Origin of the sequence: Pseudomonas sp. PDM27 (genome assembly GCF_019219205.1) — a bacterium.
Lineage (GTDB): Bacteria > Pseudomonadota > Gammaproteobacteria > Pseudomonadales > Pseudomonadaceae > Aquipseudomonas > Aquipseudomonas laurylsulfatiphila.
The window spans coordinates 229,218-284,437 of sequence record NZ_JAHUWF010000001.1 but is presented as its reverse complement, the minus strand read 5'-3'; the positions used below and the strand labels follow the sequence as shown (position 1 = coordinate 284,437).

Here is a 55,220-nt window from a genome sequence, read left to right as displayed (position 1 = left end):
TCGGCGTGGCGGAATTGCTGCTCAGTACCCAGCAGATCATCGCCCGGACCTTCATGACCCTGGAGTTTTACCTGTTCGCCGGTTTCCTGTTCTTCGTCATCAACTACGGCATCGAGTTACTCGGCCGGCACATTGAAAAGCGGGTGGCTTTGCCATGACTCAGACTCAAACACATGCACAAAATCATGCACAAAACGGCCAACCCCTGCTGGACATTCGCGGCCTGCACAAGCGTTACGACCAGCTCGAAGTGCTCAAGGGCGTCGACCTGAGCATGCAGCGCGGCAACGTGGTGACCTTGATCGGTTCCAGCGGTTCGGGCAAGACCACATTGCTGCGCTGCGTGAACATGCTCGAAGAATTCCAGGGCGGGCAGATCCTGCTCGATGGCGAGTCCATCGGCTATGACGACATTAACGGCAAGCGTGTGCGGCACCCGGAAAAAGTCATCGCCCGGCATCGCGCCATGACCGGCATGGCGTTTCAGCAGTTCAACCTGTTCCCGCACCTGACCGCGTTGCAGAACGTCACCCTGGGCCTGCTCAAGGTGAAGAAACTGCACAAGGACGAGGCCGTGGCCCTGGCCGAGAAATGGCTGGAGCGTGTCGGCCTGCTGGAACGGCGCGACCACTTTCCCGGTCAGTTGTCCGGCGGCCAGCAGCAGCGCGTGGCGATTGCCCGGGCGATTGCGATGAACCCGAGCCTGATGCTGTTCGACGAAGTGACCTCGGCGCTGGACCCGGAACTGGTCGGCGAAGTGCTGAGCGTGATCAAGGGCCTGGCCGAAGACGGCATGACCATGTTGTTGGTGACCCACGAAATGCGCTTTGCCTTCGAGGTCTCGGACAAGATCGTCTTCATGAATCAGGGACGTATCGAAGAGCAAGGGCCGCCCAAGGACCTGTTCGAGCGCCCGCAATCGCCGCGACTGGCGGAATTTCTCAAAAGCACCCGTTTTTGATCCTTCAATTTTCAATCAGGAGAAACACTCATGAGCATTACTCGTTACGGCACCGGCAGCGCCGCTGCAGGCGGCACGCCTCGTCCTTTCGCCCGCGCCGTTGAAGCCGATGGCTGGCTGCACGTATCCGGGCAGGTGCCGGCGGTGGACGGCGAGATCATTACTGGCGGGATTGTCGAACAGACCCACCAGACCATGAAGAACCTGATCGCGATTCTCCAGGAGGCCGGTTATGGCCTGGAAGATGTGGTGCGTGCTGGCGTGTGGCTGGAGGATCCGCGGGATTTCACCAGTTTCAACAAGGTCTTCGCCGAGTACTTCAAACCCGAGCACGCCCCGGCACGGGCCTGTGTGCAGGCGAACATGATGGTCGACTGCAAGGTCGAGATCGACTGCATCGCGTACAAGAAAAAGGCCTGATTCTCGCCGGCTCTTGTAGGAGCTGCCGAAGGCTGCGATCTTTTGCCGTTTTTTGCACGGGCCCAAAGGCAAGATCAAAAGATCGCAGCCTGCGGCAGCTCCTACAGGGCATCAATGAGTGAGCATACTGAAATGACCGAAGACACCATCAAGCGCCGGGCACGCGGTCTGGACCGGGCGTTCGATATCCTCGATTTTCTCAAGGAGATCGGCCAGCCCCTGCGCCCGAACGATATTGCCAACGGCATCGGCAGCCCCAAATCCACGGTCTACGAACTGGTGGCCTCGCTGCTGGAACGGCGGATCCTGGAGCCGGTGGGCAAGGACGGTCATGTCTACCTCGGTCGTCAGCTGTACTTTCTCGGGCAAGCACACCTGCGCCATTTCGACCTGACCCGCGAGGCCGATCACGCCTTGCAGGACATCGTCAGCCAGACCCATGAAACCGCGCAGATGTGCCTGCTCAACGGGCGCAAATACACCGTGGCACTGATGAAGGAAGGCGAGCGGCATTTCCGCATTTCTTCGGATATCGGCGAAAACGCACCCATCCCCTGGACCGCTTCCGGACGCCTGTTGCTGGCGCACCTGAGCGACCAGGAGATCGTCGACCTGATCGACCACGACGACTTCATCCTGCCCGATGGCGAACGCTTGGAGCTTGCGCAGTTCCTCAAGGAAATCCGTCAGGCCGGTATCGATGGGTTCTTTTCCTTCGATAGCGTCGCCGACACCTTTACCCATTGCTTCGCCGCGCCGGTCAAAAACCCCGACGGCGTGGCCATCGCGACCCTGTGCATCGTCGCCCCACGGGCCGATGCGAAGAAAAACTACAACGACTACCGCCGGGTGCTGATTGCAAGCGCCAATAGCCTGGCCCGTCGCATCAACGAATAACAGCGGCTGCCTGCAGCCGCGTGAACGAGGAGTTCGACCATGTCTTCTGCCCCCCATACTGCCAACGTGGATAAAGGCGCGGCGCCCATCGGTGCCAGCCTGGTGCGTGATGTCAGCCTGCCTGCGCTGGTACTGCACCGCGAGGCGCTGGAACACAACATCCGCTGGATGCAGGCGTTCGTCAGCGACAGCGGAGCGGAACTGGCGCCCCATGGCAAGACCAGCATGACCCCGGCGTTGTTCCGTCGCCAACTGGACGCCGGTGCCTGGGGCATCACCCTGGCCAGCGCCACGCAAACCCGCGCCGCCTACGCCCATGGCGTGCGCCGTGTCCTGATGGCCAACCAGTTGGTCGGCACGCCGAACATGGCATTGATCGCCGACCTGCTGGCCGACCCGACGTTCGACTTCTATTGCATGGTCGATCACCCGGACAACGTCGCCGACCTCGGCGCCTACTTCGCCTCCCGTGGCGTGCGCCTGAACGTGATGATCGAATACGGCGTGGTCGGCGGGCGTTGCGGTTGCCGCAGCGAACAGGAAGTGCTCGACCTCGCCAAGGCCATCGCTGCGCAACCGGCCCTGGCCCTGACCGGGATCGAAGGCTACGAAGGGGTGATCCATGGCGATCACGCCGTGACCGGTATCCGCGATTTCGCCGCGTCGCTGGTGCGCCTGGCGGTGCAGTTGCAGGACAGCGGCGCCTTTGCCATTGCCAAGCCGATCATCACCGCCTCGGGTTCGGCCTGGTATGACCTGATTGCCGAGTCCTTCGAGGCACAGAACGCCGCTGGACGCTTCCTCAGCGTGCTGCGTCCCGGCAGTTACGTGGCGCACGACCATGGCATCTACAAGGAAGCGCAGTGCTGCGTGCTCGACCGTCGCAGTGACCTGCACGAAGGCCTGCGTCCGGCGCTGGAAGTGTGGGCGCACGTGCAGTCGTTGCCGGAGCCGGGGTTTGCGGTGATTGCCCTGGGCAAGCGCGACGTCGCCTACGACGCCGGTTTGCCGGTGCCGTTGCGACGCTACAAGGCGGGCGTGGTGCCGGCCAGCGGCGATGACGTGAGTGCCTGCAAAGTCACCGCGGTCATGGACCAGCATGCGTTCATGACCGTGGCGCCGGGGGTTGATCTGCGGGTGGGCGACATCATTTCGTTCGGTACTTCGCACCCGTGCCTGACGTTCGACAAGTGGCGTGTCGGCTGTCTGGTCGATGAACAACTGAATGTCATCGAGACCATGGAAACCTGTTTCTAAGGTTCAGGACCGAGGTGCTGCCATCGCGAGCAAGCTCGCTCCCACACTGGATCTTTGGCATTCACAAAATCCCTGTGGGAGCGAGCTTGCTCGCGATGAGGCCCTGCCAGACAACACCGAAACATCTGAGATCCCACAACATGAACACCATCAACACCCTCGGCCCCAACACCCCGCGCATCGCCCTGATCGGCGAATGCATGATCGAGTTGCAGCATCGCGCCGACGGCAGCCTGCAACAAAGCTTCGGCGGCGACACCTTGAACACGGCGGTGTACCTGTCCCGGGAACTGGGAGAGGACGGCTCTGTGGACTACGTCACCGCCCTGGGCGATGACAGTTTCAGCGACGCGATGTGCCAGAGCTGGGCGGCGGAAAACATCGGCCTTGAGATGGTCCAGCGCCTGCCCGGACGCCTGCCGGGTTTGTATTGCATCCAGACTGACGCCGCCGGTGAGCGACGCTTTCTGTACTGGCGCAATGAAGCAGCGGTACGTGACTGCTTCACCACCCCGGCCGCCGCACCGATCCTCGCGGCGCTGCCGGATTACGATGTGCTGTATTTCAGCGGCATCACCCTGGCGGTACTCGGCGTGCAAGGTCGGGAAAAACTCCTGGAAACCCTGATCGAGGCCCGCCAGCGCGATGCGCGGATCGTGTTCGACAACAACTACCGGCCACGGCTCTGGGCATCGGTCGAGGACGCCCGGGCGGCGTATCGCAGCGTGCTGCCGCAAGTCGACCTGGCGTTGCTGACGGTGGATGACGAACAGGCGCTGTTTGGTTATGCCGATGATGACGCGGTGTTTGCCGCATATGAGCAGATGGGTACGCCGGAAGTGGTGCTCAAGCGCGGCGCGCAAGCGTGCCTGATTCGTTGTGATGGCGAGTCATTCGAGGTGCCGGCACAGAAGGTCGAGCGGGTGGTGGACACCACGGCGGCGGGGGATTCGTTCAGTGCGGCGTATCTGGCCAGTCGGCTCAAGGGCGGCAGCCCGGTCGAAGCGGCGCAAGCGGGGCACCGGTTGGCGAGCCAGGTGATTCAGGTGCCCGGTGCACTGATCCCCCGCACCTGAACAATCCCCTGTAGGAGCTGCCGCAGGCTGCGATCTTTTGATCTTGTTTTTTTTAAGATCAAAAGATCGCAGCCTGCGGCAGCTCCTACAGGTCATCAGTTGGCAATGAGCCGGTGATCAATCCCGGTAAAACACCTGCACCAGGTGATAGCCGAACTTGCTCTTGATCGGGCCATGCACCACCCGCAGCGGTTTCTTGAAGATCACCGCATCGATCACGCCGACCATCTGCCCCGGCCGCACTTCACCGAGGTCGCCGCCGCGCTTGCCCGACGGGCAGGTCGAATACTTCTTGGCCAGCACATCGAACGCTTCACCCTTGGCGATGCGTTGTTTGAGCTGTTCGGCTTCTTCCGAGGTTTTCACCAGGATATGGCGGGCTTGAGCTTTCATGGGGCGGTTACCTTGCAACGATACGGGCTATGTGGGTGGCAGCGGGGGCGCGCGATTATGCCTCAACTCAGTCCGGTTGACCGATCATCGTGCGAATCTTGTTGGCCAACAGGTCGATGGAGAACGGCTTGGTCACCATGTCCATGCCTTCTTCAAGGAAACCCTGGCGCTCGGCCGCGATCTCCGCGTAACCGGTCATGAACAACACTTTCAGTCCGGGACGATGCTGGCGGGCGATTTCTGCCAGTTGTCGGCCGTTCATGCCCGGCAACCCCACATCGGTCACCAGCAGGTCCACCCGCAGGTCCGACTCCAGCACCGGCAGCGCGTCCTTGGCATCTTCGGCTTCATGGGCGCGGTAACCGAGTTCCTTGAGCAGGTCCAGTACCAGCATGCGCACCGCCGCATCGTCCTCGACCAGCATCACCGTTTCACCGGCAATCGCCGCCGGCGCCTCGCCGACCAGGGGTGACAGGACTTTTTCCGGCTCGGTCGAATGCAGGCGCGGCAGGTACAACCGCACGCTGGTGCCCCGTCCGGGCAGGCTGAACAGGCTGACGTGGCCCCCCGACTGCTGGGCAAAACCGTAGATCATCGACAGGCCCAGGCCGGTGCCCTGGCCGATGGGCTTGGTGGTGAAGAAGGGGTCGAAGGCCTTGGCCAGCACCGAGGGCGTCATGCCGGTGCCGTTGTCGCTGACGGCAATCATCACGTAGTCGCCGGCCTTGACCGGTTCCAGGGTCGTGATGTCGCTGCCGTCGAGGTATACGTTGCCCGTTTCGATCTGCAACTCGCCGCCCCCGGGCATGGCGTCCCGGGCGTTGATCACCAGGTTGAGCAGGGCGTTTTCCAGCTGGCTGACATCGGTGTTGACCCGCCAGATGTTCTCCGCCAGTTGCAGTTTGAGTTCGATGTGGTCGCCCTTGGTACGACTCAACAGGTCTTCGAGCGAGCGAATCAGGTCGTTGGGGTTCAGCGGCTTGCGATTGAGCGACTGACGCCGGGAGAACGCCAGCAGGCGATGGGTGAGGGCGGCGGCACGGTTGGCCGAGGACACTGCCGCTTCGGTGAACCGGCCGATCTCGCTGGCGCGGCCTTCGGCGATGTAGCGCTGCATCAGGTCGAGGCTGCCAATGATGCCGGTGAGCATGTTGTTGAAGTCATGGGCAATGCCGCCGGTAAGCTGGCCGACGGCTTCCATTTTCTGGGCATGGCGCAAGGCGTCTTCGGCACGTTCACGCTCGAACATCTCGTTTTGCAGGCGCTCGTTGGCCTCGGCCAGTTGTCGGGTGCGGGCGGCCACCCGTTCCTCAAGGGTTTCGTTCAGGTTGCGCAGGGCTTCTTCGGTGTTTTTGCGTTCGGTTTCGTCGATCACGAAGATGTAGAAACCGTTGACCGCGCCGTCTGCACCGTGGCGTGGCAGGTAATTCATCAAGGCCTGGCGCAGGCTGCCGTCGCGGTGCGGCGTGCTGATGCTGAAACAGCAGGGCCGGCCGGACAGCGCCTCGGTGATGTACGGGGCGCGTAGCGCGTAGGCTTCTTCGCCGAGCACTTCAAGAATGGTTCGCCCGTAAAGCTCTTGCGGTGTCAGCCCGTACCAGTCGAGGTACGCCGCGTTGTTGAGGCGAAAGCGTTCTTCGCGGTCGACGTAGCTGATCAGGATCGGCATGGCGTTGATGATCAGTTGCAGCTCGGTCTGGCTCTGGCGCAGGGCCTGTTCGGTGTGTTTGCGCTCGGTCAGGTCCAGGGCGGCGCCGAGGAACCGGATCGGCCGGCCGTGATGGTCCTTGTAGCAGCGACCGCGGGCAAACACCCAGCGCATCTGGCCGTCGGTTTGCAACAGGCGATATTCCTCGGCGTACTCGGTGCCGTGGGTGATGCAGTGCTTGATGCTGCGGGCGATCAGGGCGCGGTCTTGCGGGTGTACGCCGTGCAGGTATTCGCTGATCGGCAATTGGTTGGCCATGGCCGGATCGACGCCGTGGAGCTGGGCAAAATGCGCATCGGCGATGAAACGGTCCTCGCTGATGTCCCAGTCCCAGGTGCCGACCGCATCGGTGGCGGCGAGGGCCAGTTGCAGGCGCTCCTCGGTTTCACGCTGGGCCTTGAGGCTGGCCGCCGAGCGTTGTTCGAGTTCGAGGGCGATGCGCCGGCGCTCGTTGGTTTCGATGGCGGTGACCAGGATCCCGGCCACCTCGGCACCTTCATCGCGGATCGGGCTGTAGGTCAGGTCGAGCCAGAAGTCGGACTCCCGGCCCTCTCGTTGCAGGGTAAAGCGCTGCTCGCTGTAGGTTCGTACCTGACCTTGCAGGACGGCGCTGTAGATCGGGTCGGTAAAGTCTTTCAACTCTGGCCAGATCAGGTGTGTCGGTTGCCCGAAAGCCTGCGGATGCTTGCTTCCGGCGAGCAGGGCGAAGCCGTCGTTGTAGATCTGTGTCAGTTGCGGACCCCATAGCAGCAGCATCGGCATCGGTGAGTGAATGACAATGTCCACGGCGGTTCGCAGGCTCTGTGGCCAGGTGCTGGCAGCGCCCAGCGGGCTGCTTGCCCAGTCGATCCGGGCGATCAGGGCCTGGGCATCGCTGGCGGTGGGTATTGCGTTCATCCGGGAGTCCTGCGCCTGAGTCGCTTTAGCTGGCGTCTATTCTTGCACAGGTGGCAGGTGCAGGTTGATTCAGGAGCTTGAGCGGTTAAGCGACGCAGGACCTGTGGGAGCGAGCTTGCTCGCGATGGCGTCGGGTCAATGTGCATTGATGTCAACTGACACTCCGCTATCGCGAGCAAGCTCGCTCCCACAGGTTCTTGTGGCGCTTCAAGACTGGAGCTCGGGCCTGTTGCGGTACTGCTCCAGCGCTTCGGGGTTGGCCAGGGCATCGGTGTTTTTCACTTTCTGCCCATGCACCACGTTGCGCACCGCCAGCTCAACCACCTTGCCGCTGATGGTCCGCGGAATGTCGGTGACCGCGACAATCTTCGCCGGCACATGGCGCGGCGTGGTGTTGGCGCGAATCGTCTGGCGGATCTGCTGCTGTAGCACCTCGTCCAGCTCCAGCCCGTCGCGCAAGCGTACGAACAGCACCACCCGCACGTCATCCTGCCATTGCTGGCCTATAGCCACGCTGTCGAGCACTTGCGGAATCTTTTCCACCTGACGGTAGATCTCCGCCGTGCCGATGCGCACGCCGCCGGGGTTGAGCACGGCATCGGAGCGGCCGTGGATCATCATCCCGCCATGGGGCAATTGTTCGGCGTAGTCGCCCTGGGCCCAGACGCCGGGGAACAGGCTGAAATAGGACTGGCGCAGCTTTTCGCCATCGGCATCGTTCCAGAGGCCAACGGGCATCGCCGGGAAGTGCCGGGTGCAGACCAACTCACCTTTTTCGCCGATCACCGGCTGGCCGGCGTCGTTCCATACCTCGACGGCCATGCCCAGGCTCTTGCCCATGATTTCGCCGCGCCGCACCGGCGACACAGGGTTGCCGTTGACGAAGCACGAGACGATGTCGGTGCCGCCGGACATCGAGGCCAGGCACAGGTCAGCCTTGAAGTCGCTATAGACGAAGTCGTAACTCTGCGGCGACAGCGCCGAGCCGGTGCACAGCAACGTCTTCAGGCTGCCCAGGTCATGACTGTCACGGGGCTTGATGCCGCTGCTTTCCAGGGTGGCGAGGTATTTCGGGCTGGTGCCGAAGACACTGATGCCCTCGTCGTCGATCAGGTCGACCAAGCGTTGCGGGTCGGGGTGGAACGGCGAGCCGTCGTACAGCACCACCGCGCTGCCTACTGCGAGGGCCGAGACCAGCCAGTTCCACATCATCCAGCCGCAAGTGGTGTAGTAGAACAGGCGCTCGCCGGGGCCGAGATCGCAGTGCAGGCCGTGTTCCTTGACGTGTTGCAGGAGTACGCCGCCGGTGCTGTGGATGATGCATTTGGGCACGCCGGTGGTGCCGCTGGAGTAAAGGATGTACAGCGGATGGGCGAAGGGCACCGGGACGAAATCCGGTTCGCCGCCGGGAGCGTAGAAATCGTCCCACAGCGTCACGTTGGCCGGGGTGCGGAAGTGTTCGATGTGCGCCTGTGGCCGTGCGTAAGGCACGACGATCAGCTGTTGCAGCGAAGGCAGGCGCTGGAGGATCTCGTTGATCTTGGCGGTCTGGTCGATCTCTTTGCCGGCATAGCGGTAGCCGGCGCAGGTCACCAGCACTTTCGGTTCGATCTGGCCGAAACGGTCAACCACCCCTTGGGTGCCGAAGTCCGGTGAAGAGCAGGACCAGACAGCGCCAAGGCTGGTGGTGGCGAGCATGGCCACCAGGGTTTGCCAGGTGTTGGGCATGCACGCGGCGACCCGGTCACCCACACCGACGCCGGCGGCGATCAAGCCGTTTTGAAAGCCGGCAACATGCTCTGCCAACTCGGCCCAGGTCAAATGTTCACGCTGACCGTTTTCGCCAACGGCGACCACGGCGATCGCATCATCGCGGCGCTGCAGCAGGTGTTCGGCAAAATTCAGCGTGGCGCCCGGGAACCACTGGGCGCTGGGCATCTGCGGGCCTTCGAGCAGCACGGCGTCGGGTTGTTCGTGGAAGCGGATGTCGAAGAAATCGACGATGGCCTGCCAGAAATCCGGGCGTTGCTCGATGGACCATTGGTGCAGGGCCGGGTAGTCGTCAATCTTGAGGTGGTGCCGCTGATTGATGAAGCGCCGGAAGGCCTCCATGCGGGTCTTGCCGATGCGTTTGACGTCGGGTTGCCAGAGGATGTCGGACATGGTTTGCCTCTTCTTATGTCTTGAGATCCATTCGCGAGCAGGCTCGCTCCCACAGGGGATCACATTTCCATGTGGGAGCGAGCCTGCTCGCGATGAACGATAACGCGGTCTAGCAGATGATCACTGCGCCAACCACCCACCATCCACATTCCACGCCGCGCCACGCACCTGGCTGCCGGCGTCGCTGCACAAGAACAGCACCAGTTCACCTAGTTGCGGCGGTGTCACGAACTCCAGCGATGGCTGCTTTTCAGCGAGCAGATCATGCTGCGCCTGCTGTGGATCAACGCCGCTGGCGGCGCGATCGTCGATCTGTTTCTGTACCAGCGGTGTCAGTACCCAGCCTGGGCAGATCGCATTGCAGGTGACCTGGGTGGTCGCGGTTTCCAGCGCGACGACTTTGGTCAAGCCGATCACCCCGTGCTTGGCGGCGACATAGGCTGACTTGCCCACCGAACCGACCAGGCCATGCACCGAGGCAATGTTGATCACCCGGCCCCAGCCCTTGGCGCGCATGCCCGGCAGGCTCAAGCGGGTGCTGTGGAACACCGACGACAGGTTGATCGCGATGATCGAATCCCAGCGTTCCACCGGAAACTCATCCACCGCTGCCACGTGTTGAATGCCGGCATTGTTGACCAGGATGTCGACGCCGCCGAATTCGCGCTCTGCGTAGGCGATCATGTCGGCAATCTGTGCCGGATCGCTGACATCGGCCGGGTGATGGCCGACCTTGCCGCCAAACTGTTCCACCTCGGCAATAACCTTGGACGCATCGCCAAAACCGTTGAGGATCAGGTTGGCCCCGGCCTTGGCCAGGCTGAGGGCGATCCCCAGGCCGATGCCGCTGGTGGAGCCGGTGACCAGTGCGGTCTTGCCCGAAAGAGTCGTCATGAATACCTCACACAATGCCAGTGGCGTAGAAAGTGCCGATCACCACGAAAACCGCCAGGGTCTTGATCAGCGTAATACAGAAAATGTCTTTGTAAGCCTCGCGGTGGGTCAGCCCGGTGACCGCCAGCAGAGTAATTACTGCGCCGTTATGCGGCAGGGTGTCCATGCCGCCGCTGGCCATCGCGGCGACCCGGTGCAGCACTTCCAGCGGAATGTTCGCCGCATGGGCGGCGCTGATGAACTGCTCGGACATGGCTGCCAGGGCAATGCTCATGCCACCCGAGGCGGATCCGGTGATGCCGGCCAGCAGGGTCACGGTAATCGCTTCGTTGACCAGTGGATTGGGAATGCTCTTGAGCCAGTCGGCCAACACCAGAAAGCCTGGCAGGGAGGCGATCACCGCGCCGAAACCGTATTCCGATGCGGTATTCATCGCCGCCAGCAGCGCCCCGCTGACCGCGCTTTTGCTGCCTTCGGCGAGTTTGCGGCTGATCGCCTTGTAGCCAAACACCAGCACCATGAGGATGCCGACCAGCAAGGCGGCCTGTACCGCCCAGATCGCCGTGAGCTTGGCGATTTCCGTGGTCACCGGCGCGGCCATGCCTGGCAGCGCGAGGCTGTGGGTCTTGCCATACACCTGCGGAATCCAATGGGTGAACAGCAGGTTCATGATGCCTACCGCCAACAGTGGCGACAGCGCGAGCCACGGGTTGGGCAGCTTGAGGTCGGCGGCGGTTTCCGGTTCGTTGCGCAGGTCGGAGCCGTAACCTTCACCGGCGCGCTGTGCCTTGTTGCGCTGGCGCTGGAGGAACAGCATGCCGGCACAGAACACGAAGATCGTGCCGATCACGCCCAGCCACGGCGCCGCCCAGGCAGTGGTGTTGAAGAAGGTACTGGGGATGATGTTCTGGATTTGTGGCGTGCCGGGCAGGGCGTCCATGGTGAACGAGAACGCGCCCAGGGCAATGGTCGCCGGGATCAGGCGCTTGGGGATATTGCTCTGGCGGAACATTTCAGCGGCAAACGGGTAGACCGCGAACACCACCACGAACAGCGACACGCCGCCATAGGTGAGCAGGGCGCAGACCAGCACGATCACCAGCATCGCCTGGCGGGTGCCGAGCAAGCGAATCGCCGCGGCGACGATGGAGCGCGAGAAGCCGGACAGTTCGATCAGCTTGCCGAACACCGCGCCGAGCAGGAACACCGGGAAATACAGCTTGATGAAACCGACCATTTTTTCCATGAACACCCCGGTGAAAGCGGGGGCGACGGCAGAGGGGTCGGTGAGCAGGACGGCGCCGAGGGCGGCAATCGGGGCAAAAAGGATAACGCTGTAGCCACGGTAGGCAGCCAGCATCAGCAGCGCGAGGGCTGCCAAGGCAATGATCACACTCATGGTGTGTCTCCTGGGTTGTTATTTTTGTAGGGTGGAACTGGGTAGGGAGGCGTATAGCGAGTTTTGTGCCAGATCATTAACTCGTTGAAATATAAGGATATATTCATGTCTTTATTGAAGCGTCAGATGTTTTTGTCTCTATTGTGAGACTCGCGTTGATGATGCTGGCCTCATCGCGAGCAAGCTCGCTCCCACATTTGTTATGTGAACGCATTCCAGTGTGGGAGCGAGCTTGCTCGCGATGGTCTGTCTAACAAAGGAGATGTATGTCTCTTTATTGAGACTCTACAATCCCCAACGCCACCATCTTCTTGTACAACGTCGACCGCCCCAGCCCCAATCGCGCCGCTGCCTCAATGACCTTGCCCCCGCATTGCGCAAGGGTCGTTTCGATCAGTTGCCGGTCAAATCGCTCCCGCGCCGCACTGAAGGTTTCATGGGCAAAGGGCTCCTGGGCCAAGGGCGTCACGCGCTCAACCCGGGTGAACGTACCAATCGCCGCGCGGATGTCCGCCGCTGTCAGGCGCAAGTCATCGCTGAGCAGCGCCGCCCGCTCCAGCACATTGCGCAATTCGCGGATGTTCCCCGGCCAGGCGTGTTGCCCCAGCAATTCCAGGGCTTCGTGGTGCAGTTCATGCTGGCTGCGCAGTTCCTCGAGAATCGCTTCACTGAGCGCCGGCACGTCATCGAGGCGGTCGCGCAGGGGCGGAACCTGGATCGGCAGCACGTTGAGGCGGTAGTACAGGTCGGCGCGGAACTCGCCGCGTTTGATCGCCGCTTCCAGGTCGGTCGAGGTCGCGGCGATCACCCGCACATCGCTCTGGATCACTTCATTGGACCCTACCGGTTCGAATTCCTTTTCCTGCAACACCCGCAGCAGTTTGCTTTGCAGGGGCAGCGGCATGTCGCCGATTTCGTCGAGGAACAAGGTGCCGCCCTGGGCGATCTGCAATTTGCCGGCACGCCCCTTGCGGTCGGCACCAGTGAACGCGCCGGGGGCGGTGCCGAAGAATTCGGCCTCCAGCAGTGATTCGGGAATCGCCGCACTGTTGATGCTGACAAACGCCTTGTGCGCGCGGGGCGAGGCATTGTGGATGGCCTGGGCCAACAACTCCTTGCCGGTGCCGGTTTCGCCGAGCAGCAGTACCGGCGATTCGGTACTCGCACTGCGCCGGGCACGGCGTTTGACTTCCAGGCTGGCGGCGCTGGTGCCGATGAAATGGGCGAAGTTGTATTTGGTCTGCCGCGCGCGCAGCAGCGAGCGGGTGGAGGCCAGTTCTTCCTGCATGCTCATGTAGCGCTTGAGCATCGGCGACAGGCTGCGCAGTTCGTCGAACAGGGCGAAACCGATGGCGCCGATGACCACGCCGGCGTCATCGTGAATCGGCAGGCGCATGACCACCAGCGGCTCTTTTGGGGTGTCTTGCATATCCAGCAGAATCGGCCGGCCGGTGCGCACCACTTCACGCAACAGGCTGCCGGGGATCACGCTTTCGCAGGGCTTGCCGATCGCCACTTGCGCCGATTGCAGGCCGAAGCGCCGGGCATAGCGCTCATTCATCCAGACGATGTTGGCATCGCGGTCGACAATCACCGTGCCCTCGCTCGATTGCTCGATGATTTCGAACAATGAACGGATCGCCAGCAGGCGAACGCGCTGGTAGTCCTTGAGGCTTTCGGTGGTGTTCATGGGGGCTGATCCTGATTATGTTTTGCCTGTGCCGGCCTCTTCGCGAGCAAGCCCGCTCCCACAGTTGATCTGTGTCGTTCACAAATCCCATGTGGGAGCGGGCTTGCTCGCGAAGGCCGCGCCTCGGTCCAACTTCATGCAACGGATTATGCCTGCCCCAACAATGCCGCCGCCAACAGCTCCTTGGTGTACGGATGCTGCGGTGAGTCAAACACCTCATGGCTGGCGCCGCGTTCCACCACCTTGCCGTCCTTGATCACGATCATGTCGTGGGCCAGGGCGCGCACCACCGCCAGGTCGTGGCTGATGAACAGGTAGGTCAGACCGTGCTTTTCCTGGAGCTGGCGGAGCAGGGCGACCACCTGTTTCTGCACCGTGCGGTCCAGCGCCGAGGTCGGTTCGTCAAGCAGGATCAGCGCAGGCTTGAGCACCAGCGCCCGGGCGATGGCGATGCGCTGGCGCTGGCCACCGGAGAATTCGTGGGGATAGCGATGGCGGCTTTGCGGGTCGAGGCCGACTTCGCTCAGTGCGCGGATCACTTCGGCGTTGCACTCTTCGGTGCTCAACTGGCTGTGTACTTCCAGGCCTTCGCTGATGATCTGCGCCACGGACATTCGCGGGCTGAGGCTGCCAAAGGGGTCCTGGAACACCACCTGCATTTTCTTGCGCCACGGCCTCAGCTGTTTTTGCGTCAGGCCATCCAGCGCCTGGCCCTGAAAGCGGATACTGCCTTCGGAATCGAGCAAGCGCAGGATCGCCTGGCCAAGTGTGGACTTGCCGGAACCGGATTCACCGACAATGCCCAGGGTCTTGCCGCGCTGAATGCTCAGGCTGATGCCATCGACGGCACGCAGCCAGGTCTTGCGCTGGAACAGGCCGCCACTGACGGGAAACCGTACCTGCAGATCGTTCACCTCCAGTACGTTTTCGCGCTCGTCCCGGGGCAAGGCTTCACCCTCGGGTTCGGCGTGCAGCAATACACAGCTGTAAGGGTGCTTCGGTTCAGTGAACAGGGTTTCGCACGGCGCTTGCTCGACGATTTCCCCGGCCTTCATCACGCACACGCGCTGGGCGATGCTGCGCACCAGGTTCAGGTCGTGGCTGATCAGCAGCAGTGACATGCCCAGCCGCTGTTGCAGGGACTTGAGCAGCAGCAGGATCTTGCGCTGCACCGTCACATCCAGCGCGGTGGTCGGTTCGTCGGCAATCAGCAGTTCCGGCTCGCACGCCAGGGCCATGGCAATCATCACTCGCTGGCGCTGGCCACCGGACAATTGATGGGGATAGGCCTTGAGGCGTTCCTCGGGTTTCTGGATGCCCACCAGGTGCAGCAGTTCAAGGATCCGCGCCTGCGCCGCTTTGCCCGCCAGGCCTTTGTGCACCAGCAAGGTTTCGCCGATCTGTTTTTCGATGCTGTGCAGCGGGTTCAGGGACGTCATCGGCTCCTGGAAGATCATCGCAATGCGATTGCCGCGCAGTTGTCGCAACTTGCCGGCATCGGCCCCCACCAGTTCCTGGCCGCGATAGCGGATGCTGCCCGTTGTCCGGGTATCGGTTTGCGGCAGCAGTTGCAGGATCGAGTGGGCCGTCACCGACTTGCCCGATCCCGATTCGCCCACCAGCGCCAGGCATTCGCCGGGGCGGATGTCCAGGCACAGGTTGCGCACCACGGTCTGGCCACTGAAGGCCACGCTGAGGTCACGAATTTCGATCAGGTTGGTCATTGCCGCCGTCCGCTCAAGATCTCGGATCGAAGGCGTCTCGCAACGCCTCGCCGATAAACACCAGTAAAGAAAGAATCAGCGCCAGGGTGAAGAACGCCGTCAGGCCCAGCCACGGCGCTTGCAGGTTCTGCTTGCCCTGGCCGATCAGTTCACCCAGGGAAGCACTGCCCGCCGGCATGCCGAAGCCGAGGAAGTCCAGTGCCGTCAGGGTGGAAATCGCCCCGGTAAGAATAAATGGCAGGTAGCTCAAGGTCGCGTTCATGGCGTTGGGCAGAATGTGCCGGACGATGACTTTGCGGTCGGTCAGGCCCAGCGCGCGCGCGGCCTTGACGTATTCCAGGTTGCGTCCGCGCAGGAACTCGGCGCGCACCACGTCCACCAGGGCCAGCCATGAAAACAGTGCCATGATTCCCAGCAGCCACCAGAAATTCGGTTCGACGAAACCCGACAGGATGATCAGCAGGTACAGCACCGGCAACCCGGACCACACCTCCAGCAGGCGCTGGCCGAGCAAATCCACCCAGCCGCCGTAATAGCCTTGCAGGGCCCCGGCCGCGATGCCGATCAGCGCGCTGACAAACGTCAACATCAAGGCAAACAGGATCGACACCCGGGCGCCGAAGATCACCCGGGCCAGAACGTCCCGTGCCTGGTCGTCGGTGCCTAGCCAGTTGACGCTGGTGGGCGGGCTGGGGGCGGGTTTGTTCAGTTCATAGTTGGGCGTGTCGTCACTGAACGGAATCGGTGGAAACAGCAACCAGCCGCCATCCTTCTTGATCAGTTGCTGTACGTAGTCGCTGCGGTAGTCGGCCTGGAACGGCAGTTGCCCGCCGAACTCCTGTTCGGTGTGGCGCTTGAACACCGGGAAGTACCACTGGCCTTGATAGCTGACCATCAGCGGTTTGTCGTTGGCGATCAGTTCGCCGCCCAGGGTCATCAGGAACAGGCCGACAAACAGCCAGAGCGACCACCAGCCCCGACGGTTTTTCTTGAAACGCTCGAAGCGCCGACGCGCCAGCGGTGAAAGCTTGAGCATCAGGCGTTCCTCGCGGCGAAGTCGATACGCGGGTCGACCAGGGTGTAGCAGAGGTCGCCGACCAGTTTTATCAAAAGACCGAACAGGGTGAAGATGAACAACGAGCCGAACACCACCGGATAGTCCCGGGATACCGCTGCTTCGTAACTCATGCGGCCCAGGCCGTCGAGGGAGAAGATCACTTCGATCAGCAGGGAGCCGGCAAAAAACACACTGATGAACGCCTGGGGAATGCCCGACACCACCAGCAGCATGGCGTTGCGGAACACGTGTCCATAGAGCACCCGTCGTTCACTCAAACCCTTGGCCCGGGCAGTGACCACGTACTGGCGGGTGATTTCATTGAGGAACGAGTTCTTGGTCAGGATGGTCAGCGTGGCGAAACCGCCAATCACCAGTGCGGTGACCGGCAACACCAGATGCCAGAAGTAATCGGCCACTTTGCCAATGGTCGACAGCGATTCGAAGTTGTCCGAGACCAGTCCGCGAACGGGGAACCAGTTCAGCGAAGTGCCGCCGGCAAACACCACGATCAGGAACATCGCAAACAGGAACGCCGGCATGGCATAGCCGATGATGATCGCGGTACTGCTCCAGATGTCGAAGTGGCTGCCATGGTGCACGGCCTTGCGGATGCCCAGGGGAATGGACACCAGGTAAGTGATCAGCGTCGCCCAGAGTCCGAGGGAAATGGTCACGGGCATTTTCTCGAGGATCAGGTCGGTGACGGTGGCACCGCGGAAGAAACTCTTGCCGAAGTCCAGGCGCGCGTAGCTGGTGAGCATCAGCCAGAGGCGTTCGTGTGCCGGTTTATCGAAGCCGTACTGTTTTTCAATGTCCTTGATCAGCTGCGGATCGAGCCCGCGACTGGCCCGGGACTTGCCGCTCATGGACTCGCCGGAACCGCCGCCAACCGCGGCACCACCAATGCCTTGCAGGTGTGCGATGGCCTGTTCGACCGGCCCGCCCGGCGCGGCCTGGACGATGACAAAGTTGACCAGAAGAATGATCACCAGCGTCGGAATGATCAGCAGCAGGCGCCGCAGTATGTAAGCCCACATCAGTGCGGCCCTCCGGGTTTGCCACGGCTGATACGCTCGGCCGTCATCTGTTGGTTGGTCAATGGCGTGGTGCTCATCTCCCACCAGCTCTCGATGGCTTCGTCATTGCTCGCTTGCACATTCGGGATGCCGAAGCGGTTCCACCACACCGTCGAGGTGCCCGGCGGGTAATAGTTGGGAATCCAGTAGTAATTCCATTGCAGCACCCGGTCCAGGGCATGGGCGTAATGCAGCATGTCGGCCTGGGTATTGGCCTTGATCAGCCCGGTGATCAGGGTGTCCACGGCCGAGTTCTTCAACACCATGTAGTTGTTGGAACCCGGGTCGGTGGCCGCCTCGGAACCGAAGTAATTGAGCAGTTCGCCTCCCGGAGAGGTGGTGACGGGGTAGCCGGTGACGATCATGTCGTAGTCGCGGCTCATCAGGCGGTTGACGTACTGGGACGAGTCGATGCGGCGGATATTGAGGTCGATGCCGATCTGTTTCAGCGTGCGTTTATAGGGCAGCAGCAGACGGTCCATGCCGTTCTGGCTGACCAGGAAGGTGAAGCTCAACGGCTCGCCTTCGGCATTGACCAGTTGGTCGCCATCGGGTTTCCAGCCGGCCTGTTCGAGCAAGTCCAGGGCCTGTAGCTGCTTGTCGCGAATCACGCCGCTGCCATCGGTCTTCGGCGCCTCGAACACCTGGGTGAAGACTTCGTCGGGAATCTGCCCGCGCAGCGGTTCGAGAATCGCCAGCTCCCCGGCATCCGGCAGTTGCCGGGCGGCGAGATCGGTATTGGAGAAAAAGCTCTGCTGGCGGATGTACATGTCGCGCATCATCTGCCGATTGCTCCACTCGAAGTCCCACAGCATCACCAGCGCCTGGCGCACGCGACGGTCCTGGAACATGGGCTTTTGCAGATTGAACACAAAACCCTGGGCCGACTGCGGCGCCTCAGTGGCGAGGTGGGCCTTTTGCAGGCGACCGTCGCTCAGGGCCGGGCTGTCATAGCCGATGGAATAGCCGGTGGCGGAAAATTCCCGGTTGTAGTCATAGGCGCCACCGCGCAGGACCTGGCGCGCCACGTCGGTATCGCCGAAGTACTCGATGCTGAAATGATCGAAGTTGTACAGGCCACGGCTGACCGGCAGGTCCTTGCCCCACCAGTCGGGGTTGCGCTCGAAGGTGATGCTGCGCCCGGAATCGATCTTGCCCACTTTATAGGGGCCGCTGCCCAACGGCGCTTCATAGCCACCGCCACCGGCGAAATCGCGAGTCTTCCACCAGTGTTCGGGAAACACCGGCAGGGTCGCGATATCCAGCGGCAGGGTGCGATTTTCGTTGTTCTTGAAATCAAAGCGAATAGTCAGCGGCGATTCCACTTCGACGCCTTTGACATCGGCGAACTGGGTGCGGTAACGCAGGCTGCCCTGGGTCATCAGCAGGTCGAAGGTATAGCGCACGTCTTCGGCGGTAATGGCTTTGCCATCGGCAAAACGCGCCTTGGGGTTGAGGTAAAAACGCAGTGACAGGCCGTCCTCGGAACGCTCCATCTTCTCTGCCACCAGGCCGTACACGGTGTATGGCTCGTCCAGGGAGCGCTGGGCCAGCGGCGAATAGAGCAAACCGTCGATCTGGGTGACGCCGATGCCTTTGTCGATGTAAGGCAAAACGTGGTCGAACTGCCCGATTTCGATCGCCGATCGGCGCATCGTGCCGCCTTTGGGGGCCAGCGGATTGGTGTAGGCGAAATGACTGAAGCCGGCAGGGTATTTTGCCGGTTCGCCGTACACGGTCATTGCCGGTTGCGGTGCCGCATTCACGCCCGCGGCACCCGACAGCAGGGCCACGGCCGTGAACAACAAGGTAGGGAAAGCCAGTCGCATTGTCAGCCTTAGAGCCGGGTGGTCGTTAACGACAATTTGTACGCTAGCGGCGCGTCCCTCGCCAGCCGAATTACGCGTGGGAAACACAACGGCCCACCAAAAGGCGGGCCGTTGTGTGAGTAGCTCAAGTGTCGATCAGTCCTGACGGCTGGTCACTTCCAGCAGGTGGTAACCGAACTGGGTCTTGACCGGGCCCTGGACCACGTTGAGCGGTGCGCTGAAGACCACGGTGTCGAATTCCTTGACCATCTGGCCTGGACCGAACGAACCCAGATCACCGCCCTGGCGGCTGGAAGGGCAGGTGGAGTTTGCCTTGGCAACGTCGGCGAAATCGGCGCCAGCCTCGATTTGGGCCTTGAGTTCGTTGCACTTGGCTTCCGAGGCAACAAGGATGTGACGGGCAGTGGCTTTGGCCATGGGAAAATACTCCTTTCAATATTCGGTAAAATGCGGAGCCTACCGGATTCAGTGATCTATTTCTCCTCAAAGTTCCGTTCCATTCGCGATCCACGGCAGGTAGCCGCTCAAAGGCCGGCGGCGCTCAAGCGCTCGGCATGCTGGACATACAGTTCAATCGGGTCGACACCTGTGCGCAACTGGCCGGTCGGTTGGCCAAGGGTGTCCAGATGAGCCAGCGCATAGTCGGAACGGATAACCGTACCCAGATGAGAACTGAAGCGACCGACCAGGCCGTCGTTCTGCCCGGCTTCCGTGACGAAATAGCCGGAAAGGGCGCGACAGAAAGCGTTGAGCGGATCGAGCGCATTGAGCCCTTCCTTGAGCACATTCGACTGCAGCACGCCGCTCCACGAGTAGTAACGAACACCGTTGACCCGTTCGCGCCCCTCGCCACCCCAGGTGGCGGGCAGCCCTTGCGGGTATTTGTCGTTGAATGCGCCTACGCCCTCGGTGGTCAATGCATTGAGGGCGGCAATGGCGTTCTGCGGCTGGTACTGGTTGTCGCTCAAGGTTGCGAGGAAGTCGGCGAAGAGGGTCACCACCGCCTCGGCCACATGTTCCGGCAGACGGCCCGGTGTCAATGCCTTGCGCAGGAAGTCGGCGAGCTCCGAGCCATGGTTCGGCCCGCTGACGGACGTCACCGATGCCACACTGTGTGGCGCAACTGCTGCGGCATAACGTGCGGCCAGTGCACCCTGGCTATGGCCGATGAGGTTGACTTTGGGTGTACCGGTTCCTTCCAGTACCCGCTCGATCTGCATGAGCAATTGGTTACCGCGTACTTCGTTGTCGTGGATGGCCGACAAGTGGGGAACGAACACCCTTGCTCCGGCGTTCCTCAGCGCCTGCCTGATGTCGTGAAACAGCTCGAACTTGCCGATTCTTTCGAAGCCGAAAAGGCCGTGGATCAGCAGTATTGGATAACGAGTGCTTGCATTCCTTTGCATATTCACACCTTTGCACAGAAGTTCGTCGGGACTGCATGGCGCTTCACTCTAAAACACTCGAGGTTGGCGCGATGTATGAAAAGTCCGTCGGAACCTCCGGAAAGCGGAATAGAGCAAGTGCGAATGCTCAAGATTTTCTGAGGCTTTGTCGGAATCGTTTGACGATTTTTCACGGCAATCAGCTGGCTCTTGATCAAAGACCTACTTCACATGTATCGACTTTCCGAGCGAGGCTGAGTGAGAGGCCGACATCACGGCGAATAGTCGTGAGGTTAAATAGGCGTCATCCACAGCCGGCCACCCGTTCGGTGTTTATTCCAGGGAATGGAGCGAATGAATGACTGTTTATGAACCCGACACCTTGAATCTCGTACTGCAACCCTTGCCACCGCCCGTACTGGAGCAGGCGGAAAACGGCGTTCTGAACCCCTCTGACCGAAAAGCCGTGATCAGGGTCCGCCCTTACCCAGGCATGACCTGCGGGGACAAATTGCTATTGAATTGGGCGGGGCTGGATGCCGATGGCCTCGCCTGCAATCATCAGGTGACGCGTTTTGTCAGTGACGAGCGGGTCGGCGAGGACATGATCTTTGCCGTGGGTAGCGCTTATATCGAGGCGCTCGACGGTGGTTCACTCGAAATCAGCTACTCGCTCCTGAGCGGTCGTTTTACCGGGCTCGTGCATTCCGATCGTTTACAGCTATGTGTGGGTGATGTGCAGTCAGACCTGTTACCCGCGACGGTGAACGACGCGGTGGGTAGAACGCTTGATCCGGATCGGGTCAAGGAAGGGGCGATCGTTACAATCAAACCCTATGCGCGCATGACGGCGGGCGACTGGGTGTTGCTGACCTGGGCTGGCGTTTCGGTCGAAGCAAGTTTCAGTGATGCACTCAAGGTCGAGTCCTTTGCGGTGGGGAGCGAACTGTCGTTTTGGGTCAGTCCGGAGTGCGTTGCGCTCAATCTGGGTTCGACGGTTTCCGTCGATTATTGCGTCAAGCAAGCAGGGCATGGTCCTCGTTACTCTGAAGTAACGGCACTGATGATTGGCAAGATGGAGCGGGGGCCACTGCCAGCACCCATGGTGCTGGAAGCCGACGAAGGTTGGGTGGATCTGCTTGATGCGCAGGATGGCGTGACCGTCGTCATCGAAAACCCCAAGGCTGAAAAAGGGGAGCTGGTTTGCCTGAGATGCGACGGGGAGAAATTCAATCACTGTGACGAGCGCGAAATCACCAGAGACACCGCGGGTGAGCCGTTGATATTCATCGTTCCCTACCGGTTCTGGAGGGAGCATCGGGATTCTGCGATCCGTGTTTCCTGTTCGGTCGAACGTCTTGATGACACCTCTCAGCAATCCGGGGTGACGCGGGTTCAGGTGCAATCCCTGATGGGGCATTGATCGCCATTTGCCCTCCAGTCTTCGCATGAAGGCCGGAGGGCGGACAGGTGATGCCGGTTATTGGGCGTTGTCTTGCGCTCGCAGCCGACCTGCCGCTTCAAGCAACAGCTGTTCTGTCCCGGCCCAACCAAGGCAGCCATCGGTCACTGACACACCGTATTGCATTGACGAACTCAACGGCTGACAGCCCTCGAACAAATGGCTCTCGATCATCATGCCGATCAGCGAACGATCACCTTGCAGACGCTGTTCAAGCACATCGTTGAACACGGCCGGCTGGCGCAACGGGTCTTTGCCGCTGTTGGCGTGACTGCAATCGACCATGATCCGGGCCGGAATCCTGAGTCGGGCCAAGTCACTGTTCACCCGGGCGATACTGGCGCTGTCGTAGTTCGGCCCGCGATGGCCGCCGCGCAATACCAGGTGAGTGTCCGCATTGCCCGGGGTTTGAATGATCGCCGGATGTCCCTGGCTGTCGACACCGAAATGGCGATGGGGATGGGCGGCGGAACGCATGGCATCGCTGGCGACAGCGACACCGCCGTCAGTCCCGTTCTTGAACCCGACAGGCATGCCCAGGCCGCTGGCCATTTCCCGATGGATCTGCGATTCCGTGGTCCGGGCGCCGATCGCCACCCAGCTCAACAGGTCATCGAAGTAGCCGGCGGCCATCGGTTGCAGCAGTTCAGTGGCGACGGGCAAACCCAGGCGGAGCATTTCACGCATCAGCTCGCGGGACAGCGTCAGGCCGGCGGCCATGTCATCGCTGCCATCCAGGTGCGGGTCGTAGGCCAGGCCTTTCCATCCAACTGTGGTACGGGGTTTTTCGACGTAGGCGCGCATCACCAGGAGCATTTCGTCGCTGACTTCGGTGGCGAGGCGGGCAAGGTTGCCGGCGTATTCGAGGGCTGATTCCGGATCGTGGATCGAGCATGGGCCTACGATGACCAGCAGACGGGAGTCTTCACCGTTGAGGATCGCGCGAACCGCCTGGCGGTGGGTGGCGACTTGCTGGGTCAGGAGGTTGCCGAGGGGCAATTGCTGTTTGAGTTGCAATGAGCTGGGCAGACGCAGGGTCAGCGCTTCATTGGCAGGGCTCAAGGTGGACAGCGGCAGTGCGGAGACGGACGAGTTCATATTCAAGGCTTCCTGGGCTGGTGGCGGGTTCGTGCCCGCTCGCTCGGCCCTACTGGGGTGTTCGACAATTGGCCAGACTGGCTGTGTGTGTGTGCTTGCCACCTGTGGGTGACCGATCGGAGGCGGCAGGCTGTCCCGAGCGGAGGGTGGTAAATCGCCAGGCGGTAAAACTGTCGTAACGGTAATAAGTGGCGTAGTTCATGTTGTGAATCCTCTAAATGTCTGGTGTGTCGCTAAAAGTGTTGGGGCTGAAAAAACAAAACCCCCGGTCGGGAGGCCGACCGGGGGTTGAGAATTCTCTGGTGGCGACCCGTTTAAAATGGGCGCCGTGTGGGTATCAGGCGCGCCAGTGGCTAAACCAATACCCAAAATAAAAGCTGGCCGGAGCACAACCGTCGTTCACCCGGGCAGCCGCAACCGAGCGCAGGGCGCTGGCGGTACGAAGCTGTGAGAGGGTGTTGAACATGGTCTGTCTCCGATGGATGGACCGAGCTTACTAGAGGCCGGTGCGCAGATTCAATCAGAAAATGCTATTGGCCGGCGACAGGGTTTTCTATCGCTTGAGTGGCCTGAGGGTTGTGACAAACTCTGCGTCTGTTCAAGAACACATCGACACAAGGACGCTTCATGTTACCGCTGACCATCGCCGCAGCCCAATCGATCTCCATTGCCGGAGACCTTGCCGGCAATATCGCCAGGCACCAACGCTTCATCGCGGCAGCCGCGGAGCAGGGCGTGCAGTTGCTGGTGTTCCCAGAACTGTCGCTGACCGGTTACGAACGCGGGCTCGCGGCCGAGCTGGCGATTGTGCCGGATGCCGCCATCCTGCAACCGCTGCGGGACGTCGCCCGGGCAGTTGGTGTGACGGCGGTTGTCGGTATGCCGATTCGATTGCCGGATAACCCGTCGGTCCTGATCGGTGCACTGGTGCTGGGGGCCGGTGGTTCGCTTGGGGTCTACAGCAAGCAGCATCTGCATCCTGGGGAAGAAGTGGCGTTTGCACCGGGCGCCGGGGGCGAGCCCCTGACCATCGGGACAGACACTATTGCACTGGCGGTCTGCGCCGACTTTTCCCACGCCAGCCATGCCGCTGCTGCGGCGTGCCAGGGTGCAGGTGTCTACGCCGCAGGCGTGCTGATCACGGAAAACGGCTACGTCGCCGATACCGCGTTGCTGCAAGGCTATGCCGCGGAGCACTCCATGGTGGTGTTGATGGCCAATCATGGTGGCGCGACAGGTGGCTGGGCGTCGGCAGGACGCAGCGCGATCTGGGCCTCGGACGGTTTGTTGATTGCGGCCGCCAGCGGTACCGGCAGCCAGATGGTTGTGGCCCGGCGCAACAGCGAGGGCTGGAGCGGGGAAGTCGTCACCGTGGAGCCGGCATGATGGACTGCGCATGGCGTCCGGCCGCGCCAGAGGACCTGGCCCTCGCCCGCCATCTGACCTGTCAAAACATGCTGCGCTACTACATTCGGCACGAGCTGATGTGGCAGGACGAAGCTTTTGACGTGGCCTGGGCAGGGCGGGACAATCGCTTGCTGACAGCCGGCGATCAGTGGCTGGGTTATGTGAGCTTGAGCCGTGATGCCAGAGCGTTGTACATCCGCGAACTGCAGGTCGTCGAAGCGTTTCGCGGGCAGGGCATTGGTTCCTGGGCAATCGATCAGGTACTGTCGGTCGCGCGCCAGGAGCGGCGACCGGCGTTACGCTTGACGGTTTTTGAAGATAACCCGGCGCGGGCGTTGTACGAGCGCAAAGGATTCACGGTGGTGGGTACGGATGAATGTTTCCTGAGAATGCAGCTTGATATCAGTCCATGACATTGCCGCAACGCGCTTGCGACTGGCCTTTCAAGATGAATTGAAACTTTTAATCTGATGCTTTCCGCTAGGTCTGCCAGATGCTTTTTGCTAAGGTGTCTGGCAACCCAATAAGACCATATCGCGAGGTGTCTGCTTGATTAGGGTGCTAGTAGTCGATGACCATGATCTCGTTCGTACAGGCATTACACGAATGCTGGCTGACATCGATGGCCTGCAAGTAGTCGGCCAGGCCGAGTCGGGTGAAGAATCCCTGCTCAAGGCGCGTGAGCTGAAACCCGATGTGGTGTTGATGGACGTCAAGATGCCGGGTATCGGCGGTCTTGAGGCCACTCGCAAATTATTGCGCAGTCATCCGGATATCAAGGTCGTCGCGGTGACCGTGTGTGAAGAGGACCCGTTTCCTACGCGGCTGTTGCAAGCCGGTGCGGCAGGATACCTGACCAAGGGGGCAGGTTTGCCGGAAATGGTCCAGGCCATTCGCCTGGTGTTCGCCGGGCAACGCTACATCAGCCCGCAAATTGCCCAGCAACTGGCGATCAAGTCCTTCCAGCCCACCAACGACTCGCCTTTCGATGCCCTGTCCGAGCGGGAAATCCAGATCGCGCTGATGATCGTCGGCTGCCAGAAAGTACAGATCATTTCCGACAAATTGTGCCTGTCCCCGAAAACCGTGAACACCTACCGTTACCGCATCTTCGAAAAGCTTTCGATCAGCAGTGATGTCGAGTTGACGCTGTTGGCGGTGCGTCATGGCATGGTCGACGCCAGCCTCTGAAAATGACCGAAACCTTTGATCCGAGCGCCTTTCTGTCGACCGTCAGCGGCCGCCCAGGCGTGTACCGCATGTTCGACAGCGAAGCGCGGTTGCTTTACGTCGGCAAGGCGAAAAACCTCAAGAATCGCCTGTCGAGTTATTTTCGCAAGACCGGTCTTGCCCCCAAGACCGCCGCACTGGTCGCGCGTATCGCCCAGGTTGAAACGACGATCACCGCCAACGAAACCGAAGCCTTGCTGCTCGAGCAGACGCTGATCAAGGAATGGCGCCCGCCCTATAACATCCTGCTGCGCGACGACAAATCCTACCCCTATGTCTATCTCTCTGACGGAGAGTTTCCGCGCCTGAGCATTCATCGCGGTGCGAAAAAGGCCAAGGGCAAGTATTTCGGTCCTTACCCCAGCGCCGGCGCGATCCGCGAAAGCCTGAGCCTGCTGCAAAAGACGTTTTTCGTTCGGCAATGTGAAGACAGCTATTACAAGAACCGCACCCGTCCTTGCCTGCAATACCAGATCAAACGCTGCAAGGCGCCCTGCGTCGGGCTGGTGGAACCCCAGGTGTACGCCGAAGATGTGCGCCACTCGGTGATGTTTCTTGAGGGGCGCAGCAATGCGCTGACTGACGAGTTGTCTGCCGGGATGGAGGAGGCCGCGATCAATCTGGAGTTCGAGCGAGCGGCCGAGCTGCGGGACCAGATTGCTTTGCTGCGCCGGGTCCAGGACCAACAGAGCATGGAAGGCGGGACCGGGGACGTCGATGTGATCGCCGCGTTCGTCAACCCAGGCGGTGCCTGTGTGCACTTGATCAGCGTGCGGGGCGGGCGGGTGTTGGGCAGCAAGAACTTCTTCCCTCAAGTCGGTATTGAAGAAGACGTTTCTGAAGTCATGGCCGCGTTTCTCGGCCAATACTTCATCAGCAGCCCTGAACGCGACTTGCCCAGCGAGCTGATCGTCAATGTGGTCCACGATGACTTTCCAACACTGATCGCGGCCATCGACGAGCTGCGCGGTCGTGAACTGACCATCAGCCATCGCGTGCGTGGCACGCGAGCACGCTGGCAGCAATTGGCGGTGACCAATGCCGAGCAGGCGCTGAGTGCGCGCCTGGCGAATCGTCAGCACATTACGGCGCGCTTTGATGCGCTGGCCGAGGTGCTGAAGCTGGATGAGCCTCCACAACGCCTGGAGTGCTACGACATCAGTCACTCCAGTGGCGAGGCGACAGTGGCGTCCTGCGTGGTCTTCGGCCCCGAAGGCCCGATCAAGTCCGACTACCGCCGGTACAACATCGAGGGCGTTACGGCCGGCGATGATTACGCGGCGATGCACCAGGCGTTGACCCGACGCTTCAGCAAACTGAAGGACGGGGAGGGCAAGCTGCCGGATATCCTGCTGGTGGATGGCGGTAAAGGCCAGTTGTCCATGGCCCGCGACGTGCTCGATGAACTGGCCGTACCTGATCTGATCCTGCTCGGCGTGGCAAAAGGCGCGACGCGCAAGGCCGGTTTCGAAACCCTGTACCTGAACGACGCCGCGCATGAATTCACCTTGCGTGGCGATTCTCCCGCGCTGCATCTGATCCAGCAGATTCGCGACGAAGCCCACCGATTTGCCATTACCGGGCACCGCGCCCGGCGTGGAAAAACCCGCCGGACGTCTACACTGGAAGGCGTCGCTGGCGTCGGTCCAACACGTCGGCGGGATTTGTTGAAACATTTTGGTGGATTGCAGGAGCTGTCTCGTGCAAGCATCGAAGAAATTGCCAAAGCCCCCGGGATCAGTAAAAAGCTCGCAGAGTTGATTTATGCAAATCTGCACAGCGAGTAGAATGCCCCCTCACCTCGTAGCCAGTTGTGCCGATGAATATCCCTAATCTGATTACCGTTCTACGCGTTCTGCTCATTCCGATCTTTATTTTGCTGTTCTACCTGCCTTACCACTGGAGCTTCCTGGCTTCCGCCTCGGTCTTCGCCTTTGCTGCCGCCACCGACTGGCTGGACGGGTACCTGGCCCGCCGCCTGGAGCAAAGCACACCGTTCGGGGCTTTTCTCGATCCGGTTGCCGACAAGCTGATGGTCGCGGTTGCGCTGGTACTGTTGGTGCAGGAACACGGAAACCTGTGGCTCACGCTGCCGGCTGCCGTGATCATCGGTCGCGAGATTGTCGTCTCGGCCCTGCGCGAATGGATGGCCGAACTGGGCGCACGTGCCCACGTCGCCGTATCGAACCTTGGCAAATGGAAAACCGCCGCGCAAATGCTCGCGCTGGTGATCCTGCTGGCCAACCCCAAGGATTTCAGTTTCTGGGTCTTGCTGGGCTACACCTTGCTGATGGTGTCGGCCGGCCTGACTTTGTGGTCGATGGTCCAGTACTTGCGGGCTGCCTGGCCACATCTGAAGACCGACGTTGAAAAGAAATAAAACTTTTTTGAATCAAAGGGTTGACGGGGCTTCTGGATTCTATAGAATGCGCCACACCAAGACGCGGGAATAGCTCAGTTGGTAGAGCACGACCTTGCCAAGGTCGGGGTCGCGAGTTCGAGTCTCGTTTCCCGCTCCAAGTTTGTACGCATTTGATGTCGCGCTACTAGATATCAAATGTTTTGAGGCCGAGTAGCAAAATGGTTATGCAGCGGATTGCAAATCCGCCTACGCCGGTTCGATTCCGACCTCGGCCTCCACTAATAAACAAGCTCCGTAGATCTATGATTTACGGAGCTTTTTTATTTGCAGTAGCCTGCAAGATTTAGTCTTGAAAAGGGTATTTGCGAACTTGCTTCACCGGGGCGGGATGTATATATTTCCACCTCTGCTGCACAGGCGTCATAACTGCCAGATCGTTATTTGGCAAAACCTGGACGCTTCACCGCGCTACCGCCCGAATGGCGAAACTGGTAGACGCATGGGACTTAAAATCCCCCGCTCGTAAGGGCGTGCCGGTTCGATTCCGGCTTCGGGCACCATATAAATCAAGGGTTTGCGAGCGAAAGCTGGGCAAGCCCTTGTTCGTTTCTGGTCCGCAATTATTGGATTGGTCCGCAATTCACTTGGTTGGTGAGACTTTTTTCCCTTTCCTGTTGCGGATGTACTGCTCGGTCATTACAACGGTCGTATGCCCAAGTTGATCTCTGGCCTGCAGAATATCACCGCTTGATTCGGCCTTGTCCGTGCCGGCTTTAGCGCGCAGGTCGCGCATCTGGAACTCGGACTTTGCTACCCCGGCTGCTTCCCTGGCCAAGTCAAATCTTCCCCGTAACATCGCCACCGACATTGGTGTGCCATCCTCTGTAACGATCAGCCGCGTCGAGCGGACTTTATGTTCTGACTTTCGGGACATGATCCGATCAATCAAAACCTTCAGCTCACCAGTGATTTCAATCCGCCGCTTGGCGTTTGTCTTGCCCTGCAGCACCCATATCTGCCCTTCGCGGACATCTCGCTCATCCATCAATCGAGTGTCGGTCACCCGTTGGCCAGTCAAATAAGCAAGGTCCATCGCATCTTGAAGGCCCACATCTGCTTTCTCGTACACACGCTTGAACAGTGCATCCTCGATATAGATGTCCCGCCCCGTTTCCTTGTTACCCTTGATACCTGAGCAGGGGTTGGCGAGTGCTGTGTAGCCGGTATCCCGGGCAAAGTTCCAGATTGAACTGAGCAGAGCCTTCTCCCTGTTAGCACGCACAGGCGCAGCCTTGCGCCAGGTCAGGTACTGGCGGACGTGCAGTGGTTGAATATTTTCGAGCGGAGCCGGAGGATCGTCGAAGAATGACATCAAGTTTTTTAACTCCCTAACGTTGTCCTTTTGCGTTGCTGGTTTCTTCGATGGCACCACGTCGACTAGATACTTCTCGGCCACGTAACGGAAGGTGATTACCTTGGCCACTAAGGCGGTGGCTGTACGATCACGCTCAAGTTTCGCGTACTCCATGATCGCCAGACCGTAATCGCTGCCGAGCGGGATCTCTTTGCGGTCCTTGCCGCCGGTGTCGTAATAATAGAAAACCCGGCCACTGGCTTTCTTGCGCTCTCTAAACCGGGCGATAGATCCGGGTTTGCTTGGTCGTCGTCCCATGTTAGCTAGCCTTGCGTGGTTTCCATACGGGGTTCTCTGGCTCAAACATACCGACCGCCGTCACAGCCAACGCCGTAACACTTGGCCAGCCATTCACCTTGATGGTGTGTCTGACGCCGTTCTTCTTCAGGTTGAGGATCTGGCCTGCCTTGGTCCGCGCGCCAGTGAGCTCGCAAACCTCCTCGTGGGAAAGAAACTGGATGTTCATGAGCTGCTCCATGCCGCGCGTGGCGGCAGAAGGTGGGGAGGTTCAGATGATTGCTACCAGCGTCTGGCTGCCGTCAGCGTTGGTAGTGGTCATGCGCATAAAGAGGCGAGTTTGTTTTCTGTGGGCATGGGGCGTCCTATGCCGGGGCATGCCCGGGCGGTGGAGTTGAAGGGAGGTTGGCTATCGCAGGTGTGGATCGCATGACCATGGGGCAGGTGCTATGCGTCCCGATGATTCCGGTATCAATCGAACCGGAGCGCTACCGCATGAAACGACTTGCCGAGTGGATAAATTTGATTACTGCTGTAATCCGCTTTTACGCGGTAATCACCTGTATGGGATGGCTTGGCCCTGAGCGAGCGTGCGATGTAGTGCTTCAGTACGGAACGGTGGGCATCTTCATGATTTGGCTATCAATCAAGCCGGAGCGCTACCCATGAAACGACTGACCGAATGGCTGAACCTTATTACCGCCGTGATTCGCTTGATCAACGTGATCATCCGCACGGGCTGGCTTTGAGTTGCCGCCGGCTGGCGTGATTCGTTGAAGTGGGCTAATGGTTAGCCGTCAGGATTGAAGCTGGAATGGAGACGATATGGAAAACTTCTGTAATGCAGATACCACTTTGGGCGTGATTTGGTTTGCTGTTATTTCTGTTTGGGACTGGCTTGTTAGATTTGTTTTTGCGTTTTGGATAGGTCTTCAGTGGCCACACGCGGCTCTAGCAATTTTTGGGGTGAGCATATTTACCTTCAGGAAAGAAATTTCAGATTTGATCCTTCGCATAAAGTCACTAGGTAAAGATGGACTATTAACAAATCCGCCAAGAGCAACGCAGAATCAAACAGATTTGGAGAGTGATGCACCAGTAAACGCACAGGGGATTGCGAATACTGAATTTCCAGCTGTCATGGAAATGACAAGAGGTACTGTTGACTTTGAGTTGGCTAGCATCGCTGAATCAGAAAAGTCAGGCTTTTTATACTCTAATCTTGCCTATTGGAAAACCATGTGGTGGTTCGAAAATGTTTATTCTAATATTTTTGGTGGTCAAATACTGCTTTTGCGGCACTTGAATCAATTTGGTGAGGTTGGTATTTCTTCTGGTGATATAGCGATATTGTGGGCTCAATATCAGGACAGATTCAAGCCTCATGTTGATTCGTGGTCCTCTGAGGTATTTTTGAATTATTTAATAGATAAGCTTCTAATAGAGCGAACGGCTGACGGAATAAGAATTAAGCCTATTGGCACTGAGTTTCTTGTGTGGATGGCGAAATTTGGAAGGTCTGATTCCAGGCCTTGGTAATTTAACATGAAAAAGTTTAAGTAATTCACACTAAAAATTATAAGAGAAGTAGGTGAAGCTGAGTCAGGTGGCGATGCGCGGAACCAGTACGCCGAGATCCGCCAGTTGCTGAAGGGCGATCGCACATTCATCGCCGAACGCGAACATCGCGCTGCCAGCCCCTGGGCAGGCGCCACCACCACCGGCAACAGGTCAATCACCAGCTCTTTCTGGAAGGACAGGCCCACACTTGGCTGGCCGTGGATGAACTGAGGGGGCTTCTGTTGTGTGGACATAGGAATGCCTCGTCGCCAAACGGCTAGGCACCGCCCTCCGTGACCGGTTGCGCTGCGTGGGGGGCAATTTGATTGTTGTTTGACAGATTGGCTGTTAATGTCTGATGAACGCACTATTTATGGAGGGGAACGCTTGGACATTTGGCAAACCGATAAAATTTTTCTTTTTATTGCTTTTGTAATTCCTGGCTTTTTGAGTATTAAGTTTTATCAACTTATTTTCCCGGGTACTATTCGGAATGCTTCTGATCAGCTGATAGATGCAATTGCGTATAGCTGCATAAATTATGCTTTGCTTTTTTGGCTCATAATTTATGTCGAAAATGCAGATCTTCGTCATGTTTATCCTGCATTGTATTATCTGTTTTACGTTTTTGTTTTGTTCGTGTCACCCTTCCTTCTCGTCTTGGGTTGGAAATGGCTCCGTACGCACGAGAAGTTCAAAGGGTCTGCGCCACATCCTACTCCGAAGCCGTGGGACTTTGTTTTTAAGCAGGCCAAACCTTTTTGGATAATCGTGTACTTGAAGAACGGTAATAAAGTTGGTGGTAGATTCGCAGGGAATTCTTTTGCGTCCAGTTTTCCCGCGGAAGAGCAAATTTATTTAGAGGAGGCCTGGATAATATCGGAATCTGGTGTCTTGGATCGACCTGTCAAAAAAAGTGCAGGAGTTCTTGTAATGGCGTCTGAAATATCGTATATGGAATTTTCTCATTACACTTGAGGTGGAAATATGTCCGACAAAGAACTGTCCAATAATGGATACCAACCTACGTCGAGCGAGCGGGTTGAGCGTGGTTACCAGCCAGTGCTCGATACACCACATCAGTCGACACCTAATGGCGGCTATCAACCGACCGGGGCTGGCGATAACCCTACTAATGTGCCGTCGCCACCGAAGGAGCGATAATCTCGTCACCGGGATCTTTTCGGATTTCTGAGATGCTCTGATTGTGGAATTCTCGCGCCACGTTTTCGCTAATCACGATTACGTGTCGCGTTTTGAGCGCTTCCCGCGCACCAGCCGGGCCAAGCGAATGCACGTACCGCAGGACTCTCTCGATAACAGAGGCCTGTTCGGTATCCTCGTTCCAGGTCATCAACTCTTCAAGAATGTTGCGCGTGCCGAGGCGACACCGGTGCCGCAGCTCCTTCTCGTCGAACTCGACCCGCTTTCGAGCAGTCTTCGCCGATCGTTCTTGTCCGCTCTTGGCCATGGTCTGCCTCTTCAATTCCTTGGGCCGGTAGATCCAGCCATGTCTGTCGTCGGCGCTCGCGCACCTGGTTGCTGATTCGTCTCATGCTGCCCTCTGCTGATTCCAGACGCCCACGGCGTCGAATAACAGGGCGGCATGCTCTTCAGTCAGCGAGATCTCGGCGGGAATGGCGATCCACCCCGAAGCGACCCGATGATTCGGATTGCTCTCGGCGACGAGGGTTTTGTAGGTGTCCTCGATCACGTCTTCGAGGTGTTTAGCCAGATAATTGCCTTGAGGGGCGACCTCGACCGATTTGGTGTAGCGGTGCCCGCGTTGATCTCGACACTGGACGCTGACATAGATCGTCCAGCGATGGGCAACGTCGCAGACTGCTTCGGCCATGCGTTGTCCTGGCGGGATGCTCGTGCAGCTCTTCCTGTTGATCATCCCTTGGCGTCCGCTGGGGTCGATGTGGACCACCGCGACATGATTGGCATTGAGCAGTGCCCGGCTCGCTCGCTCTATCCGGGTACGCATGTTGTTGGGCTTTCGCTTTTTCATAGCGCCACCGTAATCTGGCGATTGGCCTTGGCTTCAAACTGCATGGCAAGGTCGTGAGCGGCCTTGTAGTCGTTACGGAAGGCGCGAGTCTTGCCGGTGGTGAGGTCTTTAATCTGATACATGCCGAAGCTGCCACCGGCGACTTGGTAGCGCACTGGTTTAGCAGGGGCTCGTCGATCAATACGACTGTAGAATCCGGAGCGGGCGGCCTTTGTTCGTTGCAGCAGTTCACCGACTTCATCGGCGCGCTCTTGAAATGATGGATGCATGGTTGATCCCTCGGGGTAGGTTAGGTGTATTCATCAGCACTCCGACCACCTGCTGGTGGCCATTGGGCAGGGAAGGGGGCTGATTGATAAAAGGCAGGCGTAAAAAAGCCCGATCGGTACCGGGCCATTGTTTGTGTCACGAGGGCCTGCTTAAGTGATCGCAGGGGGGGCCATCGCGGGCTTCGACAAACCCGCCTGAATGCGCTGCGTGATTTCCTCTCGATGCACCTGGACATCCTTGGGTGCGCTAGTTCCGATACGTACCTGTTTGCCGCTAACACCCAGCACTGTGATCGTGATGTTGTTGCCTATGTTGATGCTTTCGCCTTCTTTGCGAGTCAAAATCAGCATTGTCCATTTCCTTGCGTGAGTGGGTTTCCCAATGCCGCCTTGCAAGAAGCGGCATCAGTGAAACATCACTGCATTACGCGGATTTCATTACGAGGGAACCACGAACCATCAACCAGAACCATGCAGCCAACAAAGGCGGCGTAGCGGGTCTCTCGGTCCGTCTGGAAGCCGTAGTAGGAGCAAGTGGCCCGAGAGGTTACGTTGCTCAGCAACATGCAGCCGACGATCAGTGCCAGCAGGATCAGCAGAACCTTTTTCGCGTACCTCACGCCTCGATACCGTAGTCAGCCAGGCGCAGACCGAAGTGCATGCCTATTTCCTTCAGCACCACCAACTCTGCTGGCTCGATCTGACCATCAGCCTGGGCAACCGCAAGAATGTTGACGAAGGCTTCCTCTGCGTCGGCCGGAAAGTTTTTGATGTCGGCCAGTTCCCGCTTGATCGCCAATCGACCTACTTGAAAGTTGGCGTTCAACTGGCCTGTAAAACGATTGATGGTTTCGGTGATCTCGCTGCCGAAGTGCGTCAAATTCGGGTTGGAGCGAATCAGCTCATCCAGTTTGGAAACCTCGCTGGCTTCAATCTCACCATCAGCCGCAGCGACCAAAAGGCCGCCACCAACAATGGCCTGCATCAAGTCGCGGTTAACGACCTTCTTCATTTCGGCCTGGGCGTTGCCGACTTGTTTTCCGAACAGTTTCTTCATTCCGAACATGGTGATTCCTCTGGGTGGGGTGACATCCCACTGCACCCTGTCACCAAGGTGCAGCAGTGATGCTGTCAGTCCTACTGCCGCCGGAGAGGCGGGGCGCATTGCTTGCCGGGTCATTCACACGGTTCTGGCGTTTCACCATCGATCAGTCGTCCAGGTTGTTCCTGTCGTTGGCAGGCTTTGGACCTTTCTGTTCGCCGGTCACCGGTAGAGGCAATGCGGTCTGTTGTTTGTTGCGCTAATTGTTAAAGAGTGGCGCAGCTTTCGCTGCTGAGCCGATGGCTTGAGAATCAAATTACTAGCGATAATAAATTCAGTCAAGACCGCAGGTAATAAAAAATACGGTAGATAATAAAAAACCCGCTCAATCGCGGGCCCTCTTCACGCTTCGCAGTACTCTCGCCACCCGATCCTGATGGCACCATTCTCAAGCCGATCCATGCGGATCCCATCGGTTTCTTCAATTTCCTCCAGAACTTGGAGCCATGCTTCGGCAGATTCGTTTTCTGACTTGGTGACTACGACAGATTGGATCTTCTGCGCATGCGGCGCAGCGATCAGGCGTTGGATTCGTCGGCGCAGAATCGCACATGAAGTCTCAGATGAGTTTGCAGGAGGTGGGCGATGCATACGGTGATCCTTAGTTTTTTCATTTGGAAGCGGCACCACAAAATGTCAAACATTTGACGGTTTGGGATAGTCCATTTCGGCAAGCTGCAAAAATCTTTATAAAAAAAAGAGGAATACACGCCGCAAACTTACGAAAGTGAAAGAACTTGTGAGGACCAAAGACGAAAAAGCCCGCGCATGGCGGGCTTCTAAAGGCAGGCAAGATGGGGGACCAATGTCCTATAGCTTTTGCAGCGCCCTTACCACGACTCCAACGATTCGGCAGTTCTCTGCACACATCTCAGTAGGGTAGGCAGGGTTCAAGGGCCTTAAGTAACGTCGACCACCGTCATCTACAAGCTTCTTGAAGGTGGCTTGGTCGCTGTCAGCCAATTTGGCCACAACAAGTTTTCCAGACTGAACGTCAGCTTCGGTATCAACGAGGATCAGCGTTCCTTCAGTAATGCTTGTCCCGACCGGAGATGTCATCGAGTCGCCCTTAACCTCAAGCCAGAAGGCCGGCCCTTTAGAGTTGTAGTCCGATAACTCGTATCGATCTGAAAACCCAGGAGGGAAGGGTTCGACTGCTTCCGCCCAGGCGCCAGCAGCAACCCAGCTGATGACCGGGTAGCGGAATGACTCATTAGGTTGTCGACTTGAAGCGACATTTGAAGGCTCAGAGCTTGAAAGCTTGTCGATTTCTTTTGCAAGGCGCTCGCTAAAGGCTGAAACGGGGACTTTCAAATAGCGCGCAAAAACAGAAGCGGCCTCGATATTCAAGGCGTTTCGCCCTGTCAAATAATGGCTCGCAGCGCTCTGGCTATTGGCTTTGAGACCTTCCATAGCAATTTTTTCTTGGCTAAGCCCGAGTTCTTTTTTCTTCGCTTTATAGAGCGCGTTCAGCGCGGCGCATTCCTGCTGCTCTACGTCGCTCAAGGGGCGTTTTTTCATAGGTTTATTCATAAACGCACTGTATTACGTCAGGTAATATCAATCCAAGACCGCCGATATTGACTTAATAAAGACCGCAGGTAATACTTTTGTGCATGCACAGTGAAAGAGGTCCTGTATGCAGCGCATACCACTCAAAGATTTTGTGACCAAAGTTGGTCAGCTAAAAGCGGCGTCAGCGCTTCGTATGAGCCAGGGCGGCATCAGCAAAGCCTTGAAGGCAGGGCGGGAGGTTTATGTGACCGTGTTTGATGACGGTCGCTTCGAGGCGGAAGAGGTGAAGCCCTTTCCCGGCCAACTCCAGCGCTTCACAGGTTAACCATCACATTATCTAGCGCTCCATTGAAGCCAGATTAGAAGAGAGCAGTTCATATGGAAACGTCCAGTCCAAGACACAGCATTCAAACCCGGGATCAGGTGCTAGTCGCGCATGCGGCAAATCAGATCGCGCGCACCAACCTGAGTCAGGATGATTTCGCCCAGGCGCTGAGCCGGGAAATTTACGTAATCGTCCCTGCCGCGAAGATTGAATTAGCGAAGGTTCCTGATTTCGATGAGCTGGCGCGGTTGAACGATGTTCTTGGGTTCGTGAGGGCAACAGGTCGCTGGCTCAAGCGTGTTCAACGCTGGCTATCGAGCGAGCAAGAAATTCCTTCTTGGCTGGAAGAGTCCTGGGTCAATGCACTCGAGCCTGAGTTCCGTGATCACTGCGTGAATGAACTGGCCAGCCGCCACGGTTTGATTGGTGCTCGCCAGATGGCGACCGAACAATGCGGGAACAAAAGTTTCAGTGCGTTGATCCGCGCCTTGGGGGATGTGATCGACACGGGAAGCGAGGTTTTCGACGACCAGGTGATGAGCGAAAAGGACATGCCTCACCTACCAGCGTTCGCCAAGGAATGTCGACAAGTTGAAGCAAGGGCAGGGGAGCTTGGTCGGAAAGCCGAGGAGATGATCGAAAAGTCTCGCCCAGCGTTGAAGTCGATCGCCTGAGTTATAGACACAAAAAAGCCGACGGAGAAGGTCGGCTGATTCGCAAAACTAGAGAGCGATGATTATGCACAGCCACATTGCCCCAAGCAATACCCTCGATGTCGTGACACGTTTCGGTCAATCGCAAAACATCTCATGCCTCACCATGTCGTCACACGATATTGCCGAGCTGATAGTTAGTTCGCATGACAATGTCTGGAAGACAGTCCGAGCGCTGGCTACTAAGGGTGTGGCGTCCTCAAATGACACCCCCTACAAAGTAACAGCCCTGAAGCCTGATCCGGAAGCCAGCATCCAGCGAGCTGCATTCGACCCAATGGTCACCCCGAAAGGCCTTGTTCGCCTTGCTGAGCTTCTGCAGGAGACAATGTAATGGCCGGCGATTGGATCAAATTCGAACTCACTACCCTAGATAAGCCAGAGGTCTGCCAGATTGCTGACCTAGCCGACATCGATCCGGACGCGGTAGTGGGCAAGTTGATGCGTGTATGGGGATGGTTCGACCAGCAGACGGAGAGCGGTAACGCTCCGAGCGTTAGCAAAAAGTTACTTGATCGGCTGGTGGGCGTTATCGGTTTTTGCGAGCACATGAAATCCGTGGCATGGATGCAAGAAGTGGATGGCGTAATCAGCCTCCCGCATTTCGAGCGTCATAACGGGAAAACCGCCAAAAACAGGCTTCTCACTGCCAAAAGAGTAGCCAACTACAAAGCAGCTAACGCCAAAGGTAACGTTCCAAGCGTTAGCAATGCGTTACCTAAAGAAGATGTAGAGAAGAATAAAGATCAACACAACACTCTGGGCGCGAGCGATCGTTCGGCGGCAGTCGAGATGTCGCTTGAGTGGGTGCCTGATCAACAGCTCTTGCAGTCTTACGCGCTGCGGATGGCCCTACCGTTAACTACGTTCACCGCGGAGGCCACGGCTGCTTTCGTTTGTCATTACACCGCCAGTGGTCGTTTCGAGACGCAAGCAGCCTGGGTCAGCCTGCTCGTGAAGTGGATCAAGCGCGATGTTGCCAAAACGGCCAGTTCCAACATTCGGCAATTTCCCGTGAAGCAGGTCAACGGCCCAGATTTCGATGACACGACCTGGTCTGATGATCTGGGTGACTTGTGATGACCCAAGCCAAAAGCGTACCTCAGAGCGCCAACCGACTGCTGAGCAAGATAAGCAACCTGCCGCCCGTGACGCTGAAGCAGCGGAAACAATTGCCGCCTGGTACCGCTGATGTCGTTAACGCGCTGTTCAAGGAATTGCAGGCGATCTTCCCCGCGTGGAAGCAAGCTTGGCCCGATGATGAAGCCCTACGCGCTGCAAAACGCAGTTGGGTCAAGGCTTTCGTCTCCGCCGAGATCAATACTCTCGAGCAGATTCGGTACGGCTTGCAGAACTGCCGACAGCACGGCGGCGATTTCGCGCCGAGCGTCGGTAAGTTTGTGAAGTGGTGTCAGCCAACTCCTGAATTGCTGGGCATTCCTTCGCACGATAAGGCCTTTCGTGAAGCGCTGGTCAATTTGGACCCGAGCCGAGCATTTTCCCGCGAGTGGTCGCACCCGGCGGTACGTCATGCCGCCCTTCAATGCGAGATGCATAACCTGAACAGCCTGGTGTCCGAGAAGGCCAGCAAGGTCTTTGATCGTGCCTATGACATCACCATCCGGTTGTTGGTCAGCGGACAGCCGCTCGAAGACATCGCCATTGGCATCGGCCATGACTCGCAAAAGCTCGAAACGCAACTTGCGGAAGAGTACGGCGAGGCGCGGTTGTTGAGGACCATGTCGCAACAGTCGATCCCGCTTGACGGCAAGGTCGCCCGTGCCCAGTTGCTGGCTCGTTTTGCCAGTGGCCCGGGAAAACGCGAGCAGCAACAAGCCTCGCTTCCAGGTAGCCGCTTGAACTCCCTCCCTAATCCAATCCATCCCACAGGTGGTTTCTGATGAATGCAGCCAAGCAACAAAACATGCTCGCCGGGCAATCTTCACTTGCCCGTAAGGTGTTCCAGGTCGTGCCAATCCAGGAGCGTTGGAGTGCCCACGACATTTTCAATTCGTTGATGGTTTCCGAAGCCACGGGGGCTCAGTTCCCGGCTGTCCGGCGCGGCTTGGGTGAGTTGAAGGAGGCAGGTCTCATTCGCGAGCCCGTTAACGGTCACTTTCAGCGTATCGCCGTCACCATCAAATCCCCGAGAGAGCAGAGCATGCCAAAAGAAACCCAGTCAGCCGTTTTGACCATTAAGAAAGCCGATGCCAGCGCCCTAGATACGTTGGCGGTGCTGTCTGGTGAGGTCATCAGCTTTGCCGAGGAGGTCGGTCATCGCATGAAAAAGCTCGCCGCGCGTATCGAGGAAGTGGCGTTGTACGTTGAGGCAGAGCGCGAGGTCAACGCTGAAGCACTCGACAAATTCAAGCTCCTGCAATCTCTGCTGAAGGGGGGCTAATGGGCGATCGAACGGCCGTGGTGAAAACCCTGACGGTGAAGCTGTCGGACGCCGAGATCGAGCGAAACGCCAAAAAATTGCACGTCCGCGATCTGCGTGATGCGAGTCATCCGGCGTTGCATTTTCGCTTCGCAAAGAATCGTTCTCGTGGCTCTTGGTACTTGCTCAGCAAGCGCTCCTGGCACCGTATTGGTGGATTCCCGGATCTGAGCACCAAGCAGGTGGTTGCGGCGCTGCCGACTGTCCGTCTGCGAGTTGCTGCCGAAGAAGGTTCGACCGTTTCGAAGTGGGTCACGACCGGTGAGTTGCTGACTTGGTACGCCGAGCGCATGGCGCGTGATCGCAGCTTGTCCGAGAAGCGCAAGAAGACCGGCGCCTCGATGATCAAATGTCACCTGATGCCGCGTCTCGGCGATCTGCCGCTGACCGGCATCGACAAGGCCGCTCTCGACAGCGACCTGATGTGGCCGCTGCAAGAAAGCATTTCCATCGACTACGTGCGGTCGGTGTTCCAGTTGCTGGCCCTGTCCTTCCGGCAGGCGTGCAAGCTAGGCCTGATTTCGTCAAACCCGATGACGGGCATCAAGTTCAATGACTTTTCCAAGGCCAAGGTCGGCATCAAGCCGTCTCGGTTGCGCGGCACCCAGCTGCAAGACCTGATGACGCGCTTGCTCGGTGCGATGGCGAACAACCCGGGGGATGGTCTGTTGGCGCTGCTGATGCTCTGCCACGGCACGCGGATCGGCGAAACCCGGCAGGCGCGCTGGTCACACATCAGCCTGGCCGAGCGTGAGTGGTTCATTCCTGCCGAGCACACCAAGACTGGCGTCGAGCATCGCCTGCCGTTGACTGAGCAGGTGCGCAAGGTGCTCATCAGCTATCGCGAGAATCAGCGGGCCAAAGGCTATGAGGGCCAGTTCCTGTTCCCGTCTCGTAATGGCAAGGCACTCAGTGAAGGGCAGGCGAGTGCCGTATTCGTGCGGCTGGGGCAGGGCGAGTGGACCAGTCACGACTTGCGCAAGTTGGCACGTACCGGCTGGGCCGACCTCGGCATTGACCACCTGATCGGTGAGCTGCTGATCAACCATGCGATGGGCCACAACGTGAAGGTGTACATCCAGTCGGACGTGATGGGGCGCAAGCGTGATGCCCTGGAGCAGTGGCACGCGCATCTAGATCAGAAGGGATTTGAGGAGATTCATATGTTGACCGGCGTTAGATTCGGAGATTCCGGTAATGCGCTGGAAGCCACAGAAAATAAGGGCTGCAAGGCCACTCAAGAATCAACCATAGGCGAGGATTCAAAACATGCAGAAAGGGCAGGGCCTTGGCTTTAAGAGGCAACGGATCGAGCTTGAGCCTTGCCCGGGCTGCAAGGGCAAAGCGGTAGTGGAGGGGGTGTTTTACGAGCAGATTTGTACTGCTTGCAACGGCTCAGGTTGGGTTGTTTTGGGAAGCGGGCAGGTGCTTTCTTCGGACGAGTTAGTGACCCAGTTGAGCTTCAAATTGCAGCAGGCTCAGCGTGAAATTGAAGTGCTCCAGCAGGGCTCGTCGATATCTGGCCCAGCCGAGTACTACCAACAGAACAACCGTCGCGGTGCCGGCGGATCAAATTACACAGGGGATTGAAAACATGATGATTCGTAAGCCGGCAGGCCGACCATTGGGGGATACCGAGTACCTGCTGGAACAGTGGGGATGGTGGCGAATGGACGGGGCAGGGATACCCCATTACACCTCACCGACATTTGCGCTAATGCGCCAGGCGATGCCGCAGGTGTCGTCGAGCAAGAATTATTGCATCACAGACGAGTGGGCCGGAGCAATTGACAGCGCAGTGGCGCGGCTCTCACATCGTGATCAACAGATGGGCGATATTATTTGGCTTTACTACGGCGCCAAATGGCCCATGGTCCGGGTTGGCAAGCACTACGGCATAAGCGAAGGGAGAACGCGGGAACTGGCAAGAGCGGGGGCGGCATGGATCGATTGTGCTGTCGGTGCAATACGGCAAGCTGCTTAAATCGCTCCACCCCTTCATGTAGCGCTGCAAAAGAACTGAAACATACAAAACAGTCAAGCGTTGATAGTTCTCGAGGAATCAGAATCAACGCGTGACTTCAGACAAAAAATGCCCGCGAGTTAGGTAATGATGCGATCGTAAAAAACTCTGCACCAAACTTAAGAGAAGGTAATTTCCTTACTTCGCCCGAGAAAGTCAATAAGACAGTCTGGGGTGTGTACATATTGCGCCAGGGAGGAAAGCACATGGTCGGCCATTGATGGGTTTTCCAGCTTTAGCTTATGGCCGAACTGGTTGAAGACTTTTTTTGAAAGAGAGCTGTCCTCTTTTAAGAGTTTAATGAACTCTCTGAGAAACAAAATTTCTTGCTTTCCTCTAAATAGCATTCCAGGACTGCCGAGAGTCTCTTTAAGTTGAGAGCTTTGAATTAAAAATTCTTTAAATTTTGTCTTTTCTGTAAGCCTTACAGCTTTATATTCGCTTTTTCGGGAAAGTTTAATTGTTAGATTTTCGTCTGCTATTTTTACGTCTATTTTTAAAAGCTTATCAAGGCATATCTTCCTTTCATGCATCTCTTTTCTAACGTAGAGGAAAACTGAATTTGTAATAATTAGTTTTTTGTTTTTGTGGAAAGCTGCTCGCAATCTTTCATATTCCTGTACAACAAAACCTATTATGGCTAAGCGCTGCTGAATCTTATAGTTACTCAAGCCGCACTCGCCGACTATAAGATTCCTAATTGTAGTTGGGTCGCAATATAGGTTTTCAATGGAGTACGATGGTGTGGTATAAATATCCGAGTCTAGTACTCTGGTGTCAAAATCCCTGTCCACGAGAAAGAAAACTTTATCTGTTTTGTAGGAAGGGTGATTTCTAATTGATACTCTTAATTCAAGAGCTTTGGATTTGCCCCCTACGGAAACAGCATCCCAAAGGTCGCCAAGTATGCTTGAGATTTTTGATGTATAAAACTTAGGGTCATCCTTCCCTTCGATAATGAAAATCGCCTTCCCATGCGAACGAATCCGAGAGTATTCTAAAAAGAAAACCTCTGTATCATCTAGACTCTCCAGCAAAGTATCTACACGCGAGCCCATCAATCTAACTCCTTGAAAAAATAAGATTGGAGGTCTGATGTATACTGTGTTAAGCCTGAGAATATGAATGGGCTATGAGTCATAGCAAGTAGCATTGAGCAGCTATCACAACTTATCACATCTTTGATTAGCAATTTCTGCCATTCTACCGACAATGACAGTTCTGGCTCGTCAAACAAAATAAAGTACTGATTATCTCTTTCTAAAATCAGTTTTGAGAATAGAGAGACAATTTGCTTTTCACCTGACGAAAGATCTCCAAATTTAATTGGTAGATCGCTGTCAGGACATGTGATAACCACGCTAATAGACGTGGCATCATACTTCATGGTTTTGTTCTTGAAATACTTCGTGCATATTTCAGAGAACCTAGTCAAAGCTTTATCCTTCTCCCGTTGCTCGAAGAAAGCGCTATACATCTTGGAAAGAAAGTAAACGAGTGTGTCGTTTTTCTTCTTTGCCACTTCAGCCTTGTTTTTGACTAATGAGATTATCTTCGACTTGTCCGATGGCGTTAGAGATCTCCCAAATCTATTAAGCACCAACTCAATAGAGTCGGAGTTGCTTGTAATTATGGACCTATCCTCATCATTGACCGTTAAGCCGTTGACAAGCCGAGTTAGAATTTCGCTATTTATTCTGGACATTGAATCATTGGACGAGGTCAGAATTTCTTTTTTTATAGACTCTAATTTTTCTTCGACGTCCGTCAGTCCAAACTGAATATAATCCTGTCCTTGTTTTTCCTTATCTATATTCAAAGAGGATAATAAATCTTCAACCCTTCGATATGTTGGCAAATAGAGCGTTTTAAGTTTAAAGTTTTCTTCAATCTGTTGAAAGAACTCCATCTTTCTTAGGTCCAGCAAGAGCGACTCTTTTTCATCGAAAAGGTCTTTAATTGCCATGGAGCTGAAAGGATACCTTGAATCTATACGAGTTGACTTGGAATCTGTTAATGATGTGTGTGGCTCAAAGAGCTGGCCAATTTTTCTGCGGACGGTCTCAAATTTACTATCCGCCATCACTACGTCTATAATCTTTGAAAGCTCTTCGCTCGAGACCCGTCCAGATATATGTTTATATGCCTTTGACTCCCAATCATACTCCAGCTCTGTTTTCATGATGGAAATAGGAGTTGCCGCACTCGAAAATTTTATCTCAATGCCGCCAAAACTTATTTCGCGGAGCTTCCTAATGTTTCCAGTTAAAGTTGCATCGATTATTTTTAGAATGGTTGTTTTTCCTTCGCCATTCTCTGATAGCATGATTTTATATAGCTCGTCAAACTCGAGCCTAACGTTTTTGTATCCATGCAGTTTTGTTATTGAGAAGTATTCTATAATTGGTGCCACGGGTTCTTCCTTAGTGATGGCTGGCTGGTGAATGCTAAAGATATAACCTAGCATTCATATTTATTTGCAATGGATTGGGTGCAATGTATTTTGTATGCATGCCAATCTCCACTATTGCTTATTAAACATGAACAATATCTGGGTGATCCGTTTCGCTCGGTTCCTGCCCGCATGTGGCCACATAATGGCTTAACGATGCTACGGTGGGAATAGCCCTCAGCTCTATTTATGCAACCTGCTCCAGGTGATGTGTGCGTTCGCAAGCCTTCAGGCAGCTACTTATCAATGGCAGCACCCGGCTAGAACGGGCATTCAGCAGCTACGAAATGAGCAACCATTGCTTGTAATTTTCTATAGTCCGAAAAACAGCGACTATGACTGAGCGGCATAGGGTCTATTGCCGCCTGTCGCGCAGGGCTGGAGTGCATAGTTTTCTTCCCATCGTGGCTGAAGATGGATGGACGACTCAATGCATCAGATGGTCAATGCGGATGCAACGTCAAGTTGGAGCCAATTTTGCGTTTAATGCAAAAAAGCCTTTTCCGCGCGGAATAGACCTGCTTTTATAGCAGCGTGTGTTGCTGTGAACGCAGCGAGACGCCCTTCAAGAACCCGACCATTGAGTCGGGATTTTTGTGCCCATTTATAAGCCCTGCCATCGAGCAGGGCTTTTTCGTTTTTGGCTCCGTCACGCCCATCGCTTCGAGCTGGGAAGTGCTGCTGGAGCCGATCTATTGCGCTACCCGAAAGGGAGAAGTCCGGATGACAAACATGGCCGATAAACCAGACACATGGCTGCTCGTTCTCGCGTGGCTGGGACAGCATGCGCCGACGATTTACGCCGGAGCATTGTCATTCGTGGTCGGTGCGTTACGGATCATTTATGGCGGCGGCACGCGAAGACAGGCGCTGCTTGAAGCTTCGCTTTGCACGCTGATCACAATTGGCTTGATTCCGCTACTGGAGTACTTCGGTCTCCCGCAGAACTTCGCCACGGCTGCGGGTGTGTTCATCGGATTTCTTGGCGTGAAGAAGATCGCCGATCTGGCTGATCGGTTCGCAGACTTCAAGTTTCCAAAATCGGATTCGGCGCCGTGAAGCGCTGCCCTTGGGTGCTGCCTCTTGTGCTTCTGCTGGCCTACGCCGTCAGGGGCCACATCCACTGTGGTGATTCGCCTGCCTGTCAGCCGCTCGCCGCTCAATCATTCAATCGTGAGTTTAGAGAATGGCCTACACCCAATACGAAACCGTCGTCGCCAACACCCCCGAGGAGCTGACGGCCAAGCTGGCACAGGCCATTGCCGATGGCTGGCAGCCCTACGGTAGCCCTGTCTCCATCACTGAAGGCTTTCAAGTGCTTCAGGCTGTGGTGAAGGGAACGAACAATGCATCTGGCACGCCAGGCGACATCTCCTCTGAAAACATCTCGGACGCTTCGGATGTCGGCAAGGCCGTGCTGGTGAGTGTCGACGCTGCCGCCGCTCGTACGGCTATCGGCGGTGGGACTTCGGACTTCTCCGGCAGTTACAACGATCTGAGCGACAAGCCGGCCATTCCCGCTGAGGGTGACGCCGCGCTGTTGGAAGCTGGCACCGACCTCATCGCGCATACCTGGTCAGCCAAACTGATCCATGACGAGATTGCCCGTCAGATTGCAGCGTTACCGGCATGAGCATCACACCCGTAATCTCCACTGCCTCCGTTTCAAACGCGATCTTCAATCAGTGCAGGATCAGGGTTTCCAAACTCACCGGGGACCCTGGCAACTTCCAAGGAACACGGGGCATAAGACTCGCGCAAACGCGTTAGCGGCACCCCTCCAGAGTTAGTTAACTGGTTAACTCCCTCGGTTAACTTAGCTGAAAGCCTTATGGGCTGTGGCTTACAGGGCGGTTAACTAACGAATTAAGCTGGTTAACTCAGCCAACTGTCGAGTCGGCTGAAAGTCAGGCGGGCCGTGGCTTTCAGCCCGGTTAACTAAGGCAGTTAACCAAGAGTTAACTAAGCGATTAAAAAACGGTCATGAATTTGGCTGAAAGCCAGGCAGGCCCTGGCCTTGAGGTGGTTAACCTAGGAGTTAACCGACTAATTTACTCGGTTAACTCTCGGCCCCGCCGGGTTAACCGTAAGGCATCGACATGACAGCACTCACCAAAGCGGAGTTCGCCGCTCGCCAAGGCTGGTCGAAACCCTATGTGTCGAAGTTGGCCAAGAGCGGTCGTTTGGTTCTGCTGGCGGACGGCATGGTGGATGTCGAGGCCACGGACCGACTCCTGTTCAGCACTGCGGATCCGAGCAAAGCCAATGTGGCGGCGCGACATGAGCGCGAGCGGATACAGCGCAGGCCGGAAGGCAATACCCCGGGCCCCCAGATCGAATACGAGCCTTCAGCCGTTCTTTCGCACCAGGCGCCATTGGCCGGCGAGGGCATCCCGGACTTTCAGGAGTCGCGCGCCTATCGCGAGTTTTATGAGTCACGCCTGACCGAGAGCGAGTTTCACAAGAATCGTGGCGCCCATGTCGAGTTGGAGGCCGTTAAAACGGCGGCGTACACGACCGGGCGGATGTTACGGGATCTGTTGCTGGGTATGCCGCCACAGTTGGCCCCCGAATTGGCCGCCATGAGTGATCACTGGCAAATCGAGAAGCATCTCACTGCCGCCTTGCGCCGGGTGTTGGACGATGCCGAACGGATGTCCTCGACAGACCTCATCCATTCTTTGACTGCAGCGAGCTAATCCATGTCAGCGGAAATGCCCGACGGTGCAGCGGTGTACCGGGAGGCGTATTTCCGCGGGCTTCGGCCAGAGCCGGATGTCTGGATCGATCAGTGGGCTGACGAGTTCATGCGCATCCCGCGGGATGCCGGGGCCGCCGAACCCGGGCAGTACCGCACGGCGCGTACGCCGTATGCCCGCGAGCCCATGCGTTGTTTGTCACCAGCCCATCCGTGCAAGCGCGTGGTCACCATGGTGGCCTCGCAGTTGATGAAAACCCAGATCGCTTTGAACTGGATTGGCGGCCTGATCCATATGGCGCCGTCCAACATTCTCACGCTGCTGCCCAGCCTAGGGTTGGCCAAACGAGTCTCGTCGCGCATCGGCAAGACCATCAAGGCCACCCCAGTGCTGCGCGAACGAGTGGCGGCGAACCGTTCGCGGGATGCGCGCAACACCATGGACACCAAAGAGTTCGAAGGTGGTTCGTTGTATGTCACCACCGCGGGCTCAGCGGCGAACCTGTCGGAGTTGTCGGCCCGGTACATCTACGGTGATGAGGTGGATCGCTGGGTGGTGGACGTGGGCGAGGAGGGCGACCCGATTGAGCTGGCTGAAACCCGGGGCAGTACGTTTGGCCGTAACGCCAAGTTTTACTTTTCCAGCTCGCCGACGATCCGGGGCGCCTCGCGCATTGCCGATTTGTTCGAGACCAGCGACCAGCGTTTTTACTACGTGCCGTGCCCGAATTGCGGGCACATGCAAGTCCTGGAATGGGAACGCCTGCATTACTCGACAGATTGCCAACGGGCGCACTATGAGTGCGCCGGGCCTGACTGTGACGTGCTGATCGAAGAACATCACAAGGGTGAGATGTTGGCCAAGGGCGAGTGGCGCGCCCATGCCCAGGGCGATGGTGAAACCGTCGGCTTCAATCTCAATGCGTTGTACTCGCCGCCCGGCTGGACTGGTTGGGCCGCGCTGGCCAAGCAGTTCGAGAAGGCCAAGACCGCCATGTCCCGCGGCGATCTGGAACCCATGCAGGTGTTCTACAACACCCGTCTGGCCAAGGTCTGGGACAGCGCCCAAGAGCAGACCAAAGCGGATGTGCTGATGGCTCGGGCCCGCCTGGAAACCTATGGTTTGGGTTCGATGCCGTTCGCCGTGCTGATGCTCACGGCCTCGGTCGATGTTCAAGCTAACCGGCTGGAGTTCATGGTGGTGGGCTGGGGCGCCGGTATGGAGCGCTGGATCATCGACTATCAGGTGATCTGGGGCGACCCTTCCGATGAACGCACCTGGTCAGTGCTCGATGACAAACTCAAGGCGCGTTATCCGCACCCGTGTGGTGCGGAATTAACGATTCGCGCGGCCGGCATCGACTCCGGTGGCAACCACACCGACGAGGTGTACCAGTTCTGCCGGCTGCGGCGCTGGCGCAACATCTTCGCCGTCAAGGGCGCGAGCAAGTCCGGTCGGCCGGTGATTGCGCAGCGGCCATCGATGATGGATGTCACCTGGAAAGGCTTGACCGAGCGCAAAGGTGTCGAGCTGTGGTTCATCGGTACCGACACGGCCAAGGACTGGATTTACAACCGCTATCCGGTGGAGGACGGTCCCGGCGCGCTGCACTTTGCCAACGACCTGCCGGATGATTTCTTCGCCCAGTGCGTCGCTGAGCGCAAGGTGACTCGGTACATCAAAGGCTACAAAAAAATCGAATGGGTCAAGGGCAAGGCGGAGCGCAACGAAGCCCTCGACTTGATGGTGTACAGCCTGGCGATGGCGCATTACCTGGGCCTGAATCGCTACAAGGAACACGACTGGGAACGGGTGAGAAGCGCCCTGATGCAGGCGGTGCCTCCGGGTGAAAAAGCTATTGTAGTCGAACGCGTCCGCGCTCCGGTGTCATCTCCGCAGCAACCGGCGGACCCCGTGCCACCACCTGCTAAGCCGGTAATAGCACCGCTGCCGATTGCACGGCCGCCACAGCGTCGAAGCTCCAGCAGCGGCTACCTCAAAAAAAGACGCTGAATGAAATCGCGGCATTGTCCTCCACGTTGTCTTTTTTCTTTAGAGCGATCCCCATGGCCTTTACCCAGCAGCAACTCGATGCGGTCGAGAAGGCAATTGCGCGCGGCGAGAAAATCGTGCGCTACGCCGATCGCAACGTCGAGTACCGCGACATCGACGAATTGCTCAGAGCACGCGACGAAATTCGTAGCTCGTTGATCGCGGCGGCCGGACCTCGTTCGCGCATCGTGCGGCTTTACCATGGAGGCAAGGGACTGTAATGGCTCGTCACTTTCCCACCTTGGGCCGCAGCGGATTCTTGATTCCGTCGAACATCAAGGCCAGCTATGAAGGTGCGGCCGAAGGGCGCCGTTCCGCTAGCTGGGATGCGCCCGACGCCGGCTTCAACAGTATTGCCATTCCGGCGTTACGAAATCTCCGCTCGCGTTCCCGCGCAGCAGTGCGCAACGACCCGTACGCCTTCAACATTATCGACAAGCGGGTCAGCAACCTGATCGGCACCGGCATCACGCCGCGGCCGAAAACCCAGGATGACGAGCTTCGGCATCTGCTGCAGGAACTCTGGGCCGACTGGACCGAAGAGTCCGACGCCGATGGCCTGACCGACTTCTACGGACAGCAGGCGTTGATTGCCCGGACGGTGGAAACGGCTGGCGAATGTTTTGTCCGCCTGCGCCCGCGCAGCCTCGAAGAGGGGCTGGTGGTGCCGCTGCAACTCCAGGTGCTGGCGCCGGAGTTTGTGCCACACGACAAGTCCGAAATGGTCCGTAACGGCAACGTCATTCGTGCCGGCATTGAGTTCAGCCCGGACAGTCGCCGGGTGGCGTACTGGATGTATCGCTCGCATCCCGGCGATGTTGCGTCGTTGAACAGTGGCTACAACCAGCTGGTGCGCGTACCGGCCAGCCAGGTGCTGCACATTTTTGAGCCGGTCGAACCGGGTCAGCTGCGTGGTCTGCCGCGTTTATCGCCGGTGCTCAAGCGCCTGCGCAGCCTGGACAACTACGACGATGCGGTGTTGTTCCGCCAAGAGGTGGCCAACCTGTTCGCCGGCTTCATCAAGAAGCCATCACCGGATGACATCCAGACCCCGGTCGACCCAGTGACCGGAGCGCCACTGAACCTCGCTTCGGATGGCTTCACACCGATGGTGGCATTGGAGCCCGGGACCATGCAGGAGTTGTTGCCGGGCGAGGAGGTCGAGTTTTCCTCGCCGCCAGATGCCGGCAACAACTACCCGGATTTCATGCGTCAGCAATTGATGGCAGCGGCGGCCGGCGCCGGAATGCCGTACGAGATCCTCACTGGCGACATGCGCGAAGTGAACGACCGTGCGTTACGGGTGGTGCTCACCGAGTTCCGGCGTCGACTTGAGCAGCTGCAATTTGGTGTGTATGTGCACCAGTTATGTCGCCCAGTGCGGGCCGCGTGGATGGATATGGCCGTGCTCAGTGGCGCCGTGCTGTTGCCGGACTACGCCCAACGCCGCCGTGAGTACCTGCGTACACGCTGGGTGCCACAAGGCTGGGCGTATATCCATCCGGTTCAGGATGTTCAGTCACGCACGATGGAAGTGAACGCCGGCTTTGCCTCGCGTAGCGAAATGGTCCTGCGCACCGGTTATGACGCCGAAACGGTGGACGAAGAAAACGCCGCCGATGCCGAGCGCGCTCGGGGTAAAGGTCTTAATTACAGCACGCTCGTCGAACTGCTCCAGGCGTTCGACGACAAGGAGCAGACATGAGCAAGAAAACGCCGCCGCGCATTTACAACAAGGCCGGCCAGCAAGTGCTGGTGCAGGATAAAAGCTGGTACGCCGTACACGCCAGCGGCGAAGCGACCGAGCGTGTAATCGAAGTTTTTGTATATGGCGAAATCGGCACCTGGGGCATTACTGCCAGTCAGTTCATGCAGGATCTGCGCGCGGTCGACGACGGCGTGTCGCCGGTGATCGCGGCGTTCAACAGCATCGGCGGCGACCTGTTCGACGGGTTGGCCATGCACAACACCTTGTCGCGGCTGGGCGAACGTTGCACGGCGCGTGTCGATGCATTGGCGGCGAGTGCGGCCAGTGTCGCGGTGTGCGGTGCCCACAAGGTGGTGATTGCGTCCAATGCGATGTTGATGATCCACAACCCGTGGACCTATGCGGCTGGCGACGCCGAGAGCTTTCGCAAGGTGGCGGATGTACTCGACCAAACCATGGAGGCGATCATCGCGGCCTACAAGGCCAAGGCACCGGACATCGATGAGGTGGAGTTACGGGGTTTGGTGGCCGCCGAAACTTGGCTGACAGCCAGTGAGGCAGTGGCTCTGGGGCTGGCCGATGAGGTGGGCGACGGGGTGCAGGTCAAGGCGTGTCTGGGGCAGGGCGGGGTGATGCAGCGTTATCAGCACACCCCAGCTGAATTGCTGGCCCAGCTCGATGAGTTGCCTGAGCCAGATCCGGAGCCGGCGCCAAACGATCCACCCAAGCCAGTGATGGATTCGGCCAAGCTGGCGTTGTTGATCACTCAACGTTGCGCGGAGGCGGGGATCAGCAACCTGGTCGCGCCATTGCTCAGTTCGACCCAGCTTGAAAGCGAAGAAATCGTCCAGGCGGGGCTGACCCGGGCCAAGGCGGTGCATGACCTGTGTGTCGCGGCACGACTGCCAGAACTTAGCCTCGAGTATGTGGCCGCGGGGCTGGATGAGCCCGCGGTACGCGCGCGGCTGTTCGACAAGATCGTCAGCAGCGGCAACGGTTTCGAAATCGACAATAGCGTACCCCTCGACGATGACCCTGCACCAAAGGTGTTGGCGAAACAACCGAATCCGTCTTCGATCTGGGCAGCCCGTCAGGCCGCGCATGCGGGGCAATCCAACAGTGCAAAAGGAGCACGAGCATGACCGTAAAGTACGAAACGCTGCACGCTGGCGAGTTTCTGCTCTCTGAAGGGGCTGGGAAGATCTCTCGTGAATCCATTCTGGTGGCCGCCGGTGCCGCACTGAATGCCGGCCAGGTGCTGGGGCTGGTCACGGTGACCAATGAGTTTGCCCCCTACGATCCTGCCGCCGTTGATGGCACCGAAGTGGCGGCCTGCATCCTCTACGGGCCGCTGGGTGAATCGACCGAAGAGCGTCGCGCCAGTGCCGTGGTACGGCTGGCCGAGGTCAGCGAGGTACATTTGACCGGTTTCGATGCTGACGCGGAGGCCGCCTTGGCGGCTCAATTTGTGATTGCCCGCTAAGTCAGCCCCCTTTTACCCCAACCCCGCCTTGTGCGGGGTTTTGCTTTTCTGGAGAGTCCCTTCATGGCCGACATTGGCATTTTTACCGACGATGTTTTTTCCGTGTCTTCGCTGACCGCGGCGATCAATGAGCAGGAATACTTGCCGGGCCGCATCAGCAGCCTGGGCCTGTTTCGCGAGGAAGGCATCAGCACCCTGACCGTGCAGATCGAAAAGGACGGCAACACCCTGGCCCTGGTGCCGGCGGGTGAGCGCGGCACCTCGGGTCTGGTCGTGGGTGCAAGCAAGCGTCAGATGATTCCATTCAACACCGTGCACCTGCCGCAGCGTTTCACCATCAAGGCCGACGAGATCCAGGGCATTCGTGCCTTTGGTACGACCACCGAGTTGCAGGCCGTGCAGGGCGTAGTGAACACCCGCCTGAGCAAAGCCAAGCGTCAGCTCGATGCCACCCATGAATTTCAACGCATGGGCGCACTGAACGGCCTGGTGCTGGATGCGGACGGCTCGACGGTCCTGCTGAACATCTATCAGGCGTTCGGTGTGGAGCAACAAAGCTTGTCCATGGGCCTGAACGACTCGGCGACGAAGATCCGGGTCAAGTGCACCGAAGCGCTGGACATGCAGGACGATGAACTGGGCAGCGTCACCAGCTCGGGCGCGCGGGCCTTCTGTGGCAAGAATTTCTGGAACAAGCTGATCACGCACAAATCGGTTGAGGAAACCTACCTCAATACGATCCAGGCCGCGGAATTGCGTGGTGATGCGCGGGACAGCTTCGAGCTGGGCGGCATCGTCTGGGAGCGCTACCGCGGGCGCATCGCTGGCGTGTCGTTTATTCATGACGATACAGCCCTGTTGATTCCCGAAGGCGTGCCGGAGCTGTACATCTCCTGTTTTGCCCCGGCGGACTACATGGAAACGGCCAACACCCAAGGCCTGCCGTATTACAGCAAGCTGGAACCACTGCCGTTCAACAAGGGCATGGCCGGTGAAGCCCAATCCAACCCATTGCACCTGTGCACGCGTCCACGGGCACAGATCCTGCTGACGCTCTGACCATGGCCTTTCGAGACCTGGTCGCGGAGATCGACAGCGTGGTGTTCGACACCCTGGCCGATATTGGCTTCATTGAAGGTCGGCGCGTGCTGGGCATGTTTTCGGCGCCTTGGCTGCAACCCAAGGTTGGCCGTTTAAACACCGGTTTACGCGAACCGTGTTTTCACATTCGCGTGGCCGATGCCGTGGGCGTTGAAAAAACGCAGACGGTACAGATCGAGTTGCCCGTGCTGGACGGTGGTGGCGAGTACACCCTGATTCATCTGGAGCCGGCGGGTGATGGTCTGGTGGCCTTGTCGTTGAGGTTAAAAGCATGAGTGCCGTGCCGGTTTCGCTGCAGTTTTCTGCAGACGATATGCAGGCTTTTAAACAGCTGGCCAAGGTAATGCCCAAAGCGGTCGCGGCAGCTCAACGGCGGGCGATCAACAAGACCTTGGGTTGGTTGGCCACGCACATGGCGCGCGATGTCAGCAAACAGGAACGGATTGCCGTCCGCGCGGTGCGCCAGCGCTTGCGCAGCTATCCCATCAAAGGCCAGGGGCAGTTGGGCAAACTCTGGTTCGGCACCAACCCGATGGAGGCCAGCCGGATTGGTAATCCCCGGCAGGGCAAGGCCGGTGTCTCGGTGGCGGGGCGGCGCTACCAGGGCGCCTTTTACAAACGCGTGTATGGCAACAAGGCGGACATCTGGATCCGCACCTCCAGCAAACATTTCAACCCGGATGACTATCCCGGCAGCAGCGCGTCCGCCGGTGGAGGCACAAGTTCAGGCTGGATCGCGGAAAACGACAATCGCTTTCCACTGGCCAAGGCCAAGATTTCGCTCGAAGACGTTGAAGGTCCGTTTTACACCTGGGCCAACAAGGCCGACGAGCGTCTACTGGTCGTGTTCAAACAAGAGATGAACTTTGAACTGCACAAATACCTGAAGGGGAGCGCTCGTGTCTGATCCTGCCTTTTCGCTGGATGCGTTGTACGCCGCCATCGAGGACCACATCCGCCAGGCACTGCCCTCGGTGCGGTTTGTGGCGACCTGTCCGGACATTCAGGACCGCATAGCGTTGCCGGCGGTATTTTTGGAGCCGGTTGAGTTTGAGCCCGGGCCCGACATCGGCACCGGTGAAACCGTGCTGGTCCAGCGCTTTGAAGCGCGGGTCATTGTCGCGCCCGAGTTGGCCCGTCATCAGCAACTCGGTGCCCAGTTGGCGGCACAAATTGCGGTTCTATTGCGAGCGCAGACCTGGGGGCTGGATAACGTCGAGCAGGCGCAGTTTGTGGCGTCGCGTCAGGACTGGACCAAACCGGAACTGGATGGCTACACCGTGTGGACGGTGGAGTGGACCCAGCAGATCTACCTCGGCGAGGTTGAGTGGCTGTGGCCTGTCGAGCATCCGGGCACGCTGTACCTGAACGTCGATGGCTGCACCGGTACCGGCAATGAAGATCACTACTTTCAACCGGAGGATCTGGCATGGGATACGCCAGCGCCGAACATGACCGGATGATCGCGGCGATGCTGATGCCCTGCGTGGTAGTCGGCCTCGATTTGATGGCCGGGCGGGTGCGGGTCAAGGCCGGTACTTGGGTCAGTGCCTGGGTGCGTTGGCACAGCCTAGCCGCTGGCAAAGCCCGTCATTGGCGCGCGCCGAGCATGAATGAGCAGGGTGCGCTGTTCAGCCCCAGCGGTGATCCGGCCATGGGCACCTTTATCCCGGGGCTGTATGGCAACGCCGGGGCGCCGCCGGACAACCGCGATCACGTCGAGGC

62 protein-coding genes and 3 tRNA genes (2 of these 65 cut by a window edge) are annotated in these 55,220 nt (G+C 58.0%); 40 read left to right on the top strand and 25 right to left on the bottom strand.

Features of this window, described 5'->3' with window-relative positions:
• From KW838_RS01420 to KW838_RS01395, 6 genes are all read left to right on the top strand, one after another.
• A protein-coding gene (locus KW838_RS01420) for an amino acid ABC transporter permease (protein ID WP_218500105.1) crosses the window boundary here: on the top strand, positions 1–158 show its 3' end. Its footprint begins 505 nt before the window's first position; only the last 158 of its 663 coding nucleotides appear in the window; its start codon lies off the left edge, out of view; its stop codon occupies positions 156–158.
• The gene (locus KW838_RS01415; RefSeq protein ID WP_218500104.1) at positions 155–961 is read left to right on the top strand and encodes an amino acid ABC transporter ATP-binding protein; all 807 of its coding nucleotides are present in this window, start codon (positions 155–157) and stop codon (positions 959–961) included. Before KW838_RS01420 ends, KW838_RS01415 begins: the two co-directional genes overlap by 4 nt.
• Before the next feature lie 30 nt (positions 962–991).
• Complete coding sequence (locus tag KW838_RS01410) at positions 992–1,381, top strand: RidA family protein (RefSeq protein ID WP_218500103.1); 390 nt, start codon at positions 992–994, stop codon at positions 1,379–1,381.
• A gap of 132 nt (positions 1,382–1,513) precedes the next feature.
• Entirely contained in the window at positions 1,514–2,278 is a 765-nt protein-coding gene (locus KW838_RS01405) for an IclR family transcriptional regulator (protein WP_102702095.1), read from the top strand.
• 39 nt (positions 2,279–2,317) lie between these two features.
• Positions 2,318–3,535 carry an amino acid deaminase gene (locus tag KW838_RS01400; protein WP_104448353.1) on the top strand — a complete coding sequence of 406 codons (1,218 nt, stop codon included), beginning with the start codon at positions 2,318–2,320 and terminating at the stop codon, positions 3,533–3,535.
• Between the two features lie 140 nt (positions 3,536–3,675).
• Positions 3,676–4,611 carry a sugar kinase gene (locus KW838_RS01395; RefSeq protein ID WP_218500102.1) on the top strand — a complete coding sequence of 312 codons (936 nt, stop codon included), beginning with the start codon at positions 3,676–3,678 and terminating at the stop codon, positions 4,609–4,611.
• A gap of 117 nt (positions 4,612–4,728) precedes the next feature.
• On the opposite strand, the gene KW838_RS01390 is transcribed toward KW838_RS01395, so the two are convergent.
• From KW838_RS01390 to KW838_RS01335, 12 genes are all read right to left on the bottom strand, one after another.
• On the bottom strand, positions 4,729–5,004 hold the full coding sequence (locus tag KW838_RS01390) for a peptidylprolyl isomerase (RefSeq protein ID WP_007898282.1): 276 nt from the start codon (positions 5,002–5,004) through the stop codon (positions 4,729–4,731).
• A 67-nt stretch (positions 5,005–5,071) separates the two neighbouring features.
• Positions 5,072–7,609: a PAS domain-containing protein gene (locus KW838_RS01385; protein WP_218500101.1), complete on the bottom strand. Its 2,538-nt coding sequence runs from the start codon at positions 7,607–7,609 to the stop codon at positions 5,072–5,074.
• 207 nt (positions 7,610–7,816) lie between these two features.
• Positions 7,817–9,772: an acetoacetate--CoA ligase gene (locus KW838_RS01380; RefSeq protein ID WP_218500100.1), complete on the bottom strand. Its 1,956-nt coding sequence runs from the start codon at positions 9,770–9,772 to the stop codon at positions 7,817–7,819.
• A gap of 120 nt (positions 9,773–9,892) precedes the next feature.
• Positions 9,893–10,666, bottom strand: a complete 774-nt coding sequence (locus KW838_RS01375; protein ID WP_102702090.1) for a 3-hydroxybutyrate dehydrogenase — start codon at positions 10,664–10,666, stop codon at positions 9,893–9,895.
• Positions 10,667–10,673: 7 nt separating this feature from the next.
• A complete protein-coding gene (locus tag KW838_RS01370; RefSeq protein ID WP_102702089.1) occupies positions 10,674–12,065 on the bottom strand; it encodes a GntP family permease in 1,392 nt (463 codons plus the stop codon).
• 274 nt (positions 12,066–12,339) lie between these two features.
• A complete protein-coding gene (locus KW838_RS01365) occupies positions 12,340–13,755 on the bottom strand; it encodes a sigma-54-dependent Fis family transcriptional regulator (RefSeq protein ID WP_218500099.1) in 1,416 nt (471 codons plus the stop codon).
• Positions 13,756–13,901: 146 nt separating this feature from the next.
• Positions 13,902–15,479, bottom strand: coding sequence for an ABC transporter ATP-binding protein (locus KW838_RS01360; protein ID WP_218500098.1), 1,578 nt, complete (start codon positions 15,477–15,479; stop codon positions 13,902–13,904).
• Positions 15,480–15,492: 13 nt separating this feature from the next.
• Complete coding sequence (locus tag KW838_RS01355; RefSeq protein WP_102702663.1) at positions 15,493–16,515, bottom strand: ABC transporter permease; 1,023 nt, start codon at positions 16,513–16,515, stop codon at positions 15,493–15,495.
• A complete protein-coding gene (locus KW838_RS01350) occupies positions 16,515–17,576 on the bottom strand; it encodes a microcin C ABC transporter permease YejB (protein ID WP_102702664.1) in 1,062 nt (353 codons plus the stop codon). The genes KW838_RS01355 and KW838_RS01350 overlap by 1 nt, the downstream gene beginning before the upstream one ends.
• Positions 17,576–19,444 (bottom strand): extracellular solute-binding protein, encoded by a 1,869-nt coding sequence (locus KW838_RS01345; protein WP_218500097.1) that lies wholly within the window; start codon positions 19,442–19,444, stop codon positions 17,576–17,578. The genes KW838_RS01350 and KW838_RS01345 overlap by 1 nt, the downstream gene beginning before the upstream one ends.
• A gap of 135 nt (positions 19,445–19,579) precedes the next feature.
• Complete coding sequence (locus KW838_RS01340; protein ID WP_007974703.1) at positions 19,580–19,861, bottom strand: peptidylprolyl isomerase; 282 nt, start codon at positions 19,859–19,861, stop codon at positions 19,580–19,582.
• 107 nt (positions 19,862–19,968) lie between these two features.
• Entirely contained in the window at positions 19,969–20,850 is an 882-nt protein-coding gene (locus KW838_RS01335; protein ID WP_218500096.1) for a triacylglycerol lipase, read from the bottom strand.
• 337 nt (positions 20,851–21,187) lie between these two features.
• Between KW838_RS01335 and KW838_RS01330 the strand changes: the two genes are divergently transcribed.
• Positions 21,188–22,252, top strand: coding sequence for a hypothetical protein (locus KW838_RS01330; RefSeq protein WP_218500095.1), 1,065 nt, complete (start codon positions 21,188–21,190; stop codon positions 22,250–22,252).
• Between the two features lie 57 nt (positions 22,253–22,309).
• On the opposite strand, the gene KW838_RS01325 is transcribed toward KW838_RS01330, so the two are convergent.
• A complete protein-coding gene (locus tag KW838_RS01325; RefSeq protein ID WP_102702668.1) occupies positions 22,310–23,389 on the bottom strand; it encodes a 3-deoxy-7-phosphoheptulonate synthase in 1,080 nt (359 codons plus the stop codon).
• A 627-nt stretch (positions 23,390–24,016) separates the two neighbouring features.
• On the opposite strand from KW838_RS01325, the gene KW838_RS01320 reads away from it, so the two are divergent.
• From KW838_RS01320 to KW838_RS01285, 8 genes are all read left to right on the top strand, one after another.
• The gene (locus KW838_RS01320; RefSeq protein WP_218500094.1) at positions 24,017–24,775 is read left to right on the top strand and encodes a carbon-nitrogen hydrolase family protein; all 759 of its coding nucleotides are present in this window, start codon (positions 24,017–24,019) and stop codon (positions 24,773–24,775) included.
• Positions 24,775–25,209 carry an N-acetyltransferase gene (locus KW838_RS01315; RefSeq protein WP_218500603.1) on the top strand — a complete coding sequence of 145 codons (435 nt, stop codon included), beginning with the start codon at positions 24,775–24,777 and terminating at the stop codon, positions 25,207–25,209. Before KW838_RS01320 ends, KW838_RS01315 begins: the two co-directional genes overlap by 1 nt.
• A 136-nt stretch (positions 25,210–25,345) precedes the next feature.
• Entirely contained in the window at positions 25,346–25,987 is a 642-nt protein-coding gene (gene uvrY / locus KW838_RS01310; protein ID WP_008015884.1) for a UvrY/SirA/GacA family response regulator transcription factor, read from the top strand.
• Between the two features lie 2 nt (positions 25,988–25,989).
• Positions 25,990–27,813: an excinuclease ABC subunit UvrC gene (gene uvrC / locus KW838_RS01305; protein ID WP_104447319.1), complete on the top strand. Its 1,824-nt coding sequence runs from the start codon at positions 25,990–25,992 to the stop codon at positions 27,811–27,813.
• A 32-nt stretch (positions 27,814–27,845) separates the two neighbouring features.
• A complete protein-coding gene (gene pgsA, locus KW838_RS01300) occupies positions 27,846–28,406 on the top strand; it encodes a CDP-diacylglycerol--glycerol-3-phosphate 3-phosphatidyltransferase (RefSeq protein WP_102702169.1) in 561 nt (186 codons plus the stop codon).
• Positions 28,407–28,469: 63 nt separating this feature from the next.
• Positions 28,470–28,545, top strand: a tRNA-Gly gene (locus KW838_RS01295).
• Between the two features lie 47 nt (positions 28,546–28,592).
• Positions 28,593–28,666, top strand: a tRNA-Cys gene (locus KW838_RS01290).
• A 195-nt stretch (positions 28,667–28,861) separates the two neighbouring features.
• Positions 28,862–28,948, top strand: a tRNA-Leu gene (locus KW838_RS01285).
• A gap of 80 nt (positions 28,949–29,028) precedes the next feature.
• Here KW838_RS01285 and KW838_RS01280 read toward each other — a convergent pair.
• Positions 29,029–30,060: a tyrosine-type recombinase/integrase gene (locus KW838_RS01280; RefSeq protein WP_218500093.1), complete on the bottom strand. Its 1,032-nt coding sequence runs from the start codon at positions 30,058–30,060 to the stop codon at positions 29,029–29,031.
• Position 30,061: 1 nt separating this feature from the next.
• Positions 30,062–30,268 carry a DUF4224 domain-containing protein gene (locus tag KW838_RS01275; protein WP_218500092.1) on the bottom strand — a complete coding sequence of 69 codons (207 nt, stop codon included), beginning with the start codon at positions 30,266–30,268 and terminating at the stop codon, positions 30,062–30,064.
• Between the two features lie 200 nt (positions 30,269–30,468).
• On the opposite strand from KW838_RS01275, the gene KW838_RS01270 reads away from it, so the two are divergent.
• From KW838_RS01270 to KW838_RS01260, 3 genes are all read left to right on the top strand, one after another.
• Positions 30,469–30,708, top strand: a complete 240-nt coding sequence (locus tag KW838_RS01270) for a hypothetical protein (RefSeq protein WP_218500091.1) — start codon at positions 30,469–30,471, stop codon at positions 30,706–30,708.
• Positions 30,709–30,864: 156 nt separating this feature from the next.
• Positions 30,865–31,578 (top strand): hypothetical protein, encoded by a 714-nt coding sequence (locus KW838_RS01265; protein WP_218500090.1) that lies wholly within the window; start codon positions 30,865–30,867, stop codon positions 31,576–31,578.
• Positions 31,579–31,950: 372 nt separating this feature from the next.
• Positions 31,951–32,577: a DUF6338 family protein gene (locus KW838_RS01260; protein WP_218500089.1), complete on the top strand. Its 627-nt coding sequence runs from the start codon at positions 31,951–31,953 to the stop codon at positions 32,575–32,577.
• Positions 32,578–32,731: 154 nt separating this feature from the next.
• Here the strand turns inward: KW838_RS01260 and KW838_RS01255 are convergent, their stop codons facing one another.
• The 8 genes from KW838_RS01255 to KW838_RS01220 form a co-directional block, all read right to left on the bottom strand.
• Positions 32,732–33,070: a hypothetical protein gene (locus KW838_RS01255; RefSeq protein WP_218500088.1), complete on the bottom strand. Its 339-nt coding sequence runs from the start codon at positions 33,068–33,070 to the stop codon at positions 32,732–32,734.
• A gap of 81 nt (positions 33,071–33,151) precedes the next feature.
• On the bottom strand, positions 33,152–33,613 hold the full coding sequence (locus tag KW838_RS01250) for a hypothetical protein (RefSeq protein WP_218500087.1): 462 nt from the start codon (positions 33,611–33,613) through the stop codon (positions 33,152–33,154).
• On the bottom strand, positions 33,610–33,882 hold the full coding sequence (locus tag KW838_RS01245; RefSeq protein WP_218500086.1) for a hypothetical protein: 273 nt from the start codon (positions 33,880–33,882) through the stop codon (positions 33,610–33,612). The genes KW838_RS01250 and KW838_RS01245 overlap by 4 nt, the downstream gene beginning before the upstream one ends.
• Positions 33,883–34,032: 150 nt before the next feature.
• Positions 34,033–34,233 carry a carbon storage regulator CsrA gene (gene csrA / locus KW838_RS01240; protein ID WP_218500085.1) on the bottom strand — a complete coding sequence of 67 codons (201 nt, stop codon included), beginning with the start codon at positions 34,231–34,233 and terminating at the stop codon, positions 34,033–34,035.
• Positions 34,234–34,298: 65 nt separating this feature from the next.
• Positions 34,299–34,502 (bottom strand): hypothetical protein, encoded by a 204-nt coding sequence (locus KW838_RS01235; RefSeq protein ID WP_218500084.1) that lies wholly within the window; start codon positions 34,500–34,502, stop codon positions 34,299–34,301.
• A complete protein-coding gene (locus tag KW838_RS01230; protein WP_256358690.1) occupies positions 34,499–35,062 on the bottom strand; it encodes a tellurite resistance TerB family protein in 564 nt (187 codons plus the stop codon). Before KW838_RS01230 ends, KW838_RS01235 begins: the two co-directional genes overlap by 4 nt.
• Positions 35,063–35,326: 264 nt before the next feature.
• Complete coding sequence (locus KW838_RS01225; RefSeq protein WP_218500083.1) at positions 35,327–35,575, bottom strand: DUF1654 domain-containing protein; 249 nt, start codon at positions 35,573–35,575, stop codon at positions 35,327–35,329.
• Positions 35,576–35,794: 219 nt separating this feature from the next.
• On the bottom strand, positions 35,795–36,517 hold the full coding sequence (locus KW838_RS01220) for a S24 family peptidase (RefSeq protein ID WP_218500082.1): 723 nt from the start codon (positions 36,515–36,517) through the stop codon (positions 35,795–35,797).
• 106 nt (positions 36,518–36,623) lie between these two features.
• On the opposite strand from KW838_RS01220, the gene KW838_RS01215 reads away from it, so the two are divergent.
• The 9 genes from KW838_RS01215 to KW838_RS01175 all read left to right on the top strand — a co-directional run bounded on the left by KW838_RS01215 (position 36,624) and on the right by KW838_RS01175 (position 41,961).
• A complete protein-coding gene (locus tag KW838_RS01215) occupies positions 36,624–36,824 on the top strand; it encodes a Cro/Cl family transcriptional regulator (protein ID WP_218500081.1) in 201 nt (66 codons plus the stop codon).
• Positions 36,825–36,877: 53 nt separating this feature from the next.
• Complete coding sequence (locus KW838_RS01210; protein WP_218500080.1) at positions 36,878–37,498, top strand: hypothetical protein; 621 nt, start codon at positions 36,878–36,880, stop codon at positions 37,496–37,498.
• Positions 37,499–37,562: 64 nt separating this feature from the next.
• Positions 37,563–37,871, top strand: coding sequence for a hypothetical protein (locus tag KW838_RS29355; protein WP_256358689.1), 309 nt, complete (start codon positions 37,563–37,565; stop codon positions 37,869–37,871).
• Complete coding sequence (locus KW838_RS01200; RefSeq protein WP_218500079.1) at positions 37,871–38,617, top strand: DnaT-like ssDNA-binding domain-containing protein; 747 nt, start codon at positions 37,871–37,873, stop codon at positions 38,615–38,617. The genes KW838_RS29355 and KW838_RS01200 overlap by 1 nt, the downstream gene beginning before the upstream one ends.
• Positions 38,617–39,438, top strand: coding sequence for a replication protein P (locus tag KW838_RS01195; protein WP_218500078.1), 822 nt, complete (start codon positions 38,617–38,619; stop codon positions 39,436–39,438). The genes KW838_RS01200 and KW838_RS01195 overlap by 1 nt, the downstream gene beginning before the upstream one ends.
• Positions 39,438–39,938: a hypothetical protein gene (locus KW838_RS01190; protein ID WP_218500077.1), complete on the top strand. Its 501-nt coding sequence runs from the start codon at positions 39,438–39,440 to the stop codon at positions 39,936–39,938. Before KW838_RS01195 ends, KW838_RS01190 begins: the two co-directional genes overlap by 1 nt.
• Positions 39,938–41,275: a site-specific integrase gene (locus KW838_RS01185; protein ID WP_218500076.1), complete on the top strand. Its 1,338-nt coding sequence runs from the start codon at positions 39,938–39,940 to the stop codon at positions 41,273–41,275. Before KW838_RS01190 ends, KW838_RS01185 begins: the two co-directional genes overlap by 1 nt.
• Complete coding sequence (locus KW838_RS01180; protein WP_218500075.1) at positions 41,247–41,567, top strand: hypothetical protein; 321 nt, start codon at positions 41,247–41,249, stop codon at positions 41,565–41,567. The genes KW838_RS01185 and KW838_RS01180 overlap by 29 nt, the downstream gene beginning before the upstream one ends.
• Positions 41,568–41,571: 4 nt before the next feature.
• Complete coding sequence (locus tag KW838_RS01175; RefSeq protein WP_218500074.1) at positions 41,572–41,961, top strand: antiterminator Q family protein; 390 nt, start codon at positions 41,572–41,574, stop codon at positions 41,959–41,961.
• Positions 41,962–42,119: 158 nt separating this feature from the next.
• On the opposite strand, the gene KW838_RS01170 is transcribed toward KW838_RS01175, so the two are convergent.
• On the bottom strand, positions 42,120–43,058 hold the full coding sequence (locus KW838_RS01170) for a DUF4435 domain-containing protein (protein WP_218500073.1): 939 nt from the start codon (positions 43,056–43,058) through the stop codon (positions 42,120–42,122).
• Positions 43,058–44,413 carry an AAA family ATPase gene (locus tag KW838_RS01165; protein WP_218500072.1) on the bottom strand — a complete coding sequence of 452 codons (1,356 nt, stop codon included), beginning with the start codon at positions 44,411–44,413 and terminating at the stop codon, positions 43,058–43,060. Before KW838_RS01165 ends, KW838_RS01170 begins: the two co-directional genes overlap by 1 nt.
• Positions 44,414–45,175: 762 nt before the next feature.
• On the opposite strand from KW838_RS01165, the gene KW838_RS01160 reads away from it, so the two are divergent.
• The 13 genes from KW838_RS01160 to KW838_RS01100 form a co-directional block, all read left to right on the top strand.
• Positions 45,176–45,511 carry a phage holin, lambda family gene (locus KW838_RS01160; protein ID WP_218500071.1) on the top strand — a complete coding sequence of 112 codons (336 nt, stop codon included), beginning with the start codon at positions 45,176–45,178 and terminating at the stop codon, positions 45,509–45,511.
• Between the two features lie 127 nt (positions 45,512–45,638).
• The gene (locus KW838_RS01155; RefSeq protein WP_218500070.1) at positions 45,639–46,085 is read left to right on the top strand and encodes a DUF1737 domain-containing protein; all 447 of its coding nucleotides are present in this window, start codon (positions 45,639–45,641) and stop codon (positions 46,083–46,085) included.
• Between the two features lie 466 nt (positions 46,086–46,551).
• Positions 46,552–47,151 (top strand): terminase small subunit, encoded by a 600-nt coding sequence (locus KW838_RS01150; protein ID WP_218478731.1) that lies wholly within the window; start codon positions 46,552–46,554, stop codon positions 47,149–47,151.
• A gap of 3 nt (positions 47,152–47,154) precedes the next feature.
• Positions 47,155–49,164: a phage terminase large subunit family protein gene (locus KW838_RS01145; RefSeq protein ID WP_218500069.1), complete on the top strand. Its 2,010-nt coding sequence runs from the start codon at positions 47,155–47,157 to the stop codon at positions 49,162–49,164.
• A 53-nt stretch (positions 49,165–49,217) separates the two neighbouring features.
• Positions 49,218–49,424 carry a phage head-tail joining protein gene (locus tag KW838_RS01140; RefSeq protein ID WP_027923826.1) on the top strand — a complete coding sequence of 69 codons (207 nt, stop codon included), beginning with the start codon at positions 49,218–49,220 and terminating at the stop codon, positions 49,422–49,424.
• A complete protein-coding gene (locus KW838_RS01135) occupies positions 49,424–50,908 on the top strand; it encodes a phage portal protein (RefSeq protein ID WP_218500068.1) in 1,485 nt (494 codons plus the stop codon). Before KW838_RS01140 ends, KW838_RS01135 begins: the two co-directional genes overlap by 1 nt.
• Positions 50,905–52,053 (top strand): head maturation protease, ClpP-related, encoded by a 1,149-nt coding sequence (locus KW838_RS01130; RefSeq protein ID WP_218500067.1) that lies wholly within the window; start codon positions 50,905–50,907, stop codon positions 52,051–52,053. Before KW838_RS01135 ends, KW838_RS01130 begins: the two co-directional genes overlap by 4 nt.
• A complete protein-coding gene (locus KW838_RS01125; RefSeq protein WP_218500066.1) occupies positions 52,050–52,394 on the top strand; it encodes a head decoration protein in 345 nt (114 codons plus the stop codon). Before KW838_RS01130 ends, KW838_RS01125 begins: the two co-directional genes overlap by 4 nt.
• A 63-nt stretch (positions 52,395–52,457) precedes the next feature.
• Entirely contained in the window at positions 52,458–53,453 is a 996-nt protein-coding gene (locus tag KW838_RS01120) for a major capsid protein (RefSeq protein ID WP_218500065.1), read from the top strand.
• 2 nt (positions 53,454–53,455) lie between these two features.
• Positions 53,456–53,770: a hypothetical protein gene (locus KW838_RS01115; RefSeq protein WP_218500064.1), complete on the top strand. Its 315-nt coding sequence runs from the start codon at positions 53,456–53,458 to the stop codon at positions 53,768–53,770.
• A complete protein-coding gene (locus tag KW838_RS01110; RefSeq protein ID WP_218500063.1) occupies positions 53,767–54,402 on the top strand; it encodes a phage tail protein in 636 nt (211 codons plus the stop codon). The genes KW838_RS01115 and KW838_RS01110 overlap by 4 nt, the downstream gene beginning before the upstream one ends.
• Positions 54,395–54,958, top strand: a complete 564-nt coding sequence (locus KW838_RS01105; RefSeq protein WP_218500062.1) for a hypothetical protein — start codon at positions 54,395–54,397, stop codon at positions 54,956–54,958. The genes KW838_RS01110 and KW838_RS01105 overlap by 8 nt, the downstream gene beginning before the upstream one ends.
• Positions 54,925–55,220 carry the 5' portion of a phage baseplate assembly protein V gene (locus tag KW838_RS01100; protein WP_218500061.1) on the top strand. 265 nt of this gene lie beyond the right edge of the window, so 296 of the gene's 561 nt are visible here — the first part of the coding sequence; the start codon lies at positions 54,925–54,927; its stop codon lies off the right edge, out of view. Before KW838_RS01105 ends, KW838_RS01100 begins: the two co-directional genes overlap by 34 nt.

Coding starts and splice junctions, on each gene's coding strand:
- KW838_RS01275 (WP_218500092.1), bottom strand. CDS start 30,268: ATGAACATCCAGTTTCTTTCCCACGAGGAGGTTTGCGAGCTCACTGGC.
- KW838_RS01250 (WP_218500087.1), bottom strand. CDS start 33,613: ATGAAAAAGCGAAAGCCCAACAACATGCGTACCCGGATAGAGCGAGCG.
- KW838_RS01145 (WP_218500069.1), top strand. CDS start 47,155: ATGTCAGCGGAAATGCCCGACGGTGCAGCGGTGTACCGGGAGGCGTAT.
- KW838_RS01110 (WP_218500063.1), top strand. CDS start 53,767: ATGAGTGCCGTGCCGGTTTCGCTGCAGTTTTCTGCAGACGATATGCAG.
- KW838_RS01380 (WP_218500100.1), bottom strand. CDS start 9,772: ATGTCCGACATCCTCTGGCAACCCGACGTCAAACGCATCGGCAAGACC.
- KW838_RS01200 (WP_218500079.1), top strand. CDS start 37,871: ATGGCCGGCGATTGGATCAAATTCGAACTCACTACCCTAGATAAGCCA.
- KW838_RS01115 (WP_218500064.1), top strand. CDS start 53,456: ATGGCCTTTCGAGACCTGGTCGCGGAGATCGACAGCGTGGTGTTCGAC.
- KW838_RS01400 (WP_104448353.1), top strand. CDS start 2,318: ATGTCTTCTGCCCCCCATACTGCCAACGTGGATAAAGGCGCGGCGCCC.
- KW838_RS01230 (WP_256358690.1), bottom strand. CDS start 35,062: ATGACCCGGCAAGCAATGCGCCCCGCCTCTCCGGCGGCAGTAGGACTG.
- KW838_RS01315 (WP_218500603.1), top strand. CDS start 24,775: ATGGACTGCGCATGGCGTCCGGCCGCGCCAGAGGACCTGGCCCTCGCC.
- KW838_RS01335 (WP_218500096.1), bottom strand. CDS start 20,850: ATGCAAAGGAATGCAAGCACTCGTTATCCAATACTGCTGATCCACGGC.
- KW838_RS01210 (WP_218500080.1), top strand. CDS start 36,878: ATGGAAACGTCCAGTCCAAGACACAGCATTCAAACCCGGGATCAGGTG.
- KW838_RS01140 (WP_027923826.1), top strand. CDS start 49,218: ATGGCCTTTACCCAGCAGCAACTCGATGCGGTCGAGAAGGCAATTGCG.
- KW838_RS01340 (WP_007974703.1), bottom strand. CDS start 19,861: ATGGCCAAAGCCACTGCCCGTCACATCCTTGTTGCCTCGGAAGCCAAG.
- KW838_RS01405 (WP_102702095.1), top strand. CDS start 1,514: ATGACCGAAGACACCATCAAGCGCCGGGCACGCGGTCTGGACCGGGCG.
- KW838_RS01120 (WP_218500065.1), top strand. CDS start 52,458: ATGGCCGACATTGGCATTTTTACCGACGATGTTTTTTCCGTGTCTTCG.
- KW838_RS01265 (WP_218500090.1), top strand. CDS start 30,865: ATGGAAAACTTCTGTAATGCAGATACCACTTTGGGCGTGATTTGGTTT.
- KW838_RS01415 (WP_218500104.1), top strand. CDS start 155: ATGACTCAGACTCAAACACATGCACAAAATCATGCACAAAACGGCCAA.
- KW838_RS01270 (WP_218500091.1), top strand. CDS start 30,469: ATGACCATGGGGCAGGTGCTATGCGTCCCGATGATTCCGGTATCAATC.
- KW838_RS01135 (WP_218500068.1), top strand. CDS start 49,424: ATGGCTCGTCACTTTCCCACCTTGGGCCGCAGCGGATTCTTGATTCCG.
- KW838_RS01245 (WP_218500086.1), bottom strand. CDS start 33,882: ATGCATCCATCATTTCAAGAGCGCGCCGATGAAGTCGGTGAACTGCTG.
- KW838_RS01175 (WP_218500074.1), top strand. CDS start 41,572: ATGATGATTCGTAAGCCGGCAGGCCGACCATTGGGGGATACCGAGTAC.
- KW838_RS01330 (WP_218500095.1), top strand. CDS start 21,188: ATGACTGTTTATGAACCCGACACCTTGAATCTCGTACTGCAACCCTTG.
- KW838_RS01345 (WP_218500097.1), bottom strand. CDS start 19,444: ATGCGACTGGCTTTCCCTACCTTGTTGTTCACGGCCGTGGCCCTGCTG.
- pgsA (WP_102702169.1), top strand. CDS start 27,846: ATGAATATCCCTAATCTGATTACCGTTCTACGCGTTCTGCTCATTCCG.
- KW838_RS01410 (WP_218500103.1), top strand. CDS start 992: ATGAGCATTACTCGTTACGGCACCGGCAGCGCCGCTGCAGGCGGCACG.
- KW838_RS01130 (WP_218500067.1), top strand. CDS start 50,905: ATGAGCAAGAAAACGCCGCCGCGCATTTACAACAAGGCCGGCCAGCAA.
- KW838_RS01220 (WP_218500082.1), bottom strand. CDS start 36,517: ATGAATAAACCTATGAAAAAACGCCCCTTGAGCGACGTAGAGCAGCAG.
- KW838_RS01365 (WP_218500099.1), bottom strand. CDS start 13,755: ATGAACACCACCGAAAGCCTCAAGGACTACCAGCGCGTTCGCCTGCTG.
- KW838_RS01150 (WP_218478731.1), top strand. CDS start 46,552: ATGACAGCACTCACCAAAGCGGAGTTCGCCGCTCGCCAAGGCTGGTCG.
- KW838_RS01225 (WP_218500083.1), bottom strand. CDS start 35,575: ATGCATCGCCCACCTCCTGCAAACTCATCTGAGACTTCATGTGCGATT.
- KW838_RS01215 (WP_218500081.1), top strand. CDS start 36,624: ATGCAGCGCATACCACTCAAAGATTTTGTGACCAAAGTTGGTCAGCTA.
- KW838_RS01185 (WP_218500076.1), top strand. CDS start 39,938: ATGGGCGATCGAACGGCCGTGGTGAAAACCCTGACGGTGAAGCTGTCG.
- KW838_RS01355 (WP_102702663.1), bottom strand. CDS start 16,515: ATGCTCAAGCTTTCACCGCTGGCGCGTCGGCGCTTCGAGCGTTTCAAG.
- KW838_RS01260 (WP_218500089.1), top strand. CDS start 31,951: ATGTCTGATGAACGCACTATTTATGGAGGGGAACGCTTGGACATTTGG.
- KW838_RS01395 (WP_218500102.1), top strand. CDS start 3,676: ATGAACACCATCAACACCCTCGGCCCCAACACCCCGCGCATCGCCCTG.
- KW838_RS01255 (WP_218500088.1), bottom strand. CDS start 33,070: ATGGCCAAGAGCGGACAAGAACGATCGGCGAAGACTGCTCGAAAGCGG.
- KW838_RS01360 (WP_218500098.1), bottom strand. CDS start 15,479: ATGACCAACCTGATCGAAATTCGTGACCTCAGCGTGGCCTTCAGTGGC.
- KW838_RS29355 (WP_256358689.1), top strand. CDS start 37,563: ATGCACAGCCACATTGCCCCAAGCAATACCCTCGATGTCGTGACACGT.
- csrA (WP_218500085.1), bottom strand. CDS start 34,233: ATGCTGATTTTGACTCGCAAAGAAGGCGAAAGCATCAACATAGGCAAC.
- KW838_RS01370 (WP_102702089.1), bottom strand. CDS start 12,065: ATGAGTGTGATCATTGCCTTGGCAGCCCTCGCGCTGCTGATGCTGGCT.
- KW838_RS01280 (WP_218500093.1), bottom strand. CDS start 30,060: ATGGGACGACGACCAAGCAAACCCGGATCTATCGCCCGGTTTAGAGAG.
- KW838_RS01320 (WP_218500094.1), top strand. CDS start 24,017: ATGTTACCGCTGACCATCGCCGCAGCCCAATCGATCTCCATTGCCGGA.
- KW838_RS01160 (WP_218500071.1), top strand. CDS start 45,176: ATGACAAACATGGCCGATAAACCAGACACATGGCTGCTCGTTCTCGCG.
- KW838_RS01385 (WP_218500101.1), bottom strand. CDS start 7,609: ATGAACGCAATACCCACCGCCAGCGATGCCCAGGCCCTGATCGCCCGG.
- KW838_RS01170 (WP_218500073.1), bottom strand. CDS start 43,058: ATGGGCTCGCGTGTAGATACTTTGCTGGAGAGTCTAGATGATACAGAG.
- KW838_RS01190 (WP_218500077.1), top strand. CDS start 39,438: ATGAATGCAGCCAAGCAACAAAACATGCTCGCCGGGCAATCTTCACTT.
- KW838_RS01195 (WP_218500078.1), top strand. CDS start 38,617: ATGACCCAAGCCAAAAGCGTACCTCAGAGCGCCAACCGACTGCTGAGC.
- KW838_RS01325 (WP_102702668.1), bottom strand. CDS start 23,389: ATGAACTCGTCCGTCTCCGCACTGCCGCTGTCCACCTTGAGCCCTGCC.
- KW838_RS01155 (WP_218500070.1), top strand. CDS start 45,639: ATGGCCTACACCCAATACGAAACCGTCGTCGCCAACACCCCCGAGGAG.
- KW838_RS01375 (WP_102702090.1), bottom strand. CDS start 10,666: ATGACGACTCTTTCGGGCAAGACCGCACTGGTCACCGGCTCCACCAGC.
- uvrC (WP_104447319.1), top strand. CDS start 25,990: ATGACCGAAACCTTTGATCCGAGCGCCTTTCTGTCGACCGTCAGCGGC.
- KW838_RS01125 (WP_218500066.1), top strand. CDS start 52,050: ATGACCGTAAAGTACGAAACGCTGCACGCTGGCGAGTTTCTGCTCTCT.
- KW838_RS01350 (WP_102702664.1), bottom strand. CDS start 17,576: ATGTGGGCTTACATACTGCGGCGCCTGCTGCTGATCATTCCGACGCTG.
- KW838_RS01390 (WP_007898282.1), bottom strand. CDS start 5,004: ATGAAAGCTCAAGCCCGCCATATCCTGGTGAAAACCTCGGAAGAAGCC.
- KW838_RS01180 (WP_218500075.1), top strand. CDS start 41,247: ATGCAGAAAGGGCAGGGCCTTGGCTTTAAGAGGCAACGGATCGAGCTT.